This window comes from Paenibacillus qinlingensis (assembly GCF_031455095.1).
In the GTDB taxonomy this organism is placed as follows: Bacteria; Bacillota; Bacilli; order Paenibacillales; family NBRC-103111; genus Paenibacillus_E; species Paenibacillus_E qinlingensis_A.
The window spans coordinates 230,687-288,357 of record NZ_JAVDSB010000002.1 but is presented as its reverse complement, the minus strand read 5'-3'; the positions used below and the strand labels follow the sequence as shown (position 1 = coordinate 288,357).

Here is a 57,671-nt window from a genome sequence, read left to right as displayed (position 1 = left end):
GCAAGAAGGTGGCGGAGGCGGCACTGAGGTGGATGAGCTGATCTGGTATTATCCGCAGAATAAGGCCAGTACCGACTTACATCTCGTGAATGCCGAAGTCAATAGGCTGATCAAGGATAAAATCCATGCAAGTGTCAAGCTGCAGCCCGTCGATTTCGCGAACTACGAGCAGAAATTGAATACGCTCGTAGCGGCAAGCGATCCCATGGATATTGTCTGGACCTCGAACTGGCTGTTCTCGTGGGACGCCAATGCCAGAAAGGGCGTATTCCAGCCGCTGGACGAGTTGTTGCAGCGCTATGGACAGAAACTTCGCGCATCGATGTCTCCGCGATTCTGGAATGACGGTAAGCTAGATGGCAAGCAGCTTGCCGTGCCGAACTACCAAATTGCCGCTATGCGCCCGAGCTTGGTCATTCAGAAGCGGTTCGTCGATAAATACAAGCTCAATCTAAGTGCGATCCGTAAAATCGACGATATCGAACCTTTCTTAAAGCAGCTGAAAGAAGGTGAGCCGGGCATTATCCCTTTCGGTACGACAAGAGGCTTCTTTATGAACCACATCTATGGCATCGACTGGCGTGTGTCCGTTTATCAGGGCGATGCGAACCACCGAGTACTTCCTGATGTTACACCGGAAATGAGACAAAACTTTGCTTTGGCCCACTCCTGGTACGACAAAGGATATATTAATCAGGACGCCGCTACACTGAAGAACGCTGCGGACGTCTACAATAAGGGCAACACGGCTGTTTGGTTCGATTTTACGGGGAAGCCGGGTTCCGAAGCGGAGTTTAAGGCCGGCGGCGGCGGCTTCGACGTCGTGCTAGTTCCCCTGGCGAAGCCGTCATTCAACGGAGCAGTCAGCTCGATGAACGCGATCAGCCGGACGTCGAAGCATCCAGAGAAAGCGATGCAGCTGCTCGAGCTGGTGAACACCGATAAGCAGTTGTACAATACGCTTGTTTATGGGATTGAAGGAAAACACTATAAGCGAGGTGACGGAAACTACGTCAAGCTGAATGTGGATTCTGGGTACTTCACGAACACGGATTGGGTATTCGGCAACATCCGTAACGAATATTTGCCAGAGGGAGCGCCAGCGGATAAGATCGAACAGACTGTTCGCATCAACGAAGAGGCGGAGGTATCCCCTTACTACGACTTTGTGTTCCGAACCGATGACTTGAAGGCGGAACTTGCCAATGTGAAAGCTGTCAATGACGAGTATTATGCAGCGCTCGCCACTGGAACGGTCGATCCCGCGAAGTTTATGCTGATCTATGAAGAGAAGCTGAAAAGGGCCGGCAGTGAAGTAATCAGGGCTGAGAAACAAAGGCAGCTTGACGACTGGCTGAAAGCGAAAGGGACGAAATAACCGCAAGCAAGCATATCCAAATAAAGGCTGAGAACGACAGTGCGATCACACTGTGCGGTTCTCGGCCTTTTTTGGCGTATGCACGAGGTAACCCCTGCCCAAGCCCACGGAGTATACAAGGCCTGCTCGAACTTCAGTTAGTAAAATGCAGATCGTTTACTCAAAGTGGCGATAAAAGTACAGTTTTTGCACTGTTTTATAGGTGTTATTTCAGATAAATTGATCTCAGGCAGCAAGCCAAGCAAATCGCTTACAGGCAAGGAGGAAGACATCTTATGAAGCGCAAGAAGGCATTCCGGTTTTTTGGCAGGAACATCGAACTGTTTACGCTCTCGCTTCCCGCAGTCATCTATATTTTTATCATGGCGTACATACCAATGTTCGGGGTCGTCATAGCTTTCAAAAATTATAAGTATGACAAGGGCATTTTGGGAAGTGATTGGGTTGGATTCAAAAACTTCGAGTTTCTGTTTACAAGCGAAACCGCATTTCGAATCACCCGCAACACGGTCTTGTATAACCTGGGTTATATGTTACTTACGACGATTGCAGCACTCACCGTAGCCATTCTTCTCAATGAAATTGCAAAAAAGTGGCTTAAAATTTATCAGACATCGTTGATATTGCCCTTTTTTCTCTCATGGGTCGTTATGAGCTACATTACTCAGGCGTTTCTTGATCATGAAAATGGATTTATCAACAGCTTGCTAGCGTCAGCAGGCATGGAAAAGATTTCGTGGTACTTCGAATCCCAATATTGGCCCTACATTCTAAACATTGTGCATTTGTGGAAAGCGATCGGTTTTTCGGCGATGGTGTACTACGCTGGTATTCTCGGGATTGATGGAGAGTTGTATGAAGCGGCGCGAATAGACGGCGCTAAGCGGATGCAGATGGTAACGAATATTACGATCCCGCAGCTGACTCCGCTCATTATTATCCTGTTAATCCTCAGTATCGGGAATATGTTCCGAGGCGACTTCGGCTTACATTTTTTCATCCCGAACAACATCGGGGCGACGTATTCGACTACGGATATTATCGATACGTACATCTATCGGGCGCTCAGTGAACTTGCGGACGTTAGTATGGCATCAGCCGTAGGTTTGTACCAGTCGTTTGTCGGTTTTGTTCTCGTAGTCAGCGCCAATTTAATCGTTAGACGAATTAATGAGGACAATTCTCTGTTCTAAGGAGGGAACAATTGTGGTAGTCCAACAGTCCAAAGCGGTATGGAGCCAACTCATCATACATACCATATTCATTTTGCTCACGATCGCAATGCTGGTTCCATTTGCCCTCGTAATCGTAATCTCGTTTTCTGATGAACAGTCGATTCTGCATCAAGGCTTCCGCCTTATTCCGGATCAGTTCAGCGTTGCAGCGTACCATTACTTTCTAAAAACGCCGGAAACGATCCTACGTGCCTACGGTGTGACAATTATCGTCGCTGTCATTGGCACATGCATTAGTCTAATTCTAACCTCTACGATGGGCTATGTGCTGTCGAGGCGGGATTATGGTCTGCAGCGAGCAACATCATTCTATGTGTTTTTCACCATGCTGTTCAACGGTGGTCTTGTGCCGTTCTACATTATGATGACCCAGATCTTACATATAAAAGATTCCATATGGGCACTTATCGTGCCTGGTTTACTCAGTCCATTTTACGTATTGATTATGAAGGGTTTCATGGCCAAAATCCCGACCGAAATTATTGAGTCGGCGAAAGTGGAGGGAGCGCGTGAATGGCGAATTTACACGGCACTGATCCTACCGCTCTCGAAGCCCGCACTCGCTACATTGGGATTGTTTATCATGTTTAACTATTGGAATGAATGGTTCAACGCACTTTTGTTTATCAACAACGAGAAACTGGTTCCGCTTCAGTTGCTGCTCGTGAGGACCATCAACACACTTGACTTCATCACATCGCGTCCCGAGTTCGCCACAGCGATGGTTACGCTGGGTGCTGATATGGCAGATTTTCCGAAGACGGCTTCTAAATTTGCAGTAGCTGTTCTATCCGCTGGTCCGATGTTGTTGGTATTCCCGTTCTTTCAACGGTTTTTCGTTAAGGGACTAACGATTGGCGCTATTAAAGGTTAAGTTGCAAGCCTCGGATGGGGAAAGTTAGAAAGGAGGGGAAACAAAGGTGTAGGAATCGGCTTTTTCACATCCGCTTTCATAAATAAGCTTGATAATTAGATTAAGGGAGGTTTTTTCATTGAAAAAGATTATAAATACACGGTTTCAGTGGATGTCCACACTCGCAGTTAGTTCCGCGCTTGCCCTTGCCGTAACTGCATGCGGCAGTAGTACAGACAACACTAGCACGCCTTCCCCATCGAGCTCTACAGCACCTGCTGCATCTGCAACGGCAGCCCCTAAAAAGCTTGACCCAGTCGAACTGACTTGGTACTACCCACAGAACAAAGCTAATCCAGATTTACAACTGGTGAATGATGCTGTTAATAAGATTACGCAAGAGAAAATTAATGCAACAATCAAGTTGATGCCGATTGACTTCGGTACGTATGAGCAGAAGATGAACACGATTGTAGCTGCTAACGAAGTAACGGATATTATCTGGACGTCGAACTGGTCGTTTAAATTTGAACAAAATCAGAAGAAAGGTGTATTCCAGCCAATCGATGATTTGTTGAAGAATCAAGGCCAGAAGCTTTACAAATCATTAGAAGAGAAATTCTGGAATGATGCGAAGTTAGACGGCAAAATCTATGCGGTACCCAACTATCAAATCTCCGCACAACGTTTAGGAGTGGTCATACAGAAGCGTTTTGTAGATAAATACAAATTGGATGTTAACACGATTAAGAAAATGGAAGACCTCGAGCCATTCCTGAAACAGATCAAGGATAACGAGCCTGGAATCACACCTTTCGGGACCCAAAAAGGATGGTATCAAGGTGCTCTCTACAACATTGATACGAAGGGTAATGTTTACAAAAACGATCCAACGTTCAAAACCCTACCAGAAGTGACAACTGAAATGAAAGCCCAATTCAAACTGGCGAACTCCTGGTTCACGAAAGGTTACATTAATAAAGATGCTGCAACACTAAAAAGTGCAGCAGACGCTTACAACAAAGGCACAACAGCAGTCTGGTTCGATTTTACTGGCAAGCCAGGCTCTGAGGTTGAGTTCAAAGCAACAGCAGGTGGAAATGACGTCGTGCTCGTACCACTGGCTAAAGCAACCTTTACCGGTGCAGCTAGCACAATGAACGCGATCTCCCGTACTTCCAAAAATCCAGAGAGAGCTATGATGTTCTTGGAACTGGTTAATACCGATAAGCAATTGTATAACACGCTTGTATACGGTATTGAAGGCAAGCATTACACGAAAACGACAGGCAATTTCATCAAAATCAACCAAGAAGCAGGCTACTTCACGAACACGGACTGGATCTTCGGCAGCATCATCAACGAGTATTTGCCAGAAGGCTCACCAGCTGACAAGCTAGAGCAAACGGCGAAGGTTAATGCGGAAGCTGAAGTTTCCCAGCTTAATGGATTTGTCTTCAATTCGGAACCAGTCAAGACAGAAACAGCGAACGTCAAAGCAGTACAAGATGAGTATTTACAGGGTCTAGCGACGGGTACTCTCGATACGGATAAGTACTTGCCGATCTATGAAGAGAAGCTGCAGAAAGCTGGCGCCGATAAAATCGTAGCTGAGCGTCAAAAACAACTTGATGCATGGTTAGTGGCGAACGGCAAGAAGAAATAAGCTAGGCTAACAAATGTATGAATTACCTGGGCTATCTCCCTAAAACAGCAATGTTTTTCTGGAATAGCCCAGGTTTTTACACATATGAAAGTTAAGGTTTTCGGTTTCCGAGAACAGAGAGAATGAGGAGGATTTGAAGTGAAGATTGTCCTACTGCAAAGAAAAGACTTGCGTGAACGCGTATTTAGCTCTGAACAATTAGCTCAGCTTCGCGAAATTGGTGAAGTTGTACTTAATGAAGAAAATGTAAACCCAACGGAGGAGCACGCACGTGCACTCATTGCCGATGCAGATGTTGTTATCACGTCATGGGGCTGCTGTGCTTTAACGGAACGTGTGCTTGAGAGCGCACCGAATTTAAAGCTCGTTCTCCATGCGGCAGGCACGGTTAAGCCTATCGTGACCGATGCGCTGTGGCAGCGCGGGGTCCGTGTATCCAACGCGACGGAAGCGCTTGGCCAAGGGGTAGCTGAGACAGCACTCGGCTTTACGATTGTGTCGCTGAAAGACATGTGGCGACTCAGCCGGGAGACAGCGGCTGGCGGTTGGGGCGACGGTTCACGCGTGCGTGAAGTGTATGGACTTACCGTCGGAGTTGTGGGAGCAGGACGTGCGGGCTCTCATTATATTAAACTGCTTCGCCAGTTTGATGTAAGGATCGCACTGTACGATCCATTCGTCTCCGAAGAGCGAGCTAGGGAGATGGGTGCTCAGAAGCTTGAGCTTGAGGACTTGCTGCGTCAGAGCGACGTCATTTCGATTCATTTGCCATCGCTGCCTGAGACGAATCACATGTTTAACGCTGAACGACTAGCACTGATGAAAGACGACTGCGTGCTTATCAATACAGCCCGCGGTTCAGTAATTGATGAGGAAGCTCTTGCAGCAGAATTAAGCAAGGGAAGATTGTTCGCTTGTCTCGATGTCACGGATCCAGAACCACCGCAAGTGGACCATCCGTTTCGTAATCTGCCGAACGTGATTCTAACCCCGCATATTGCTGGCGCCGTTAATAACGGGATGGGCCGCATCGCGAAATCGGTAGTGAACGACCTACGAGCTTTTCTCGACGGTCGCCCTCTAAGTGGCGAAGTTCGAGCAGAACAGATGCATTTGTTGGCATAAATTACGTGCTGACAACTACATAAATGGAAAAATGGTATCTATTTCTGGAAATAATCCTTCTCTTTAGGATTTTTGCTAAGTAGATACCAGGATTCCGTCAAATTCTGCAGAATACGTTGCAGGGTTTTTAATTTATTAAACAGAAAGGAGAGTACACAAAAAAGACTACACACAGTTCGTATCGATTATGGATTATAAAAGGAGGCTAACTAATGAAAGTAAAGTCTTTATGCCGCTTAAGTCTAATCGCTACAATGAGTTTTGCCATGGTGATGGGAGGATTGCCAGCAGGTCCGGTTTCGGCAGCGGGAGTTACTTACTACGTGTCGCAAGCCGCAGGAGCCAGTGATAGTGCGCCTAATGACGGAAGTTCGACGAAACCGTACCGTACTATTCAGAAATGCGCCAGCATCGCAGGCCCAGGAGACACTTGCCTCATAGCCTCAGGTATATACCGTGAAACCATCACACCAACAAATAGCGGTACCTCTGGTTCGCCGATTACAATACAAGCAGCATCTGGCGCCAACGTCGTGGTTAGTGGTACCGATTTGATCACTGGAACGTGGGCATCCGCAGGAATCGCCGGTACACCGTCGGTGTACAAAGTGCCGTACACGAGGAGCTCGCTTTTAGATGAGACAGAGGAGCAGTTCTTTGTTGTTAATAAGGATGCAAACGGCTATCTGAACGGAGATCCGACCTTGCTTTGGGAGGCTCGCTGGCCTAACATTACAGCGTATAACTTAAACGCGTTAAAAGACAAGATGGCTTACATGGAATCAGCCACGAATATGACAACCTATTATACAGTTACAGATAGCACGTTGCCTAACATCAATTGGGTTGGAGCTTCGATCTGGGAGCGGGGAGGAGACGCCTACACCGGGCAAACTTCGACAATTACCGCTTTCAATAATGCGACAAAAACGCTTACAATGAATCCGGTCACAAACGACCAATCGTATTATTCGCCTCGGCAAGGAAGTACGTATTTCCTTTCTGGCGTATTGGGAGCGCTCGACGTGGCCAGCGAGTGGTATACGGATGCGACGCACCTTTACTTATGGGCTCCTTCTGGCGGCGTACCCGCTAATGTTGAAGCCAAAACGCGTCAAACCGCCTTCAATCTGAAAGGTAAATCCTATATCACGATCTCCGGCATTCGCACGATGGCGGCGAACATCTTGATGGGAACGGTCGGCAGCACACCGTCTACTTACAATGTGCTCGACAAAGTAAAAGCTGAGTATTTGTATTTCTCTGATTATAGCCATGGCACGTCGATCGAGAGTCAACGCGAACGGGGCATCAATATGGTAGGCGATTACAATGAGCTAAAAAACAGTACCATCGCCTATTCCACTGGCACGTTGGTTCATATCGCGGGCAAAGGCAATCGGGTCGTGAACAACAGTATCCATGACGGTAGTTTCATGGCCACGCACGATTCGCTCATCCGTTTATCTAGCGGAACCGAGAACGTGATCGACCATAATGAGATCCGCGATTCCGGGAGAGGACTGCTATCTATTTATGGAGGTAGCGGAGTGATCAGCTACAACGATATGAATCGGGGCATGAGGCTCTCCCGAGACGGCGGCCTGATCTACGCGTGGGGATCCGAGCTTGCTAACACTGAAATCCACCATAACTGGATTCACGACAGCAAAGGGGACGACACAAGTGTTGGCATCTATTTTGACAACTACACGGAGAACGCGATCATTCATCACAATGTCATCTATAACAACGATACGGGGATTCAGATGGGGGCGCCAGGTAATTTCAAGCTCGCCTACAACAACACCATCGTCAATAATGATAAGAGCATTGGGTTTCACGGTGCGGCTGGATATCCAGATGAGTTCTACGGCACACGCTTTTACAATAACATTATGACGGATAAGGCTTTTGCGATTGATTCGGATCGTAAGCTGTTTCCTACACCCGTCGCCCAGGGCTACAACACCATCTCGCCCGTTGGTCTGAACTTCGTAAACCCGGCAGGTGCCAACGGCAATGATTTCCGTCTGCAAACAGGCTCCACAGCGATTGACAGCGGGGCGGCGATTGCAGGCATTACCAGCACATATACTTGGGGCGGTACCGCACCTGACGCTGGGGCTTATGAGTTTGGTGGTGGGTCGAACAGTTCCAACTGGATTCCGTCTTACAATCACTCCAATTATCCGTCTTCACCGGCTTGGCAATTGATCGATACGCCGTACATGAACCGTATTAAGAATAGTGCCTTCGAGAAAGGGTTGAATGATTGGCTTCCTTGGGCAGCAACTGCAACAACAGTCGGCTCTGACACGCAATATGCCGTACCTGCGTCTCCAATGCCAGCTAAGCCGAATTGGATTAACCGGGGCAAGAATAATAAGCTGCGTCTTGGGGACGGAGCCAGCCCTGCGGGCGGATCGACGGCCGGCGATGGAGTAGAACAGTCGATCTCAGGACTTAAGCCGAATACGGCCTATACGTTCTCCGCTTGGGTCTACAACATCCCGACGGACCCAAATATAACGACACCTGTTTCGACAGAAACGATTTTACTAGGGGCGGAGAATTACGATGCAGCTGCATCGCCAATGCCGAAAGTGTCGGTAGCTTCGACCAGTGGGAAGTATGTCCGCCAAGAGTTGAATTTTACAACGGGATCGCTTACGGATTCGGGCGGAAACGCAATCAAACCACGCATACAAATTTTCAAGAACAAGTCATATGCCAACCATTTCTCCTTCGCTGACGACGCCGGCTTGATCGAATCTGCACCGTTCAATTCAGGGCTTAGCGACGGTACGAACCTGAAGGATGTGGCTTTCGTCGGTTCGCCAGCAACGAGCACGACAGCGGGAGCAACAGGAAGCTTGACCTTGAATGGCACGCTTCAGAACGGTAGTGCAGCTAGCTGGTCAGGAGCGACAATTACATTTGCTTCGAACGATCCTAGCGTTGTGAGTATCACCAGCTCCACCGGTGGAACGGTCAATTATACGGCGGCGGGGCCAGGTCAAACGACCGTGACCGCGATTGCACGTAAAGGGAATATCGCTAGAGCAACGAGCCAAATCGTCACTGTGTATCCGGTTGGCACACCTGCTGTGACGGACTTCACTGCCAAAGCATACGGAACGAATGCTAGCGGGTTTACGACGTTCAATAGCTCCACGAATACGTACACACTCGTCGGCAAAGGGGATAACATTTGGGGCACCTCTGACGACTTCGTCTTTCTGAATAAGTCGGTGCTTAACTCCAATACGGCAGGCAACAAGCTGACGCTGAAGGCGAATGTTGAGTTTAGCTCGTACGACCCGGCCTCCATCGGTCTTATGTTCCGGGAGCAAGACACTGCTGGTTCCGAGCATGCGGAGTTCCGTATGGATGGAGCAGGCGATATCCTCCGACTTGTGTTCCGGAATGCAGCTTCGGGATCAACTGATCTGATCAACCATTACAAAACTGGCGTGAAACTCATACCTGCTGCAACTGGTGTGGTGCCTCGCCTAATGCCGATCATGTTGACTAAGGAAGGGAACGTCGTGAAAGGGTATTATCTGGACGGCAACAATTACATTATGTTCGGCCAAACGACGGTCAACTTCCCGGACGGCGCCAACATTCTTGCGGGAATTGCGTTATACGCCAGCGCCGGGCGGCCTGATGCAAAGGCGGTCATAACGGATCTGCAGCTGACGCGTAATTACTAACCACAGGTCCTGTTACTCAGCGTACACCCTTCGGTTATCCGAGGGGTGTATCTATCTATGAAAAGGAAGTAAGCCTTCCATGTTGAATTATGTAAAGATCAGGCTAACCGTGGATTGAATGCCGGGGTGATTGGCACTGTAAGGGAACTCGTGGATGAGGGGATGCACCGATGAATAACTACTTGCGGAAGTATCGGGAACGGAAATATTTCATGCGTATCATTCTGTCAATCAATCTGCTCATTATATCTGTTATGTTGGCCTCTTTGCTGTCCGCTTTTTTGTATTCGAAGAAGATTAGCTTAGATTCCCAGCAAGAAGCCAACGAGAAAGTCCTTTCTCAGATTAACTACAACATCTCGTACATGAATGACACCGTGAAAAATTTCGCGATCTCCATGTTTTACGATACGGATATGGCCCATCTGCTATTTAGCGGCGAACAGGACACTTTTGAAGATACCAACCGCATAAATAAATTGACCAAGACGATTGCGTATAATTCCTTTATTCACTCCATTGTCATCTACAATAGCAAGCGAAACATGTTCTTTACCAGTGGTGACGACGCGATCACGAGCTCAACCAGCAATCTCATGAATGGAATCGGTGAATTTCTGAGCGGCGGTAAGCCAATTTTCAAAATGCAAATGATGCCGCTTCGCTACGTCCCTGATCTCAAGCATCCGGAGCGCTCGCAGCAAGTATTCTCCCTGTTTATTTTTGACTCTTTAGACGCATATACGAAGAAAGAGAGCGCACTGATTATCAATGTCAAGCCAGAATGGCTGTTTGAGAAGCTGGAGCTGATGAACAGGCAGTCTACGAACCGGGCCAACCGGATTTTCGTCTTGGACCAGAATAAAGAAATGTACAGTCCTGACGTTCAAGCTGACCAAGATCTGGGTGATCTGAAGAACGAGGTATATCGCCAGATTGATGCCTCCAAACGCCAGGTTTCTCAATTTACATATACGGCTAACGACAAGAAACAGATCGTGAACTACATTGTGAACCGTTCGGTCAACTGGGTGATCCTCGATGTCGAACCCTATGTAGGCGTGCTCGCAGCGGTCGATCAGCTGAAGGTTGTCTTCATCACAGTCGCCGCTATCTGTCTCGTTCTTGCGGTCGTTGCCTCCTGGGTCATCTCAAACCGACTGTACTCGCCGATTAATGGTCTGCTCAAACAGACGAAGCGACTCCCTGGCGGCGAACCGGATCGGACGAACGAGCAGGACGAGATCAGCTACATTTCGCATATCTACAATCAATTGATCGAGAAGCTAATGACCGAGCAGACGAAGCACGATAGCAATGAAGCGATTATGCGCTCTTATTATCTGCGCAAGCTTGTGACAGACAGCGGTGCTTTTTCGTCGGAGGAATGGGCCGAGTGCGTGCGAGGCGGATATGTGAACGTTGATTTGGAAAAAGCTTGCATCGTAGGTGTACTTAAACTCGATCGTTACGAAGACTTGAAAGAAAAAATGCTCGGTGTGGATGTGGATTTGCTGAATTTTGCCTTGTCCAATATTATTCGAGAGGTAATTCCGGAAGAGATGAGCGGAGACATTGTCGACATTCGGGGAGAGCACCTGGTATTGGTTTTTGAAGCTGGCGCGCGCCCGGAAGAAAGCTACATAGCTATTACCAAGCTACTGCAGCAGGCTCAGCAGATTATCGGCGATTACTACCATGTTACCTTTACGACAGCGCTTGGGGATGTCGCGTCTCATTATCGCGAGTTGACGTCACGTTATGAGAAAGCATTGGATTACCATCTCTACAAAATGAATTTTGGCCACGGCTCTGTGATCACGCCGGAGATGGTGAAGAGCAACCTCGCCAATGTTGAGGCTCACATCCCACTTGAGCTCGAGCGGAAATTTGCGGAGGCGATCAAGGCGAGCCATCCAGATAGTGTCGTCCAGGAGCTGGAGCACCTGCGCAAATTGATCGCTGGGATGAGCTCCGACGCTGTTGTGCAGTCGGTTATTCAGATCGGCATCTTGATCAAACAAACGGTCCGTGAGATTAACCAGAACAAGCTGTCACCACTGCTTATCGATCTTCGCTCCATCGATCGCCTCGTATTCGAGAAGGAAACGCTGGACGAAATTTTTGCGGAGTTCGGCGCCATCCTCAGTGCGATTTTTGAGGATCAGAAACGCGGGACGGAGTCGAAGGACCATTTTATCATCGATACGATTAAAGATGTCATTCAGGCGAATTACGCCAATCCGAATTTGAGCCTGCAAGAAATCGCCGATATGCTTCGGATGTCATCAGCGTATGTCGGCCGGATTTTCAAAAAGCAGGAAACGATCTCAGTGGCGGATTACATCAATGAAATTCGACTGTTGAAATCGGTCATGCTGCTTGAGAACAATAACCTGCCGGTGAACGAGATCTCTGAGAAGGTTGGATTTAGCTCGCCAAGCTATTTCTTCAAGTTGTTCAAAAAGCGTTTCGGTACGACACCGAAGGATTACCGCATCAAAAAATCGCTGTCATTGTAGACAATTCGGTTCACAATCTTCATCGTGCATAAAAGTTCAAATTGTTCATTGTTTTGGTGAAAGAAAGTGCGAATCTTGCACTTTCTTTTGCTTTTTCAGGGGGTTACGCTGATGCTAGGTCAAGAGACAAAGGGGATTTCACATGCAGAATGTATTTGAATTCGAGACACGCAGTCTCCATTCCTTAGTAAAAGTGTTTCCGGACGAAGAACTTCGGAATGCGTCATATTCGCAAGGCTCCGCTTTACGCGGGGAGACGTTTACTTTTCAGATTGCTTATCGGGCGCCTGCTTTGACCAAACCGATTCTGGTGAACGTCAGTTCTACCTTACATGATGGAGCAATTACTTTACGAGAGGTTGGCTTGGCACCTTCAGAACTCCCTTGCCAGCGCCGCCATGACGAGAATGTGCTGCGGGTCACACCAGGCCTTTATCCCGATCCGTTGTACCCTATCCATGGAGAACGAGGTGTTGTGGGGATCCATTATCAATGGAGATCCATATGGGTCACTGTCGAGTTGGATGAAGAGACTTCAGCGGGAGAGTATGCCATCACGGTGCAATTTGCAACGATGACGGGGGAGATGCTCGGCGAGGAGAGCTTTCAACTAGCGGTCATTCCTGCCGTGCTGCCGTCACAGACGTTAATTCACACAGAGTGGTTTCATGCCGACTGCTTGGCGAATTACTATCGGGTTGAAGTGTTTAGTGAGGCACACTGGGAGCTGATTGAGCAGTATCTGCAAACTGCCGTGCGTCACGGCATGAATATGGTGCTCACGCCGCACTTCACACCACCGCTGGATACTCAGGTTGGCGGCGAGCGCCCGACGGTCCAGCTTGTGGATGTTCGCAAGGAAGCAGACAGCACATACGAATTTGGATTCGATCGGCTGCTGCGTTGGATTGAGCTATGCGATCGGGTTGGGATTCGCTATTTTGAATTTTCGCATCTGTTCACCCAATGGGGGGCGAAGCACGCACCGAAGGTGGTGGCGATGGAGCAGGAAGAGCAACGTCGTATTTTCGGTTGGGAGACTGATGCGACTGGAGAGGCGTATAAGTCGTTCCTCGGTCAGTACCTGTCTGCTTTGACGGTGTTCCTTCGTGAGCAAGGCCTTGAGCATCGGTGTTATTTTCATATATCGGATGAGCCCTTGCTTGAACATATGCCCTGGTATCGCAGCGCAAGCGAGTTGATGCAGGCACACTTGGGGGATTTTCCGATTATCGATGCGTTGACGAATGTTGAATACTATGAACAGGGGCTTGTGAAGGGGCCGATCCCAGCGAACGACCACATCGAACCCTTCCTCGAGCGGGGGGTGCCAGATCTATGGACGTATTACTGCTGCGTGCAGTACCGGCAAGTATCCAATCGATTCTTCAACATGCCGTCCGCCCGCAATCGAATCATCGGCGTTCAGCTGTATAAGTTCCAGATTGCCGGCTTCTTGCATTGGGGCTATAACTTCTGGAATACACAATATTCGCTGCAAGCGATCGATCCATATCGCGTGACGGATGCTGGCCGCAGCTTCCCATCTGGCGATGCCTTTCTGGTCTATCCTGGGGAGGAAGGCCCGATAGAATCGATCCGCATGGAAGTGTTCTATGAGGGTTTGCAGGACCTTAGAGCGCTGCAGCTGCTGGAAAGCTTGGTCGGGCGTGACCGCGTGCTGGCGTTGATTGAAGAGGAACTGGCAGAGCCAATAAGCTTTAGTCGGTATCCGTTAGATGCCGAATGGCTGCTAGGACTTCGTGAAAGAGTCAATCGGGAGATAAGCATTGCTACGGAGTCAAGCAGAAAGGGAGAGAGTTATGATAGCTGAAAATAACCCAGTAGAAGTCATCATCGTCGGTGCAGGCAGCCGAAGTATGAATTACGCGAGCTATGCTCTGAAGCATCCGGATCAGATGCGGGTAGTTGGGGTGATTGACCCTAATCCGCTTCGGCGCGCGCATACGGCTGAACGTTATGATTTGGCGGAGGACATGGTGTTCGCCGATGTGGAAGCGCTAGTGGCACGGCCGAAGCTAGCTGACGCAGTGATTAACGGGACCTTGGATGCCGAGCACGTGTCGACGAGCCTGCCATTGCTGCAGAAAGGCTACGACCTGCTGCTGGAGAAGCCGATCGGGATCGCAGAGGACGAGGTGCTGGAGCTGCATCGCACGGCGCAAGCGTACGGCCGCAAAGTCATGATCTGCCATGTGCTGCGGTATGCCCCGTTTTACGTGGAGCTGAAAAGGGAGCTGGAGGCAGGGACAATCGGGGACATCCTTCACATTCAGACGGAGGAAAATGTGGACTTTCACCACATGGCCACGGCGTTCGTTCGTGGCAAATTCGCAAACAAGGAGCGAGGAGGCTCGTCCTTCCTCATGCAAAAATGCTGTCACGACCTCGACCTCGTTACCTGGTTCCAATCACAGGTGAAGCCGGTCAAGGTGAGCAGCTATGGCGGCCGCTCGTATTTTCGCGAGTCGCGGGCTCCGGAAGGGTCTGGCTCCCGTTGCTTAACCGACTGCGCAATTGAAGAGAACTGCGTGTACTCGGCGAAAAAGCTGTACGTAGAACAGCCGCTGTGGCCGGTTTACGTGTGGCCACGTTACCTGGACGGCGTGCGGCTCAGTGACGATGAGAAGCTAGAGAGTCTACGCACAGACAACCCTTTCGGCCGCTGCGTATGGCGGTGTGATAACGACATTGTCGATCACCAGGCGGTTATTATGGAATTTGAGAACGGAAGCACCGCTGTTCACAATCTGGTGGGGGGAGCGGCGAAAGCCTGTCGCACCGTGCATATTACGGGAACGAAGGGCGAGATTTACGGTGAGCTTGAGGAAGGCTCTTTCGTAGTGCGCCACCCGCATCTGCGCGAAGGCGGCGTTTATAGCGAGCACCGGGTCGACATTCCGGTCAGCCGGGATATGCATGGCGGCGGTGATCACCGGCTCGTCGAAGATTTTGTACGTGTCGTGCGAGGAGATACTTCCGCCCAATTTTCCACGTCTTTGGAGCATAGCATCGTCGGACACCTAGTCGGATTTCGAGCGGATGCTTCCATGGAATCTGGGAATTCGTTAGAAATTGATTGGAGCAGCTTGATGCGATAGAGTAAGTCCAACAGTTCAAAATGTAAGCACACTATACTGACGTTCACATATTTAGCGTTACGAAAACACCTTATTTGCTCGTCAGGTAGAAATTTGGGGTGATTAACGTTATGGCAGGGCGCTATTTCATCAAAATGGCTGAATTTCACTCATTTCGAATGAAATAGCATTTGTAACGCTATTTTTACGAGAAACATAAATCTGGGACAAATAGTTTCATGGCAGAACCTTATTTGGTATCGCATATGACCGATCGATAACTAGGGGATTTAAAATACCAAAAGCAAAGGAGCTAAGCGTATCATCGCTTAGCTCCTTTACTTTCTCCTGCCGTTTAATTCCCGGCCATATTACGAGGAACGGTGACAACACTGGTAGCAACCTTTTTATTACCTGCGTTATCGGTAGCCGTGTAGGTGATCGTGTACGTACGATCTTTCTCGGCCCTCACACTGAACGTTGTAGCAGATGTACCGATGGCCGCTTGAATATCGCTTGGGCTGCTAGTCGGGTCGCTACAAACGATGGAGGTCAATATGACCGAAGCCACGCCCGAATCTGCATCGGTTGCGTTTACTGTGGCATTAATGGCGATCATCTTTTTGTTTGGTGGCCAAATCACTGTTTTGTCCAGCGTGACGGACAAAGAAGGAGCAGTTACGTCTTGGCTGCCAATCAAGATAGTTTTGATTGGTTCCGCATTGCCTGCTTTATCGACAGAACGATACTGAACCGTAGTTGAACCCATTTGTGGGACGATAATAAGTCCTGCATACGGTGTCCAAGCTCCGTTGCCACCGATCCGATATTCAGTTCTAGCGACACCTGATAAATGATCCGTTGCTGAGAGGGCTATTACCGTAATCTGTGTCCCATAGACAGCCTCAGCTACTGTGACTGGAGCACTAAGATCTGTCAGGAAGCCAATGCTCGCTTGCTTCGTAACAGGCCCTAAATTAACAGTAGCATGAATGGAAGTAATGCCTTCGCCTGTTGCAGTTACCAGTCCGTTGTTATTCACTGTTGCAATTGCGTTATTGTCGCTTTTGTACGAGATCGTTGCTTGGCTCAAGTCGGCAAGCGAACCATCTGTTACATAACCTGTAACCGCTATGGAAGCTGGGCTTCCAGCGCCTACAAACATTTTATCTGCTGACAGTGAAACGGAATCAAGTACATCTTCAACTTCGATGTCCAACTGCGAGATCACGGCTTTCACCGGCGGCTTGCCGCTTCCTGAGAACATACCAATTCCCGCGAGGAAGTCGGTTCCTTCGAACTCTACCGTAGTGGAACCAATGGATAACCATTGCGATTCTTTAAAGTAATAACCAGTGACCAAGTTGCCTTCTTTGACCAATTTCATCTGGAACGGCGAGTTGATGCTCTTGCCCGCATAATCTAGCAGCAGGCCTGTTTGCGAACCCCAGTAGTTCTGCTGGGCAGGTGGATTTTGTGAATCCAGAATACTCTCGCTATTGCGGAATACATAACGGAGCACTTTACCCGTACCGTCCGTACGGAATTGGACATGTTTGGAATCCGCCGTATCCTTGGCGCGGAACATTAAGCCGACTGATGCCGGATCCGCGTAGTCGAAGGAGTCAATCGTTGCGGTAAACGTAACTTTTGCACTAGGATCGGAGAGATGCACGTTTTTGCTGAGGTAAACGAAATCATCCGCCTGGCCCCATACATTGTCTCCAACACCTACTAGCGAAGAGTTGTTATTGGAGTCTGTCGTAACAAAGCCCTTGCTATGAGTGCCGTACGTCTTCAAATCCCAGCCTGCTGGCCCCGTATTCGATCCCGCTGTAGGGAAGACCGTCGAGATTTGAGTTGTCGCTTTCGTAATACCGTCCTTGGAGACAGTTGCCGATATTGTGACTTGACCCGGTGCAAGGGCTGTCACAGAAGCGGCGCCATTGCTGACACTATTAATACGTAGTACTTGCGGGTCACTGGAAACCAACTGGATATCTGCGGTAGACAGATCTGCCGGTAAGCCATTTTGTTGTGTACCGGTCACATTCAAAATTCCTTGCTCTCCAACAGTAAAGAGATTTACTGGTGTCGTGAATTGGACGTCTTTCAAGAAGGTTTGGGCTGCACCTGCATTAAAAGGTGTGTTTTCAATCAAACCTGTATCATCTGCATAGGAGAGGCCAACAGCTGAACCAGGTTTATAAATGCGCACGCGTGCATCGGTATTGGTTGGACCTGTTCGGAATGTAATTTCCTTGCGCACATATTGCGTATCTTTTACGGTCTGATCGATTGCGGTTCCACCAAAGTTAAAGACACCGATTACGATAGACTCACCTGGCTCATTGTACACCCAAGTCACGAATTTATATTCGGTATCTGGTTTAAGACCATTGATTTTTTGTTCCACACCGGCTCCGCCAGGCCCTAATTTCAAGCGGAATTGTCTACCACGTACTTGCCAGTCTGGAGTGGCCGGTACGGATTGAACATCCGTAGTGCCGTTGGTCGTCCATTTCAACCAGCCATCGGTAGTCCCGTTAAAGCCGCTGTTCGTAATCAAGTTCATATAGGGTGTATTGATTTGGGTATAGGTTACGCTTGGAGGATTGGTGAAATTCGGACCTGCCGTCCAATTGGTTCCGCCGTACTCATAAGCCCCTGCATCCGGGGCAATACCAACGAAACCGTCCGTGACTCCCTTAATCTCTGCCCCTGTGTTAATGGCCGTTGATCCGGCATTTATCCGGTAATTATTCGCAGCTGGATTCACAAAATTCAAGCCGACGCTCGAAGTCGTGTTATAGCCGTTTACAGCATCCGCCGTTAAGGAGACACCGTTTGTAAAAATGTTGTTATACACCCTAGATCCAAATAACTCTTGGTTATACGGTGGAGATCCCCAGTAAGCTATGCTGTTGGTTCTAGAATTCACAACCGTGTTGTTATAAATGAGTCGGTAGTTGCCTGGCGTATTCATCTGGATGCCTACATCGTTGTTGTAGATGACGTTATGATGCGCCACCACATTGTTCGCGTAGTTGTCAAAGTAGAGGCCGACGCTCATATCGGTTCCTTTACTGTCATGGATCAAATTGTGGTGGATATCGGAGTTGCCCATATCAAGCCCCCAGCTGTATATCAGGGCTCCGTCACGGGAAAGCCACATCCCATTAGAAATATCGTTGTACGAAATCTCCCCGCTGCCAGATCTCCAATAAAGGTTGAATCTTCCAGAGTCTCTAATTTCGTTGTAGCTGATCAAGTTGGCGGTACCGCTAGTAAGCTTAACCAACGGATCGTAGGACGCCATATAGCTGCCGTTATGAATAACGTTGTTTACAATGCGGTTGCTGCTCCCATCAATATTGATCAGTGTTCCTGAGGAGTAGCCAATCTTACTGTTCTTAATTTCGTTATTGTTTCCGACGATGCTAATTCCACCATTAAGTTGATCAGCATTCGTTGTATTTTGTGAGTAATTTGAGAAATACACGTAATCCACCTGAATGCCATCCAAGATGTTATTGTTCGAACCATTCATCGTGATGTTGGCAGCGAAAGTACGAATTCCTTTCATTTGAATAAAGGCTTTTCCGTTTAAATTAAATGCAGTTTTGCGCTTTTTAACTTCAACGTTTGCAGGAACACCGCCATCCGGTGCCCATAGATAAACTTTCTGTGCGGCCTCATCCACAAACCACTCATTCGGAGCGTCCAAAGCGCCTAATACGCCGCTAAGGAAGTACGTACTTCCCAATCGAGGGTACAATTCCGCATAATCGCCTGCAATCGGTTCATAGGTGAGGGTATGGGTTGCACTATTATAGCCTGTCACCTTGCTGGTCATGCCTTGGTAAGCGTTCCCGCCTCTTTCCCAGACTAGAGCGCCCTTCCAAAAATCAGTAGGCTGCGTAATGCTGGAATCCACAATCGTTGTGGCTGATCCTGCATCAGCAGTTGCCGTACCTGCTTTTAAGCCAGGCAGCGTGTATTCGCTGATATTGGGCCAACGCGCTTCCCAAAGCGGAGCTACAGCTGAGCCATTATTAACGAAAAGCTGGTTCTCTTTTCCAAGGCTCCAAGGCAGATCTGCTTTATATATCTGTCCTGCGTGTTGCGTCCACCCGCTGATCGGCTCGGTACCGCTTACAACTACGGTTGCGCCTGGGGCAGGCTTAAAGGTAATGGGTAGACCGCTGCTGCCAGACGCAGCTGGAGTTACCGTCTCACGATATGTTCCCGATGCGATGACGCAAGTATCTCCAGGCTGCACGAGTTGGGCGCATTTATTGATGGTTTTGAAGGGAGCTGTCTCTGTATTCCCTGCTGCTGTGTCATTTCCATTCGGTGCTACGTAGTAGGTCGTTGCAGCCGCTAATGCGCTTGGTGTGGGAAGCACCCCACTGATAAAGCCTAGCGTCAATGTGAACGCCAAGCCATAACCAAGCTTCGTTTTTGTTCGCATTATTGATTCCTCCTCGATAAGTAGTTATGGACATTTTCCATACTTCTAACTTACCAATTGGCCCAATAATAAAAAGTCCAATATCCGTACTTTACTCCTGTATCTAGCTGCAACATTTATATTTTTGTGAACCGCCATTACGCATTAGTAAAAATGTAAAACATACCGTTTCATAAAGGAGAAAAGTGCAGATCTTGCACTATTCTTTTGTTCGTATTCCAGTTTATGTTGGATGTATGTATGAATGTGGGGAAGGAGAGTATCCATGGCGAATTATGTAACGATAAGTTGTGTAGGGCCTAGACCGTTGGTGATAGAGGCAGATGTTCCTGCCCAAGAGGCGGTGGAGCGGATGATCCAACATTGGCAAAGGCAACTGGATCAGGTGCTGCCAGATTGCCCAGATCTGATCGTATTGCCTGAACTTTGTGATAGACCGGATCAAGGGAAGTTCCCGCTGGAGCAAAGATTAGCGTATTATCGGGTTCGGAAAAATCAAATCCGCGATTTTCTAGCAGGGGTTGCCAAGCGGCATCGTTGCTATATCACGTACCCGGCACATACGGAAGCTGAGGACGGCAGCTGGCGCAATGCGATGCAGTTAATTGATCGTGAGGGTCAAGTGATGGGGACCTACCATAAAAACTATCTAGTACCTGATGAATATAATAAGACGAATATCCTTTATGGGAAGGGAACTCCTATCTTCGAATGTGATTTTGGGAGAGTGGCCTCGGCGATCTGCTTTGATTTAAATTTTGAAGCGATTCGGCTGCAGTATGCGAAAGCCAAGCCGGACTTAATCCTATTTCCTTCCATGTATCATGGTGGATTTATGCAAAACTATTGGGCTTACTCCTGCAGATCTTATTTTGCCGGATCAATCGCAGGCTTGCCTTGCACGATTGTAACTCCCTTGGGAGAGGTAGCGGCACAAAGCACGAATTACTATTCGTTTATCACAACCAAAATTAATTTGGATTACGCTGTCATTCACATTGACGAGAATAGTGCTCATTTTCATACGATCAAACAGAAGTATGGGGCGAAAGTCAAGATTCATGACCCTGGTTTTCTTGGTTGTGTATTGTTGACAAGCGAATCTGAGGATCTGACTGTGAACGATGTTATTGCGGAGTTTGGGCTGGAGTTAATGGATGATTATTTCCGTCGAGCAGAAGAGGCGAGGTACATGCCTGGGCGAATGGAGCTTTAATGAGGAGGCAAAAGCATGCAAACGCTACGAATTGGAATTGTCGATTTGGACACATCACATCCAAACAATTGGGTGCCTATTATTAAAGAACTTGGCCATCAAGTTGTTGCCGTCTTCGATGGGGGAACCGTTCATGAGGAAGGGTATGCGACCCAATTTGCCGAGAAGCATGAAATCCAAATGGTGTGTGATGCATTGGAAGACATGGTGCCACACGTAGATGCGGTCATTATCCATAGCGTGAATTGGGATTTGCATGTGGAGCGTGCACGTCCTTTTGTCAACGCGGGTAAAGCTATATTGATTGATAAACCTATGGCAGGGAACATGCGCGACATCCAGCAACTCTTGGAGTGGGAACGCAGTGGTGCTCGTATTACAGGAGGTTCTTCGTTAAGCGTCTGCGAAGAGGCCAAAGAATGGCATCGACAACATGATCCCTACGATGAGATCGTGACGGTGCTGGCGGGCTGTTCCGTTGATGAATTTAATTACGGCATACATGCATTCTACTTCCTACAAGCGATTATGGGAGCGGGAATCGAAAGCGTACGATCTACAGGTGTCCATCTACAGCATCAAATTGAGCTCGTATGGCAGGATGGGCGCAAGGGTATCTTGAGTGTCGGCGCGACACAAGGATATTTGCCATTTTATGCGACGATTGTGACTGAACATACCGTCAAGCATCTACAGGTGGATAGCAGCCGATTGTATCGTTCATTTTTGGAAGCAAGCTTGCCATACTTGTCTGGGGATATAGAACCTTTCGTTTCTATAAGTCAACTGCTCGAGGTGGAGCTCGCTGCAATGGCCGCAAAAAAATCGCTCTTGTTGGGAGGTGAGGAAGTAGCCTTGAAGCATTTATCAGAGGAAGATCAAGGGTATGATGGAGCTTCCTTCGCTGTAGAGTATCGAATGAAAGTGAAAGGACATTAGGATGATAACGATTAAGAAAACGAATTTTATGGTAGAACGTGAACCATTGCTCGCTCCATTCGGTTTCAAAGGCGGCTATGTGAATGAGCTCTGGCAATCCTTCGTTTCTTTGGAGGATATGGAGGGAGATAGGGGTGTGGGGTTAGGTGTCCAGAGCATACTTTGGTCTGATCCACAGGTCTATACACAGTGGGGCAATGAACGAGGCAATGTATTCATGAATGAGATTACCAAACATGCGTTGTTAGCCGCTCAGCATATCCCATTCGAAACCCCTATGGACATGCTGGATCCTCTGGTGGTGCAGGCCTATGAATATGCTTCCCGCGCATGGGGTGGGGATCCGCTTAGGGTTACTTTTGCGCTAAACGCACTCGTTCCTATTGATCATGCAGCTTGGATGCTGCTGAGTCGCAAATCACCTGGTATCCACTTTACAGAACTGATTCCTGAGGCGTATAGATCCATACTAGCATCTCGGCATGAAAGGCTTGCATGTACGCCAGTCGTTTCTTATGGGATGACAGAGGCGGATGTTGTAGCGCTGCTTGACGAGGGTTATTTTGTGCTGAAAATTAAATTAGGCTCAGATCCGAATCAGGATGGAGATCCCGAGAAAATGCTGGAGTGGGATATTCATAGATTGAAGGAGATTCATCGCATCGCGGGGAACCGTGACTGCCTCCATACGGCCAATGGAAAAATTGCTTATTACCTTGACATCAATGGGAGGTACGGCAGCAAGGATCTTCTTTGCAGGTTAGTGGACGCAGCAGAGCGAATAGGAGCTTTAGAACATATTTTATTGGTGGAAGAGCCGTTTCCGGAGCATGTGCACCTGGATGTTTCAGATATTCCGGTAAGGGTGACAGGGGATGAAAGTGTACATGATGAAAAGGATGCTATGGAGCGAATCCAAATGGGGTACGGGGCCTTTGCCTTAAAGCCTGTGGCCAAGACGATGAGCATGAGCTTGCGCATTGCGAAGTTGGCTAGTGAACATGGCATTCCTTGCTTCTGTGCTGACTTGACTGCTAATCCGATGATGGTGGATTGGAATAAGAATCTTGCTGCCCATCTACCACCTGTGCCGGGACTCTCCATGGGTTTGATCGAATCCAACGGGAGTCAAAATTATAGCAACTGGGAAGTTATGAAAAAAAATCATTCAATGCCGGGTGGCAGCTGGATCCAGGCCATGGATGGGCAATTCCAACTGCATGCTGACTTTTATGAGTATAATGGAGGGATATTCGGCCGTAGTGGTTACTATGAATCGTTATTTGGTACACAAAAATCGAAGTGAAACGTCTATTTCTATGAGGAGTAAAACGATATTCTTGCTATCTGGAGGGGAGTTCTTGTCTTTATCAAATGTTTCTGTCAAGTTAAGTCATCTTCCAAATCCAGTAATTGATATGCTGCATACTTTACTGCTTAACATGCAAGAAGCGATAGGAGACGAACTTATCGGTGTTTATTTGCGTGGTTCCCTCGCTTTAGGTGATTTCGACCCTGTTACTAGCGATCTGGACTTCGTGGCTGTAACCAAATTTCCCGTTTCAGATGAGAAGTTTGCTGTCTTGAACGAGCTGCATACCCAACTTGCCACAATCCCGAATGCGTATGCCCAGCAACTGGAAGGGGCGTACATCGAGCACAATTCCCTGAAACGTTTCCGTACAGGGGAACGGCATCCAACCCTAGAAAGAGAAGGCTTTTTGCGGTGGAATGAGCACCATACGAACTGGATCTTAGAACGGTGGACGTTACGCGAACGCGGAATTACTCTCATCGGCCCGGATCCAAAAACGCTCATCGAACCGATTTCAAAGGAGGATATTCTTTCAGCTGTCTCCATGCGTATGCGCGATTGGGTCAATTTCGCCAATCAGCTAGATGATCCTGATTGGCGTAGTCCCCTTGGTCATAAAGCTTATGTGGTAGAGACAATGTGTCGAATCATGTATACGTTGGATTGCGGAGTTATCTGTAGTAAACCGCATGCTGTCAGTTGGGCACTTAAAACGTTTCCCGAGCCATGGCGTTCATTAGTTGAACGATCGCGGTCGTGGCGTACCGACAATCGTACTTCACCTGATTCGTTTATCATATCTGAAGTGATGCGGTTTGTACATTGGGTCGCTTCTCATTTCACGTATGACAAATAATGTTCGGAAGGCATGTAGGCGTTCACTCTATGGGGTGAACGCTTTTTGCGTTATTCATATGTTGACAAATAATTATCATAGTTATATATTTTATTATATTAAATTAAATAATTTTAGGATATTAAATAGGAGGAGATAAACATGGGAATTTTAGATAATAAAGTTGTTTTGATTACAGGTACTGGTGGAGGGCTAGGGCGCGCGGCAGCGCTAGCTTTTGCTCGTGAAGGAGCCAAAGTTGTCGGATCTGATATCAACGTGAATGCTAACAATGAGACCGTCGAACTTGTGCGCAGCTCTGGCGGTGAAATGACGGGTATCGCACCAATTGATCTCACCGACCCTGAACAGGCGCGGAAAATGGTTGAGGAGGCCGTAGCTGTCTACGGTGGACTCGATGTCGTTTACAATAACGCCGCGATCCAATACTTCGGTCCAATGCCCGATTTCTCGATTGAAGACTGGCGAAAAACAATAGCCGGCGAACTCGACATTCCATTCTTTGTGTCCAAATTCGCTTGGCCTCATCTGGTTCAGCGCGGAGGCGGCGTAATCATCAACGTTGCATCAATGGCAGGTGTAATTGCAGGAGAAACCCCTCCAATGGTTGGGCACACCGCAGCGAAAGCTGGTGTCATCTCAATGACACGACAATTCGCGTTGGAAGGTGCTCGCCATGGGATCCGTGCGGTGGCGATAAGTCCGGGACCTTTCTTGACTCCTGCCAGCGACCGCGACCTTGGTGACAACCAAGAGGCTCGGAACGAGATAACGAAAAAAACGCTGCTCAAGCGTTTTGGACAACCCGAAGAACTCGTGGAACTAGCTGTATTCCTCGCTTCTGACCGGGCCTCTTACATTACAGGAGCCAACTATATGGTCGATGGCGGGGCTTCTGCTTGGTAATGGTAGAACATTCGGTATAACATCAATAGACGCGATTTTCGCGTCTTTTTTTCATTCTGAGGGTTGGCGCGTTTGTCATCTTGGGGCTATTAAGGTTATTATTAACGGGAATCACAAAGAGAATTCAACTATTCTATTCGGAAAACAAATACATAATGCTAATGGAGGAATGTAGCAAATGGAAATCAGAAGAGTAGGGTCCCAGCCTTCAGGTAAAGGCTCGTCTGACTATTTTACTGGTACAGTTCGTATCGATCCACTGTTTGAAGCAGCGGATCCTGCCCGCGTAGCAGGAGCAAATGTGACGTTCGAGCCAGGTGCGCGGACAGCATGGCACACCCATCCACTCGGGCAAACACTTATTGTAACAGCGGGTAAAGGAAGGGTTCAGCGCTGGGGTGGCCAGATCGAGGAAATTAACCCCAGTGATGTGGTTTGGTTTCCGTCAGGCGAGAAACACTGGCATGGAGCTTCCCCTACCACGGCAATGACGCATACAGCCATTCAAGAACGACTTGACGGAAAGGCCGTCGAATGGTTGGAACACGTGAGTGACGAGCAATACGAGCCCTAAAAATATAAGATTGTTTATGCACCCGCGGGTGGGAGGACAAGACATGAACAAAGAAGACCAGGTCATAAGTGGTTTCAGGCAACTATATAATAAGTTGGTTTGGCTTAATAAAGATAAGATGGAAGAAAGTCTTAAAGGGTTTACGTCTTCGGAAGTACATTGCATCGAATACATTGACAAAAATCCAGATTCCAACGTGACGCAGCTTGCCGAGTCCTTTTATATGACGCGCGGTGCGATAAGTAAATTAACGAAGAAACTCATTGAAAAAGGCCTTATCGAAAGCTACCAGAAGTCAGATAACAAGAAAGAAATCTATTTCAGGCTTACGGAGCAGGGGAAAGAAGTTAATCAGATTCATAACGATCTGCATAAAGAATTTCAAGAGCGGGATCAAGTTGTATTTGAGCAGGTAACGGAGGAACAGTTTGACAGTATACTTAGTTTCGTAGACAGGTATAGCCGCCATTTAGATGAGGAAATAAAGAAACTAGGTATAGATAAGAAGTCGGAATAAATGTGAATGCTGTAAATAAATTCAGGCAGTTGGGCTCTCTTTTGAGACCTGCTGCCTTTTTTATCACCCTTTATTTTGTTGACAAGGAAACAAAACTGCGATAGGATGAGTTTGTTTCCTAGGAATCAAAGTTATGTTTTTAAGGAGAGAACTGGTATGCCCCTATTTAAATCACGTAATCAACAGAACAAAGAAATCATTGCGAATAAACACGCTATACGATTCGGCCTTATCGCTGTGTTTCTTTGCGGAATAAGCTTTAGTATCATTGCACCAGTCGTCCCCTACTTCGTGCAGCCATTTACAAGTAATCCCGGAGAACAAGCTATTGTTGTTACGCTGCTGACGTCTGTATATGCCCTTTGCGTATTTGTTGCGGCTCCCGTACTTGGCGCATGGAGCGATAGATATGGCCGTCGTCCAATCCTCTTACTATGCCTTCTGGGATCTGCAGTCGGGTACTTCGTATTTGGTATTGGAGGCGCACTATGGGTACTATTTGCTGGGCGCATCATAGAAGGCATAACAGGTGGAAGCATAGGTGCGATTTTCGCCTATTTTGCAGACATCATTCCTGCTGAGCAAAGAACCAAATACTTTGGCTGGGTAAGTGCGGTTGTAGGTGTAGGTACTGTCATGGGTCCAACGATAGGCGGATTACTTGCCAAGTTTGGTTATGCGGCACCCATGTATGCTGGTGCTCTTATAACTTTATTGAATGTTGTTTATGGATTCTTTTATATGCCGGAAAGCCTTCGCAAGAAAGATAGATTGAAGGAGATAACCCTAGCTAGACTGAATCCATGTATACAGCTTGTTCATTTACTCTCCATAAAAAATGTGAAATGGCTGCTTATCTCCGCATTCTTACTATGGATACCCAATGGATCTCTGCAAGCTGTTTTCTCCCAATTTACCTTAGATACGTTCAGTTGGAAGCCAGTACTAATCGGATTACTGTTTTCAATAATTGGCGTTCAAGATATCCTTTCACAAAGTTTCATCATGCCCAAGCTTTTGATAAAATGGAAGGATAAACAGATTGCTATTCTTGGCATGGTTTCGGAGATTGCAGGATACAGTCTTATTGCGCTATCTGCTTTGTTCTCATTCTTTCCTCTTTTAATTGCTGGCATGGTTATTTTTGGTTTTGGTGATTCGATTTTTGGGCCTTCATATAATGGCATGCTCTCCAAGTCAGTCGATTCCCGTGAACAAGGAAGAATTCAAGGAGGCAGCCAATCGATTCAAGCTTTAGCAAGAATGATTGGACCCATCCTTGGAGGTCGAATTTATGTTTCATTCGGTCATGCCGCACCCGCTTTTATGGGGATGATTCTTATCGCAGCGGCAATACCTATTTTGTATAAGAGAGCATGGCATGTTGATACTTCAAACTTTAATTAAATACGATATAAAAAACCCGAACAGTGAGCTAATCAACTTGTTCGGGTTTGTTCAAGTAAACCAAGTCATTCGAGCGGCTAATCTTCTCCGTTATTGACCTCGCCATTTAATTGTTCAGCATAGGCACGCATCAGATCGTAATCATGATTAATCTCAACTTCTGCGATGTGTGCCGTCTCTTGCTCTTGAGGAACATTTGCCTCATCTGCCACACTGTTCACCCCTTCCAGATCGTAAGGGATAGGATTTCCTATATCCCCTTTGTTATCCATGCCCATAAGAAAATAGTATTCGAAGTATGGCGTAAATAATCCATATGAGGGAACGAACGTCAGAAAGCAACTATTTGTCACAGAGGATCGTCTACTTGTTGGTTCCACTATTTCCCAAGTCATCGAATACATATAAAGCAACATGATCGGAGTTGGAGCTGATAATGAAAAAATGGATAATCATGACTGCGTTTACTGCGCTGTTGCTTAGTTCCTGCTCTGCTGTTGGAGAAGAACGGTCGAAAGCCATTGAACTTGTTACGGGAAACAAATCCCACAAACAACAATTGATACTTCCAGAAGGAACAAATGTGATGGAACGGATAGCCGTTCCTAAAGGTTATGAGAGGGTCTCTGTAGAAGATGATTCTTACGGGAATTATTTGCGGAATCTGCCTCTAAAGCCCCATGGCTCCAAGGTGCATTTGTTTAATGGAGAGCTTAAGGCGAAAGAGGTTTACGAAGCGGTGCTCGATGTGGATGTGGGGAGCGGGATCTTCAGCAGTGCGCTGATGCGGTTATGAGACTGCGTGCGGAATACTTATATGGTCGTGGCAACTTTGATCAAATTCACTTCAATTTTACAAATGGCTTTAAAGCTGACTATGCAACATGGAGGAAAGGAAATCGGATTGAAGTTTCCGGGAACAAGGTCTCATGGACCAAACGGGGAGCGGCTTCGGACAGTTACGAGGTGTTTCGTAGTTATCTGAACATGGTATTTGCTTACGCAGGAACGTTGTCCTTGTCCAAGGAAATGAAGAAGGTGCCGCTCTCAGAGATTCAGGCTGGAGATGTGTTTCTGGAAGGGGGTACGCCAGGCCATGCCATCGTTGTATTAGATGTGGCTCAAAACGCCAAGACAGGTGAAAAACTCTTTATTTTAGCTCAAGGCTACACGCCCGCACAAGACATCCACATCCTAGAAAACGAGGATAACGGGGAAGGCAATCCTTGGTACTCCGCTGTGTTTGAAGGAAAGTTGAAGACGCCGGAATGGACTTTTACAAAAGAACAACTGTACAGATTTAATGATTAATACCAGAATCAAGGAGGAAGAAAAAATGGTTCCCAAACATATCGTTTCCGCGGCAGCAATTGTTCTAAATGAACGGAATGAAATTCTATTGATCAAAGGGCCAAAACGAGGATGGGAAATGCCAGGCGGGCAAGTTGAAGAAGGAGAATCATTAAAGGATGCAGCAGTTAGGGAAACGAAAGAGGAGAGCGGAATAAATATAGAAGTGACCAAGTTTTGCGGTATATTTCAAAATGTAAGTGCTAGTATTTGCAACACGTTATTTTTAGGGAGACCAGTTGGAGGCGAATTAACAACATCAAAGGAGTCATTGGAAGTTGGCTACTTTCCAATAGAAACAGCTTTGGAAATGGTAAAATGGAAGAATTTCAAACAACGAATCGAGCTTTGCTTGAATGAAGAGTTTCATCCTTTTTATGTTGAATTTTCCATACCACTTAAGGAGTGCTAGAGTTCCAGAAGCAACGGAGGAATCGAAAACGGATGCATATAACAGATATCCGATTTGAACGCTTCACTGAAAAAGATTATTCTGTTGTAAGTGAATTAATAAGCAAGGACGTTGACGCGGGCGAAGATATGCTAAGGTTACTTTCGGAACAACCGGAATTATTTATTACCGTATCCCTGGAGGATAAGGTTGTTGCTATAGCTCAAGTAAACGAGCCTGCAACACAGTCTTATGTAACTGTATTTGTTGCTCCGCAATTTCGTAGACAAGGAATCGGATCTGCAACGGTAAAGTATGCCGAAACGATATTGCGTGAGGGTGGAACTCAGAAAATAAGGAGCTCCTATCGGAGTGGTCATGAAACATCGCTTGCGTTTGCACGCAAGCTCGGTTATGATAATTATTTTTCATCGACTTTTATGCAGAGAATCGGTGATCCCTTTCTTCTGGATAAGCTTCCGGTGAGGCCATATTCTGACGAAGACTATTCGATCACTCAGTCACTGTATGCCAAAGCTTTTCATGAAATGCGCGTCCGTGTCGGGTGCTTTCCTGATTCAGTCATTGCTGAGCCGAGTGAAAAAGATCGAAAAGCATGGAATGAGGATGCAGGAGATCGTTTTGTATATGAAATCAACGGAGAAATCGTCGCTTATAGCCATCTTTCTGGTCATGTACTAAGCAGCATTTCTGTTCGTACTGACTTTCAGGGTCTTGGGATAGGTAGAAGATTCGTTATGTTTTTATGCAATGAAATCTATCAGCGCGGCCATGAAAAAGTTGATCTTTGGTGTGTTTCCGGGAATTATGCCAGAAGTCTGTATGACAGCCTTGGCTTTAAAGAAAAGTACATGAAGGAATTTCTGCAGAAAAGTGTATGACTTGATGTAGCTTAGAATCATTCTGAATGAAACAAAAAAAGGGGATCACAATGAACGAAGAGGATGTTAAGCAACGGATTAAAGATTACCAGCAGGCAGATGGAGTGAAACCACTCCTATGCGGACTACATAGTAAACACGAGAAGTTATACCCTAAGGTTCTTGAACAAGGGTTGGTTCTTCTTTGCCCTAATTGCAATTATACGCAGACGTACATTCCGGATCTCTTCTTCGATGATGGTTTTTATGAATGGTTGCGCGGCATGAAGAGATTGATTTAGGGGAAAGTCGGGTTAATCATACTTAGACAGAGACTTAAAACCTTGGTTGACAATCAAGCGAAACCATGTTAATTTAAAACATATAAAACACATTGATTTAATCGGAATTAACGCAATTAGCTGACTGGTCACCCGGAAGCATGGATCTAATGGATCCATGCTATTTTTGCTTTTTAAGAGGAGTGGATAGGAAATGGGCATATTATTGGACTCTTTAAAACTTGCAAGCTTAAGTAAAGTGGATCGTTGGGGTGAAGCCATGATTAACGATAAGGAGGAAAGAGCAATGAATCAAACCAATATCCTGTTCAATCAAGAAACGGTGAACGTGAACTTAATCGGTACGGATCATAAACACATACCTTCTTTGCTGCATGCATTAAAGAGCAATAAACTGACGTTAGGGAACTTTCAAACCCCTCTTATCCAAGTTGATTTATATAGCTCAGAGGCTATTCTCTATTCAGAAAAAGGGGATAAATACAGGGTGCCATTGTTTTGAACCGGCTGTTAGGGAGAGGCATAGAGTTGTGCAAAGCTGCATATGAAGAGAGGCTGTTCAAAAGTCAATTTAGACTGACTTTTTGAAACAGCCTCTTCTTTCGTTTATGACCAAGGATCTGAACATAGGGTGCAAGACATGGTTTTGACCCAAAAACATCATGTGGACAACCAAAAAGATCATGAAATTACGTCAGGAGAATAGCTATAATTTGCTTAGAGATGGAAGTGATTTTGTTATTAGCAAATATGCAAACGCTTGCAAAAAATGTCGTTTTATACGAGAGGATGAGTGGGGATGAAATGTAAAATAATCCTGACTGCCGTAGTCTGCAATCTTTGTTTGGGTGTTAGTGGGACAGCTCCCGCATTCGCGGAGAATGCTTCCCAATTTGCCATGAAGACATCAGAGCTTGAATCGACGGGTGAATTTACCGTTACCGTGAAAGGTGAACATGTCCAGGATTTATATGCCTATGAGGCCAAATTTAGCTTTGATCCTAGCGAACTGGAGGTTGTACATGCAGACACGAACATAGATGGCTTCTCCATCTCACCAATGATAAAAGGGAATGAGCTTACTATAGCGCATACCAAAGTGGGCAAGGTAGATGGTGAGAAGGGGAATATAGATGTTAGCACAATCACCTTCCGTGCTAAGAAAGTTGGCATGACGAATATCAAATGGACCACACTTAAAATTGTAGACCACAATTTAAAAAGTCAATCTTTTACACGGAATGATGCCGTAGATTTCACTAAAATTTTTAGCGATCTTGCAGGGCATTGGGGTAAGACGGATGTTATGCAAATGGTTATTAAAGGTATCGTAGAGGGAATGGATGACGATCATTTTGCACCGGATACGAGCGTGACTAGGGCACAATTTGCGACCCTGCTCGCAAAATCGCTGCAGCTGAAAAACGACGATGCAATCCAAGTGCCATTCAACGATGTAGCAGCTGGCAGCTGGTACGAAGGGACCGTGAAGAAAGCCTTCGCGGCTGGGATGATCAATGGGGTTTCAGCAACGGCATTTGCTCCCGAGACCATCATTACACGGGAGGAAATGACAGCGATGCTGATCAGAGCTAAGGCTTACGCCAGCGGGATAAACGTGGAGGATATGAAGATGGACGAATCGATCCATTTTGGAGATGATACCGCAGTGAGTGATTGGGCGGCTCCCTTCGTTAAACTTGCCGTCGGAGCAAAACTCATGGAGGGGCGAACGACGACAGACTTTGCGCCAAGGGCCTCTGCAAGTCGGGCCGAAGCGGTTGTTGTTCTGAAGCGGCTCTTGGCTGAGAGAGAGTGATGGAGATCCGGTCTGCCTGACTGCTGGGATACAGGGAGATTTTGTCGTTCAACCAATTAAAGGACATCGCCCTAAAAAGACAGAATGTATGTCTACGAAGTCTTATTTCGTATTATAGAAATTACGGGGTGAAAGTGTTGAAGTTATTTACGAAACCATGGTCGTTTTCAGTGACTCTCCATATCTTATTAGTCGTCATGGTTGTCTTTCCGATCGTGACCATCTCAACCATGATTCTTCAAGTCTACAAACGCGACTTATTGCAGCAGACAACGGAGCGGACCTTGCAGACTCTCCATGCTGTTACCTATTCAGCTCAGCAGGAGATCGGTAAAATCGAATACGCTGCAGCTGCCGTCGGTGTCGATCGTGATGTGCTTTCAACGGTTACATCCTTGATTCAAGCGGATGAAAGCAACCGTTTTAAGTATATCAACGATCTAACGCTTGCGCTCAGCAGATACACCTACTCGATGTCCAGCCAGTTGCTCGCGATCCACTTTTTTTATAAAGATGGCGGCGTGTATTCGTTTAAGCAGAACTTGATCAAGGATGAGCAGGAGCTGCGTTCGGCGTCATGGTATCAGAACTTGCTTCAACACAAAGATAGTGTGCAGTTTCTTAGCCTTCAGGAAACGCTTCTATACGGAGTGAGGGAGCCGTTAGCGGTGACAGCAGTGATTGCTCCCAGTGACTACCATACACTTAGTAATGTCGAAATGATCTATTTTTCACTGAATGAAGAAGCCTTTGATAAAATCTTGCGACAGCAGCCCAACGATGATTCCACTTATGTCATTGTGAGCAAAGAAGGTCAAGTTGTCACAGCTAGTTACAATTGGGAGCAATCGAGCTTAACACCGGCCAAACTTGAGCAGATCAGAAGTGCGCGTGAGGGCCATTTTATCGATCAGGTGAGTGATCGCAAGATGATGGTGACCTATGCGAGTGTTGGAGAAACAGGTTGGAAAGCAATTCAAGAGATCCCTTACAGTAAAGTAACAGCCAATTATGAACGTATTTTTAAGTTTGTCCTTTTCGCAACCATTGCGGTTATCATTGTATTTTTGTTAATTTCCTTTTATTTAGTTCATAGCTTGACGAGGCCTATTCATGTCTTAGTCCGTAAAATGTCCCTTGTGATGGAAGGGGAGCTAAACGCCAAGATTGGGACTTCTAAAATAGCAGAAATGGCAGCGCTAGGCAGAACGTTCAATCATATGCTGGATCAAATGAAGCTGCTTCTCCGGCAGCGAGAGGAACAAGAGCAAGCGAAGCGGAAAGCGGAGTTCGCTGCCTTGCAGTCGCAAATTAATCCGCACTTTCTTATTAATACATTAAATGCGATCAAGTTAATGGCGCTGATCAGCAAGGCGGACAATATTCGTAACATGACGAATGCCCTGATGCGACTCGTCTCCTCCGCATTTAATCGAGGCGGCGTGCTTATCCGTTTTTCCGATGAAATCGCTAATCTAAAGCATTACCTATACATTATGGAAATTCGTTATGGCAACAAATTTGAAGTTGAATGGCACATTGATCCGCAAGCAGAATCGAAGTATTTACTCAAACTGTTGCTGCAACCGATTTTGGAAAATAGCATCGTACACGGTATGGCTGGCAAAGAAACACGTGGGAAAATCGTCATTCAAGCACGTATTCATGAAGGCAGTCTGCATATCGTGATCTCCGATAATGGCGAGGGAATGACAGAAGAGCAGCTCGAGGAATTCCGTACAAGGCGCAGCCCGCATACGTTTACAGGCATGGGTGTTGCCAATGTCCATCACCGAATTCAGCTGCACCATGGCGAGGATTACGGTATTATTTTGACTGCGAATGACCCCAGAGGCACGAGAGTGGCGATGAAAATCCCGATTATTCATCGTGATCAGGAAGAAGAGCAACCGCTTCGGTTGGAAGCTTAAAGCAGTTCATAAAAGATCAACTTCATAGCCGAAAAGATCATTTGGATGCGTTTTCATCCCGTGTATGATAAAGACAGGTTAAAAAACTAACCGAATCAAAGATACATTCATTGGAGGGGTTTCAAGAATGGGGAAAAGTAAATTTGTAAGCACAATGCTAGTGGGCGGACTTGTTGTGCTAAGTGCACTGACAGGCTGCGCCAAGGATACAGCAACACCCGCAGCAGCTTCAGTCAAACCAGCCGAAACGAAAGCGGCAGCAGCGACACCAAAACCAGCGGAACCCGTTAAGTTAAAACTTGCGATGTGGGATGCCAAAGGGGATCTTAAATTTTGGACAGATAAAGTGAAGGAATACACGAAGGTAAAGCCGAACGTGACGGTAGATATTGAAATGGTGCCGGATAACGGCGGTCAATACTTAAAGGTGCGATTAGCTGCCAATGATTTGCCTGATTTGTTCTACCTCAAGCCAGCGCATATGCAAATTTATAAACAATCCCTTCTTCCACTTGATGACTTAGCAGGTGCCAAGAATAATAAGTTTCCAGCGAAAATTGATGGCAAAATATTAGGCGCACCGCTCGTTTCCTTCTCGGAGTTCGTCTACTTCCACCCAAGTATCTTCAAAGAGTTGAACTTGGATGTGCCGAAAACAATGCCTGAGTTCTTGTCCACGATGGAGAAAATTAAAACGAATGGGAAATATACGCCAATCGCCATTGGTGGCAAGGAAGACTGGACGTTCTATCCATTCATGGAGTTCGGCCCTCACATCCTCTCTGGGGATGAGAATTACTTAGCGAATTTGGCGAAGACGCCGGAGCCTTTCGGAGAGGGCAGTACATTTGATAAAGCTGGGAAAATTATTAAAGAAATGTCAACAAAGAAGTTGGCAGGACTTGATGCCTTATCCATATCTTTTGATCAATCCACACAGTTATTTGAATCGAAAAAAGCAGCCATGATCGCAGCGGGTCAATGGTATTACGGTGACTACGCGACGAAAGTGAAAACGGATGAAGATCTTGGCGTATTCCCTCTTCCGTTCCGCACCACAGAAAGCGAACCACTTACTTCCATGACTGTATCCGATATGAACGTTGGGATTAATAAAAACAGTAAAAATGTAGAAGAGGCGAAAGCATTCTTCGACTGGATGTTCAGTAAAGATGTGTACCAGGGCTTCATTAATATGGCACAACAATTCTCGACGATCAATGGCGTGAGCACGGACCTTCCTTTCTTTAACAAATGGACAGAAAAGTATCCGTTTAAACCATTTATCTACTCAGCAACAGATGAAGGCTTTGCCAAAGTGAGCGGTGCGGCACAATTTGATTTCAAAAAAGCTGCGCAGGAAATTTACTCAGGTAAACCGATCGACACCTTGGAGAAAGAACTGAACAACAAGTGGAAGAAAGCGGTTGAATCGAACAAATAGGTAATTAAATAGAGGGTACTTTCTGAGCGATTGGAATAGTGCCCTCTCTTGTATACAGGAGTGATTACATGAATTATCGCATGCAGCAAAAAGTCGTCATCGTTTCGTTTTTATTCGTTCCTGTGGCTCTATTATTGTTGTTTCTGATCTATCCAACGTTGCAGTTGTTTCGTTATAGCTTTACGAGTTGGGATGGGTATAGCCCAAGTTTTAAGTACATTGGTTTTAATAATTACAAGCAGATGTTGTTTGATTTTCCTGAAGCGTGGCATGCCATTCGAAACAACGTCACTTATTTTATTTTACATGCCATCGCGATCCCGCTTGAAATCATCATGGCTGTTCTCTTAACAAGAGCACTGCGAGGGAGTGCGTTCTTCCGCTTCTCGGTGTTGATGCCTTATATCATCAATGGTATCGCTGTGGCCTATATGTTCAGCTACATTTATAATCCGATCAATGGTCCATTGAATGAACTATTGAAAGCAATGGGGCTCGAATCCTGGATTCAAAGCTGGTTGAGCGATGCGAAAATTGTGAATTATTCCTTAGTCGTTGTTTCCTTATGGCGTTATAGCGGCGTGCATATCGTGTTGTTTCTAGCAGGACTGCAATCGATTCCGAAGGACTTGTATGAAGCCGCAGAAATTGATGGTGCGAACTTTTGGCAGCAGCAAAGGTATGTAACGCTCCCAGGCATTCGACGCGTAATCGAGATCATATTATTCATGAATGTGTCTGGAGCCCTTCTACAGTATGACATCCCGCTTGTTATGACGAACGGTGGTCCTGGCAGTGCGAGCAGTACATTTGGACTCTTTTCACTCCAAACGGCATTTACTTACAACAATTACGGTCTGGCCTCAGCGATGGCAGTTATTCTCTTGCTCATGATTATCGTTTTTTCATCGTTGCAAGCATGGATCGTGAAAGACAGGAGTGAGGCTTAACATGGAACGTGCACTATCGCTTGAACAAATGAGAAAGCAGCCGTTGCCAAGCCGTACGCGATCGATGGGCAAGCAACGGATAGTAGCGAATATCGTGTACTATGTGCTTTTTACGCTCATGGCTATACTGATATTCGTACCCATCTTACTCGTTGTATTTGGTTCGTTTAAAACGAATTTGGAACTTGCCGAAACCTCCCCATTTTCGCTTCCGAAGAGTTTTCTGCATATCGATAATTATGTAGGTGCGCTAAAAGAAGGAAATATGATACGCGGGCTGGGGAATTCATTCCTGCTTGTCGTGTTGAGTATGCTTGGCAATATGCTGCTCGGGACGATGACCGCATTTGTGCTTAATCGGTTTCAGTTCCGTATGAAAAAGTGGATTCTCCTTCTTTTTATGATGTCGATGATTATTCCCGCCTACACGACGGAAATTGCTCGCTTTCAGCTTCTGCATACACTGGGCGTTTACAATACGCTTGGGGCGCCGCTTCTAATTTATGTTGGCACGGATATTATGCAGATTTATATATACATGCAATTTCTCGAAAAGATTTCGGTTCAGCTTGACGAGAGTGCGATGCTGGATGGGGCTTCTTATGCTCGAATCTTCCGTTCGATCATTTTCCCGCTGCTGCTGCCTGCAACGGCCACTCTTGCGATTCTTAAAAGTGTCACGATCATGAATGATATCTTCGTCCAGCAGTTATATATGCCTGATAAGAAGTTGGCGACACTGGCTACTTCCTTAACTGCATTTGTGAGTACGCGCAGTTCGGACTTGTCTATGCTCTGTGCAGGTATTATTATCGTTTTATTGCCGAGTGCTATTTTCTATATCGTTTTTCAACGGTATATTTTTAAAGGTCTTATGGATGGTGCGGTGAAAGGATAACTACGAAAGAATCAACTTCTCAGATGGGGGATGGACAGGTTGTTTAAAATGATGATTGTCGACGATGAACCGCTTGTTCGTCTAGCGCTTCTACATATGATTGACTGGGATAGCATGGGCATACAGGTTGTCATAGAAGCTGACGATGGTATGGAAGCACTTGCTATTCTAGAGCAGCACGGCGATATCGACCTGATGCTGCTTGATATTGAGATGCCCAGACTGAGCGGCATTGAGCTGCTGCGAGCACATCCGGCAATTGTACAGAAGCGAAAACCTGTCGCCATCATGCTGAGTGCCTACAGCGAGTATAGCTATGTCCGAGAAGCCTTTGTGCTTGGCGCCATTGATTTCATTGTGAAGTCGGATATGGATGAGGAACACTTGGTGCCAGTTATTTTGAAGGCGCTTAATGAACTTCAAACGCGTGAGACGTCGACGCCTGTTGTCGAACGTGTGGAAGAAGAGATCGATCGGAGGAGTGAAATCCTTCGGCAGCTCATCTCCATCAATCCTCAACAAGATGAATCGGCGTATGCTGCTGCAGGGGCTAGTATCACAGAGTGGCTCGAAGAAACGAATCAACTCGTGGCTGTTATTACCATTTCGCAAGGCTCATCTGAGGGGGCAAGGACGGGGAGAAGCTTAAGGGATGGACAGACACAGCGGTTCATCATGCAGTCTGTGCAAACCGTTCTGGACGCCATGTCAATGAAGTCTCAGTTATATGGAAAGAGCGAGTCGGAATACGTGCTATTCTGCTCGTTCGCAGCATTTCGAAGCGAAAGTATGATTCGGGAAAAAGTACAGGCGGCTTTCTCTATGATTCAAACGCGACTCAATCAATATGTCAATGTGTCCATATCCATTGGGATTAGCGATCTGGCTAGCGGCACGAAGGTTTGGTACCGTTTGTATCAGCAAGCAGCCCATTTGGCTTCTATGTGTTATTTTGCCGGATTTAATAAAGTATTCTATCCAGAAAGTTGTATGGAGTTGGGGAAATACGGTGGGGAAAGCGGGATTGAGCATGCCCGTAAGCTTCAGGTTACGTTGAAATCAACAGGTGCAAGCATCGCGCAGCTACTCGAGCAAAGTAACGCTCAGCTATGGTCTAAGGCATTTGAGCAGATGGAGCTGCTGCTTGGGCAAACATGGGGCTGGAGACCGCAAGATGTTCACACCGCGTTTGAGGATTTGCTTTGGGAGCTAGGAGGACTGCTTTATCGAAAAGGCATTCGTTGGGATGATCTCGACGAACAACTTCAGCATCCTTTTGAATATATGAAGAGCTTGGAGACACTGGATGAAACGAAGACCTGGCTGCATCGCATGTGCAGTCAGTTATTTCAACACATTCACGGCAAGACTACAGAAGCTAACTATAGCAGTGTCGTCACACTAGCCAAGCAATTTCTAGATCTCCATTATACGGAGGACGTCAACCTCACGTTGATCAGCGAAATGGTGGGCGTTAGCGAAGGGTACTTAAGTAAGCAATTTACCAAAGAGGTAGGCTGTAATTTTATTCAGTATTTAACGAACTTACGCATTGAGGAATCGAAACGGTTAATGAAAAAGAAGGGTAATAAAATTACGTATATCGCTGAAACGGTCGGGTACTTGAATGTGGAGCATTTCAGCAGAATGTTCAAGAAAACGACGGGGTATAGCCCGAAGTTGTATCGGGAGAGTTTGATTTCCCAATAACCGTCTAGTATAACTAGTGCTTCTCGGTTCCCATTAATTTTACCTTACGGTACGTGCTGGGAGATTGATCATATGCTTTCTTAAATAGCTTGGAAAAATGGAATTCATCATAAAAATGCAGCTTAGCTGCAATTTCTTTCAACGATAAGCTAGTGGTTTCGAGAGTAACTCTCGCAGCTGCTAGCTTTAGTTTTATGAGATAGTCGTTTGGAGACAAGCCTGTGAGGGCACGGAACCGGTTGAAAAAGGTCGTACGCGACCAGCCGCTTAGCTGGAGCAGGTCTTCAATACGAATTTGTTTATCCAAATTCCGATGGATATAGATGAGGATTTGGTTGAGCTCTGTGTGGTGAGAAAGGGCAACCAAGGAATGTTCTCTAGTTAACAGGAGTAAAATTTCTTGCAATAAAATGTTTGACGCATATTCGTAGCCATGGAGCTGAGCAATTAAGCCGTCAATCATCCGTTCGCACAATTGAATGGCTTCTGCCATTTTGCCGGTAGAGATAACTTCCATTACTGGAAGCTGTAGATGACGGGTCATGTTTAGTTGGCTAAAATCTAGGAAATAAAACTTCCAATCGTTATTCAGACATTTGTACATGGTGGGGATGCCGTGTTCCACGAAGAAAAAGGTGTTTTTCTCCAACTCATACGTATGATTATGCAAGGTAATGATCCCTTTTCCATCATAAGTAAGGAATAAACCTGGAACGTTAAAGCCCTCCCGCTTCGATACTTCATAGCTATTATCGGCATGAACCTTCCAAATGGAGTGAAATAGAGGAAGAGGAACGTCTGACTTCTCTAACTTATGGGGAATGTCGATTAAGGTCATGGTTTACTCCTTTCATTCGTTCTTTGTTATTGTACGATTATACATGAAATGATAACGCTAATCCATGGTTGTAATCATTGTCGCACCCTATACTTAGACTATAAGCAAGTAAGAAAACACCTAGGAGTGTGGATGCATATGTTGTTGAAAGTCGGCAATCGCGAATTAGAGATGGATGGACAGCATTTAGAGGAACTTAGAAGTTCTAATGATATTATTCATGATATTGCAGCATTGCGTGAGCGCATGGAGGAGGATGGCTACTTGCTCATTCGTGGATTTCATGATCGGGACAAAGTGCTAACCGCTCGTACAAGCATTTTGGAAAAAATGGCGCAAATGGGCAAATTAGATCGCGATACGCAGCTAGAGGAAGGTGTGATGGCGGATGGCAGCAAAACCATTTTCTTTGGAGGAACGAATGAAGATTTGCCTGCCCTCTTGAATGTCTTGAATGGCGATCATATCATGCGCTTCTTTGATGAATATCTGGGTGACCAATCGTTAACTTACCATTACAAATGGCTGAGAGCTGTGGGGAAAGGTGATTTCACAGGGGCGCATTATGATATTGTTTACATGGGCAGAGGTACTCAAAATGTGTATACCGTATGGTCCCCGCTGGGAGATGTTTCTTATGAAATGGGAGGTCTAGCCATCTGCCTTGGTTCACACCGTTTCGAGAAATTGAAAGCGTCCTATGGTTCCAAGGATGCTGATCGTGATGGGGTTAACCACTATACGGATGATCCGCTGTTCATTACGGAGAAGTTTGGTGGTAAGTGGGCAACAACGGAATTTCAGGCAGGAGATGTGCTCATCTTTGGCATGTTCTTGATGCATTGTTCGCTTGAAAATACGACGAACCAATACCGGATTAGTGTAGACGCCAGGTATCAGTCCGCGAATGAGAAGGTAGATGAAAGATGGAGCGGCAAAAAGCCGAAGGGCCATTCTAAATAAGGGGAATGCAGCAATGGAGGAGATTCGAGTAATAAAATCATTGTGGGGAATGGAATCTTTTACCTACAAGGATGCTTTAGCTGCAATCGCCGCTGCCGGATATGACGGTGTGGAAGGTCCTGTTCCATCGGAGAAAGATCGCGAGGAATTTAAGGCGCTTTTGCAAGCGCACAACCTATCGTATATCGCACTCATTTCGACTTCTGGTGAGCATGAGGCCGCTTTTACAGCAGGTGTGAAAGCGACCGCTGCGCTTGCGCCGGAGTTAATTATTTCCCACAGTGCGCGGGATTGCATGGATATTGAAAGGCAATTGAAATTTTTCGAACATGCAGTAGAGGTTGAAAATAAATACGGGATCCCTGTCGGACATGAGACACATCGGCATCGCGCGATGTTTACGCCGTGGACGACCGCAAAATTGTTGCGCGCCCTCCCAGATTTGAAACTGACAGCTGACTTTAGTCACTGGTGCTGTGTGTGTGAATCGTTGCTTGAAGATCAGAACGAGCATCTGCAACTGGCCATGGAGCGAACGATTCACATTCATGCCCGTGTCGGCTATGCCCAAGGACCTCAAGTTCCACATCCCGGAGCACCAGAGTATGCCAATGAACTGCGAACACATGAGTCGTGGTGGAAGCAAATTGTTGCAACACGTGTAAGGAAAGGATTCGCTTATACGACAATCACCCCAGAGTTCGGTCCACCGGGCTATATGCCGACAATCCCTTTTACGAATGAACCGGTGAGTGATTTATGGAAGACATGTCTGTGGATGGCTGATCGGCTGCGTGAAACATATAAGGAATGAGATCATCTCCCTGAAAGAATGGCTGCTAGTATAAGCAGACCATTCTTTTTTTTGTAGGATTATTTCCGGGGAAATCAAATGCTTCAGTATCCTGGGCTCACCCAAAGCTGCTAAAGCCTGTTCTAGAGCATGGATGGCAGCCCGTCTTGCATGGCATGGTTTATGTCGGTAGCGGGTTTATTGAATTCATGATGATCATAGCTGTCCAACATCGGCTTAAGTCAGGCGTTAAGGTTTGGAAAATCGGCATATTGGCAGTGCTTATGGTCTATATCTCGTTAGGCCCTATCATTGGTGCTGTGACCGAATTCGGTCCTGTTGAAGCTGCAAAACAGTCTGAGCCGCCTTATGAACAGTGGCGCTTGGTCAAATTGGGCAGCAATATTGAACATGTCGATTTCCTATCTGTCTTCCAGTGGATGTCTGGTGCGATTATTCGAGTCGGTTTCTCGCAATTTTTATTGGCCGAAATGGTCCCTTTTATACATGCGAAAAAACGTAGTTGGTTTATCCTTTGTGTGACGGTCAGCTATTTGCTGCTATCAATGATTCCCCTTGAGAAATATACGGTTTATTTATGGATGTATCGATTCTATTTCCCAATCTCCTTAGTTGTGGCATTGTTCGTATCGATAGTTTGTATAGTGATCTTGTTGTTTTCTAAGAGATTCAAGGAGGGAACGGCATGACTGCAACTGAACTTGAACCCGTAGAGGGTTGGGACAAGCAGAAAATTAAGGCGCAATTTCTTCACTCTGCAGACGTAGAAATACAGCCATATCGATTTGAAGAGGGCAGCTCCTCCGAAGTTATTCTGATCTATAGCGGAGGATTAAGTGACTCCTCACAGATTGCAAAAGTCATACTTCCAGAGTTGGATAACTTGTACCGGCAACAAAGATTATGGGAATTGCAACTGAAACATATTTCCATTCCGTTGCCGTTGACAGCGATAGAACCCACAGCCTTGAAAGAGCAAATATCAGAGTGGATCTTTCAAGGAGATCTCATTCTGCTGTTCACACCGACGAATCTGCTATTCAGAATGTGTATTGCTAATCGTCCAGAGCGTACTCCTGAGGAATCAAGCACGGAAATTTCCATCAACGGACCCAAAGATGGATTTGTTGAAGATATCAATATTAATGTGGCCTTAATACGAAAACGCATTCGGAACCACTCCCTTTGTTTTGAAAGTTTTACATTGGGAAGAAGAACAAGAACCAAAGTAGGTTTGCTCTATTTTTCTGATATTATTGCTCCAAATGTGCTGAACGAAGTTCGAAAAAGAATAAATAAAATTGATGTGTATGGACTTCAAAGTGTTAATCAACTTGAGCAGAAGATTGCTGATAAACCGTTTACGCTAATGCCTTTATTTGATTATACCGGCCGGCCGGACAAGGCAGTCACCAGTTTACTGAACGGAAGATTTGTCATTATCGTAGATGGGAATCCAATGGTTCTAATAGGGCCGGGAACCTTTTTACTATTACTAAAATCACCTGAAGATATCTACTTTAGTTTCCAGTATATTTCGTTTGCGCGAATGATTCGTGCAATCAGTTTTTTCTTATCGATTTTATTACCAAGCGCATGGGTAGCACTCACTTCGTTTCATCCGGATCAGATTCCCTTTCGGTTGATGGCAACCATTGCCACGGCTCGGATTGGATTACCGTTCTCTGGACAAGTTGAAATGTTGATATTGCTGATGTTGTTGGAGATCTTTCGAGAAGCTGGCCTTCGCCTGCCAAGTAATATTGGCCAGACCTTGACCGTTGTAGGTGGATTAATTATTGGGGATGCCGCCATTCGAGCAGGTTTCGTTTCTCCGAGTGTCATCGTTGTTGGGGCCATCGTGGGAGTGACCGGTTCAACTTTAGTTAGTCAAAATTTGATCGGGGCCGTTATCGTCCTCCGCTTTGCGTTTTTTTTCATTTCTGCTGTATTTGGCATGTTTGGCTTAATCGTTAGTGTTGTGTTGTTTATTGGCTATTTGTGCAAACTAAGCTCCTTTGGGGTTCCCTATATGACGCCCCTGTCACCCCCGGTGTTTAAAGAAATAGCACGATCTATCCTACGACTTCCTTGGAGCCAATATACAAAGAGACCTAATGACTTAAACACTGTTGATACTGATAAGCAAGGGGAAGATCCGCATGAAAATAATCATTAAAACGTATATCGTGTTTACTATACTTTTAGTGGTATCAGGATGTTGGGATTCCAAAACGATTCAAAATATGACGTATGTAACAGCACTGGGGCTTGATTATGAGGAGGGACATTTTATTGCTTATATTCAGGTGCTTAACTTTTCGAATGTGGCAAAGAGCGATAAATTAGAACTTGGTAAAAATGTCCCCGTATGGATTGGTAAGGGAGAGGGGAAGACGGTCGTAGAGGCCTTATCATCTATTTATGCAACATCTCAAATAAGGGTATTCTGGGGGCACATTAAAGCAATTGTCTTAAAAGAAGGTGTATTGAATAACAAATTGGCGCTTAGGCAAATCTACGATGCGATAGATCGCTATCATGAGGTTCGATATAATATCTTACTTTATACTACGAAAGAAAGCTTCTCTGACATCTTAACGCAGAAATCAGTGCTTAATCTTTCGCCGCTGGACACAATCATGGATTCACCAGAGGAAAACTTTGCTCAGAGATCTTTCATTCAGCCACAGTATGGTTACAAACAAATTGCCCAACTTAACGAAAAGGGCAGAACGGTCATCCTTCCAACACTGTCTACCACGAAAAAAGAATGGCAGGAAGATCGAAAAGAGAAGCCTATGTTTAAAATAAATGGTGCCTACGCCATGCAAGAACATGTATTGACGGGGTGGTTTTCAGAAGACGATCTCAAAGGAGTGAGATGGTTTGATAAGAAATCGAACCGCGTATTTGTTCAAATACCCGATAATAAAAAACCGGAAGGATCGTTAGTATTATCCAAACCTCATCCTAAGATAGAAACACTAATTGATCAAGATAAAGCACGCTTTAATCTAACCATAAAGGTTCGTGCGGTAGTGGAGGAAATGACCAAAAACGTATCTGTTAAGATGATGGAAGAACAAGCTGCACAAGTAGTTCGAGAAGAGATTCTTTCGACGTATCGAAAGGGCTTGTCTACACAGACAGACCTGTTGAATTTATTTGGAGAAATTTATAGAAATAAGCCTCAAGCATGGCATCGGTTACACGACGGAGGCCACTTGGTTTTGAAAGAGGACTCCATCAATAAGATTGATGTCAAAGTGAAAATTACGCAAACCGGAAAATATAAAGGCAGAGTGCTTCCTGAGTAGTCTTTAGTGTTATTTATTTTTTATCATAAATCCACGAACGATAAGCCATACTGTAAGGTAACTTATTTACAATTAGGAGGACCTGAATGAGCAAGCAGCATTGGCAAATCCCAGCTACAGAGGGTCTCGGTTTCCGGGTCAAACGGGACCAAGTGATTCGAATTACGGATGTGGAGGGGGAACAAGTGGCCGACTTTGTGGCCTATCGTGCGAATGATTTCAGCGAGCGACTGGACCCTACGGTTACAATGGACGCATTACATGCGATGAAAGTGAAGCCTGGGGATATGATTTACTCCAATAAATATACGCCTATGCTCACGATTATTAGGGATAAGGTAGGACAGCACGACTTTATTAATTCGGCCTGTCGGCCTGAAATGTACGAGTTGCTGTATAATAAGCGGGACCACACCAGCTGCTATATGAACTTAAATGAAGCACTGGCACCATTTGAGATCCCCGCCCCAGATCAACATTATCCCTTTAATATTTTCATGAACACCATCATTCAGCCATCGGGGCAAATCCTTGTAGAAAAGCCTTTATCGAAAGCAGGGGATTATATCGAACTTCGTGCTGAAATGGACCTGGTTGTGGCGATATCTGCTTGTCCCTGCGAAGAAAGTCTCTGCAATGGGTACAAATGTACACCTATTCGTGTCGACATCATTTAATCTTCTAATGAACTAGTACCTCTCATACAATAACTTGTACAAGTTATTTGATATTCAGGGGGCGAACTTATGCATGCTTTTGTCACGTATGTCATTCTAGGAATTTCATTATCGGCTCCCATCGGTCCTATTAACGCCGCTCAACTCGACAAAGGAGCCAGATATGGTTTTACTGCCGCGTGGTTGATCGGACTAGGCGCGATGTGTGCCGATTTGCTGTATATGCTGCTGATTTATTTTGGTTTAGCCCATTTCTTGACCACCCCGTTTATGAAAACATTTCTGTGGTTGTTTGGCTGTTTTGTACTTATCTACACTGGCGTAGATACGCTAAGAAACGTGAAGACAACCAAGGAAGCTAGCCCCCGCGAGGCCCAATCCAGCGTAAGTTCCTTCCGTTCTGGATTTATTATGGCGCTTACGAATCCGCTCAATATCTTATTTTGGCTAGGTATTTATGGCTCTATTTTAGCCGAAAGTGTGCAGAATTATGGACTAACCCAAGTGCTTTGGCATACCTCCGGTATCTTTGCAGGCATTCTATTGTGGGATGTTGCTATGGCCACGCTCGCTAGTTCCTTTCATAAGTTCGGGAGTCGCACTACCCTGCAAATCATTTCTGTTATAGCTGGCCTTTCTCTCATTGGCTTCGGGTTCTATTTCGGTTATCAAGCCTATAAGCAGCTAACGGGTTAGATGAGGTCTAACCGAGATACTCACCCATATCACCTCCTTCGCATAGTATGCTTCGTACTTAAGAAGGAGGTTATTATGCATGGGTAATCTATACGCCAAAGACTGGCTTGATACACATATGGACACACTTGCCGCATGGAAACAGGATGCCTTCCGTCAATTCGGGAATATGATTGCAGATCCAGGCAATACGTACCCTTGTATACCCGGCCGTCAAGGCTTTCTGACCAACAACCTGCGCTTTGGTTTTGGGGCTGATCCAAGATCAGAGCAGGCGGCCCTTGATACCATGGAGCTCTTGCAAGCTTATGGTCGTTGCTCGCGGGAAACAGGGAAATTTGCCTCTCTGGTTATCTTTTTCGAAACACCTGCAGACATGCTGAAAAGCTTCTCAGTAGAAGACTATGAGCAGCTTTTTTGGTCTGTTCTTAGTGGGGTTAGTGCCAAAGATGAGGCGCCATGGCCTGCGCATATTTCAAAGGATCCTGCCCATCATTCTTGGGAATTTTGTTGTGATGGGGAGCCCTATTTCTCCTTTTGCGGGACACCTGCCCACATGGTTAGAAAGAGCCGAATGTTTCCGCATTTCCTCATTGCTTTTCAGCCGCGATGGGTGTTCGAAGAAATCAACGATTCTACTCCTTTTGGACGCAATATGAAGAAACGCATTCGCCAAAAATTAGAAGCATACGACAGTATCCCCGCACATCCATCTCTGAAATGGTACGGACAAGAGGATAACCAAGAATGGAAGCAATACTTTTTACGTGATGACGAAAGCGTCCCTTCTAAATGTCCTTACACGTTTATGAAAAATAAACTAAAAGCTGTTGGTGTGCTTTTTCATAAATAAAATATCGTTACGCTGGCTCAGTTCGTTCCGAATGATGCTTCATCCACCAAGTAATTAGGATAATTACCAGCACGATAAGAAGGCTAGTCCAAAACCCAGGTCTACCGGTTTGCTCCAGAAGTGGTCCCGTTACGGCTACCATAATAAGAAGGATAGCGCTCCAAGATTTCAGATGGCCGCTAAGCGTTGGCCGAAGTTGTTTCAGATAAGATGCGACGATAAGCAGCCACGTGTATAAGAGCACCAAGCCCCCGGCTGTCGTTATATGTTCAAAGATTTTACTTGGCATAACTAGCGCTAGAACGATAGATACACTGAGCCCGATCGTATTCACCCCTAGTGCATACAGCGGTAATTGCTTCTTGCCTTTCTTGTTGGCCAGCCATGGAGGGGCATCGCCGCCTTCCGCTAAAGCAACCAGCATCGTGGATACACCGTATAGCGAGGCAACAAGGATAGAAAATCCTGCAATAATTAGAACTCCATTCATGATATGCACGAGAATGGGTAATTTCATGATGCCAAGTGCGAGCAGCAGGGGGCTTTTATCAGGTGTTACGTGCTCCTTGGTAATAAAAAGAAGCGCTAAACTAATAGCCACTACGTAGAGCACTGTGATTGCAAGCAGCATAATCCTCCCAGCTTTAGTAGCCTCTTTGGGGTTTCGCAAATGGATGGCCATAAAGCCCATGACCTCTATGCCGCTAAACGCATAAAACGCATACAAAAGTCCTTTCCATGCGCCTGTCCAACCGGAACCAAACCAATGAGCCGTACTGCCCTGAATGGTGTTTATCCCATGGGTCCCTTTAATGAAAACAATGCCTGCGATTGCGATGAATAGGAACACTGCCCCCATTTTCACGATAGCGCATATATTCTCGGTTTTGTTAATGCCTTTGGAGCCAAGAATGATAACAAAGATGGCAAGGATCGAATAACAAGCAGTCAGCAACCAGAGTGGCAGATTAGGAAACCAGAATTGTGTGAAAATCCCAATGGCTGTTAAGGAACTGCCAAGAATGAGCATTTCCGAGGACCAATATAGCCATCCCACACCAAACCCTGCCCAGCGGCCATAAGCTTCCCTCACATAATTTCGAAAAGAACCTTTTTCAGGGTTAGCGGCCGTCATCTGTGCTAAAGCTTCATATACAAATAAGGTAGCTAGTGCTGCCAATAAAAATATGGCGACGACCAGGAATCCACTCTTCTGAATGGCGATGCTGGATCCGAGGAAGAAACCTGTTCCGATTGTGCATCCAATGCCGAATAGGGCTAACTGCCACCAGGACAGCTTGTTCGAGTTGTTATTGCTGTTCGTATGCCGCAAAGTCTCCATAAGTGATGAACCTCTTCCCTTGCTTAAATGTGAGAAAGCCCAAACAGGGCATTTGGGCCAATGTTGGGCTTCTCATGCTGCTAGCTAATGCACAGACATTCCTGCTCTGTTATTCGGCGGCATTTGTGGGGCCCCGGTTGCAGGGACGAATGCTGTCAGCATGCTTTGCATATCGGAAGGGGCTAATTGTGGCACTTGGTAGTAGGCAAGTCTATTTTGATAAAGGAAGATTTCATAAGCCATTTCTATGAAATTTTGTACCTGAGAAGCTAATACACGCCGAACAACGGGATTCGTCACTTCCACGGCAGTCATCGTTAGTAATGAAGCATGCGTTTTGACTAGACCCAACATATGCCCGCTGATTCCCGCATCCTTCACATCGGCGAGAGATTGGTTTGGTTTTTTCGGTTGAGTGGGCTTTATGCCATAGATCGGCTCGGATAGTTGCCTAATCATATAGGTGGACGTTTCTTGGCTTGGCTTTTGTCCGGTAGTGAAACACTCAGCGGTTAGATTGTACTGGGCAAGTGTGAACTGGTATTGTCGATCCAGAATGTCCAGCAGCTCGCTATCTTGTACAAACTGCCTAAACATCATGAATTGGTCGAGCACATTGATGGTACAGGCCAACACCTCATGTAAATCGAAAAGCTCATGACCCCCATGGTTTGTGCTCGGCATAGCTTGCATTTGATTATTAGGTTGTATTTGCTGTTGCATAACGAAGTCTCCTTTGGCGTTGAGGTTAACGTAACTTCGTTAATGTTGGTATTAGATCTTTGGTTTATGCATGGACATAAGATCTTGTATAGCTATAACTGTTTTATCCGTTTTCTTCATATCCAAGAGAAGGTATTATTAGGTAAATAGTTTTTTGTTAAAGGGGTGAAATCATGCAGAACAACCATCCATCAGCCCAATTACAGCAAGCTATTCAGACTATTGTGTCTGCTATTAATCCGTATATGATTGGACGAACTGGTCCTTTGGTAGTGTCACTGGATGGGGGAAGCGGGGCCGGCAAATCTACATTGGCTGCTGAGTTGGCTTCAGAATTGGATGCCACAATCATCCAGTGTGACGACTTTTTTGATGCGACGATTACTGACAATGCGTGGGATTCATTTACGGTGGATCAAAAATGTAATCGTTGCATTGATTGGCAGCGTATGCGGAATGAAGCATTATTACCACTACTGGCAGGTAAGATTGCTCAATATCACCCTTTTTCTTTTTCATCAGAAAATGCTTTGGCATCGCAAATGGTTACGTTACAACCTTCCAACCTAATCATCCTCGATGGGATTTATAGCGCTCTCCCTGAGATGTTCGATGTTGATCACCTTACGGTTCTCGTGGACGTATTACCCGAACTTCGCCGATGCCGACATAATACAAGAGAGGGGACTGACGATGTGGATTGGCATCGCAGATGGGACCCTGTTGAGGATTATTATTTTTCAGTCGTACGACCGCCAGCATTCTATCAGGTAATCGTGTTTAACACGTAGTCCAAATTACTCATCCCATTTGGAGTGAAGGACATGATGGCAAAAGTTAGGGCGCTTGTATCCCGGAAGAAGCATTTCACAAATGTCCGCGTTAATCGTGCCGTATGTTGTTTCTGGTTTGTCTTTAAATCCATCCAAGAAAGTGTGTAAGATGTTTTGTTTGAACTGGTTGCGAGGAAAAGCCTCGACAACTTGTTGCCGTGTTTCTGCTGAGATGAGATCAAAGTTCTTCCCAACCACATCATAACCTACGCCAAAATTCATAAGCGCCGCTTCGGTTTCCTTGTACTCTACGATTCCGATGCTTGTATGCAGGGCTACTGCATCCCATACAAGCCGAACGGCATCGTCTGGAACGCCTCGACTTTTAAGGAAATCTCGGGCGGCATTAGCTCCATCGACCTCAAAGCGTTTGTCCGTGCTTCGGAATGCGGAAGTAAGACCGATATCGTGGAAAAGCGAACTGATATAAAGCAGTTCAGAATCGTATTTCAGTTGATTAAGATTGCCCTTCATAGCTGCAAATAGATATACCCGATTCGAGTGGTTCCATAGAAGATCGTTGCTATGCTCACGTATGAGTTCAGCGGCTTCAACGGCTAGTTTACTATCTGGAATCTTGATATCAGCGATTAGATTTTTCATCGATACTTCCTCCTTAAACTTTGGTTCTAGGATGTTATATCAGAGTAGACAAATGAAGTAACATTTCTGTGACAATAAAGTTATAAGAAATCCCAATTGTACCGGTTAGATATTGAGTTTCCGGGTGCCAATCCAATTGCAGTCTTTCCTGTGATTTTACATTTTTAAAAAGAATATGCAAATAAAAGAGGCTGGTTCAAAGTCAATTTAGACTTTTGCACCAGCCTCTTCTTTCGTTAATGATTTGCTTCCTCTGATTTCCACAATCTAACTGGATTTTCTCCATTTATTTGAAGCGGATTTCTCTGATTATTCATTGTTACTTAGAGCGAAGAAGTCACGCGTATCTTGGCGGGTTTTAGGCTTTAACGTGCGATCTAACTCTTCATTCAGCCAAAGCAACGATTTATTGTGGAGATGCTTACGCATACTTTCCTCGGCATCGCGCATCGTCAAGTTAATAATACAGGGAGTGGCTCGGGTGCATGCCGCAACCTCCTCATCTCGGCACAAATAACTGTTATCTTTAATATTTTTGCATTGAAAAATGGGAGATGAGCCCTCAACGGCTTCTACGACATCCCAAAATGAGATTTCCGCAGGAGGCTTGGCTAATCGATAACCGCCTTTTACCCCAGGAACGGAGCTAACAATACCTGCCTTTGTTAATTTACCGAAAATTTTCGAGAGATAGGTCTCCGAGATGCCTTGGAACGTAGATAGTTCTTTAATCCCTATAGTCGACTTAGACGGAATGTCGATCAAATATACCAAGCAATGCAGCGCATATTCAACACCTATACTGTACTGCATGCAAACACCTGCTTTCTGGACAACCAAACTTGATACTAAATATCTTAAGTGGATAAATGGCCCTTGTCAAATCAAGGTTTGGCGGATTTTGCAATAATTACACATGATCGAAGATTGACAATCAGGAGGGAAAGGGATATTGTAGACAATGTTAATAGACGATATATGTTATCGACGATTTGGAATTCCAGGAGAGCGAATCTGTATTCGAGTAAAAGGGGAAGATACGAATGGTGCATACGCCATTTTGGATTTAGTCAAGGATTCTTCCTATGGTTCAGCGTTAGGTCCGCCAATTCATGTACATCTAAGAACCGCTTGCTTTCCAGGATTGTGTTGGAAAGACAATTGAAGAAATCGTGGAACTGTCTAGAACCAAATACCAAGTTATCTTCACTGGGCCACCACTTGACCAATAAGGAGCTGTACCATGAATAAAATACTAATCATTAATGCCCACCCGAAAGTAGATTCCGCATCTTCTTTCAGTTCGAATGTGCTTCATCATTTTTTGAAGACATATAAGGAGTTAAACCCAAGTGAGACGATAGAACAAATCAATCTATATAGTGAAGAAATACCAGCAATTGATCACGTGGTACTAAGTGCATGGGATAAGCTGGCGAAGGGTGAGCCGATCAATGCAGAAGAACAGAAGGTGACCGGGCGGATGGCTGAGGTACTGCAACAATTTATGAGCGCTACTAAGTATGTCATCGCGATGCCGCTGCATAACTTCAACATTCCATCCAAACTAAAGGACTATATGGACAACATCATGATTCCTCGCGCGACATTCAAATATACGGAAAACGGTTCAGTGGGGTTGCTGAAGGATGGTCGAAGCCTACTTGTTATCCAAGGAAGCGGCGGCGTCTACACAAACAATGACTGGTATGCGGAAGTAGAATTTTCACACAAATATCTCAAATCCATGTTTAATTTCTTCGGAATTGAAGATTATCAAATTATCAGAGCTCAAGGGACTGCTGTTTTCGATCGGGATGAGATATTAGAGAAAGCCTACAAAGAGGCTGAGGCAGCTGCTTCACATTTATCCAAAGTGAAAGTACAAACAACCTAATTTACGCTATGACAAGATGATGAATATGGATAACACAATTAAGAAAATATAAACCAGAGTGGCTAAGGAAAGTCGCGGTAGCCTATCTAGTATGACCTCGTAACATGAGCGATAAATAATCCAGTCATAAAAGGAGAATTTCAGAAATGGTAAAAGTGGAAAAGAAGTTGTATACAGCTACTGTAAACGTTAAAGGTGGAAGAGACGGCAAAGCTGTTTCCAGTGATGGTAATCTTGACTTAGACTTGAGATATCCCAAGGAATTAGGAGGCAACGGAGCTGGAACCAACCCAGAGCAGCTGTTCGCTGCTGGATTTGCCGCTTGTTTTGAAGGTGCGATGGGCACTGTCCTTAGAAAAAAGAGTATTAAAGCAGAGGGTATATCTATCGTTTCTAATGTTACCCTAGGCAAGGACGCGAGCGACGGCTATGTACTAGCCGTGAATATGGACATCACGATAAGCGGAGTAGAAACCAGTGTGGCTGAGGAAGTTGTCGCGGAAGCCCATTTGGTATGCCCATATGCTAGAGCAACCCAAGGTAATATCGAAGTCATAACGAACGTAGTTGGTTAATCAGCGAATAATGGAAAGACCGCCAAAATGGCGGTCTTTTTAGTTTCTATATCGTAGATTTTGTTTAAGTTTGATGCTTCCGATAGTCTCCCGGTGTGATGCCTATATGCTTTTTGAACGTTCGATTGAAATGATGATGTGATTATAACCAACACGTGCGGCAATTTCAGTCACATTCAAATCTGTTTCTTTGAGCAACGTCATGGCTGACAAAATGCGAATGTCTGTTAATAGCTCGATATAGGTTTTTCCTCTAACAAGCTTCAACATATGACTGAAATAAGAAGGGGCCATCAATGCTTTGGCTGCGACATCTTCCAAATGAAGGTCATCATGGTAATGCGACTCCATATAATGAATTGCTTCATAGAAGGCTTTTCTATGCAAAGCTACTCTATGGCTATCCTGTTGGCTCTGCAGGTGGACAAACCGCTTATACTGTCTGACGGTGATGACGAGAAGTTTGAGCAGTTCGGCTTTTATCGCTAAGCGGTAACCTTCTTCTTGAGACTCCCATTCGGCGAGAATAACATGAAGCAGGCTTTCAACGACCGTTTGCGTAGAGGGCGGAAGTGTCATTTTGTGAAGCAAGTCCGCGTCGGTAATCAGAGGTCTAATATAGGCAAAATCAACGAAAGTCTCCATATGCGCCAAATCTCGAAGGCTGTCATTAAGTGCATGGGGCATAAAATCGACTTGAATCATAACGAAATCCATCGATTCACGGAGTTCCAAGCGATGCTCCTGGTAGGGGGGAATCGAAAAAAGATCACCTTTGGCGAGCACATATTGCTGACCAGCAACCCAATGTAGACAACTGCCAGACAGCATATAGCATAGTTGGAGATGCTCATGCGCATGCAGGATGCGATTCATCGAATGCGGCCGGCGAATTTCTATTTTGAAGGGGAACGTATCGTCGAGCATTTCTTTGGTAGCATAGATCGGATAATCGGACATATAGACCTCCGCGAGTTTCAATTGCCCTGCATTTCTATTTTACGATACATGGAATCGTTGATTTATTCAAAGAAATCGTGGAAAAGGGAAAGCGTTTCCGATCCGGTCCTGCCATAATCATCCTTATAGCGAGAGGAGGAATGACGCATGACGAAGTTAGCTTTTAGCACGCTCCCTTGTGAAGGTTGGTCCTTGGAGGAGATGATCCAGATAGCGAAGAAGTGCGGCTTTAGTGCGATGGAGCTGCGAGAAGGGACGAATTGGGGAATTTCCACGGAGATGAATGCGAAGGAGAGACAAGTAACACTTCAGAAATGCGAAGAGGCCGAGATAAGGATTAGCAATATCGGTTCCGGCGTATGCCTCACTGGCCACGAAGAGGATCAAGCGAAGTTGGCTCACTTCCAAAAAGTACTCTCACTTGCAAGTGATCTTAAGGCTGCTGGTGTGCGCATCTTCTTAGGTTATTTTCGTAACCGAAGGGATGAGGTGGTTCCAGCCATTCATTACCCTCAAAATTGTGAAAAGCGTACAAGCAGCTTGTGATTATGCGCGCGCTTACAATGTCCAAGTCTGGATCGAAACACATAATGAATATGCTACGGGGCGATCGTTGAAGAAGCTACTGGATGATGTGAATCGGTCCAATTGTGCGGTGATTTACGATATCATTCATCCACTGGAGGAAGGGGAGTTACCACAAGATACGATTGCCTTGCTTGGCTCTCGAATCGTACATGTGCATATGAAAGACGGCATGCCTTTTGAAGATCCTATGGAGCTAAATTGGAAATACACGAAGCTGGGAGAGGGTCATATACCAATTGCAGAGATCCTCCAGCTGTTGAATCAAGCAGGCTATAAGGGATTCTACTCTTTAGAATGGGAAACCAAATGGCGCAAAGAGCTGCAAATCTTTGGCATGGAGCCAGAAATTGTGTTTCCAGCCTATTATGAATTTATGCAAACGGCCTGTCATCCGTTGGAGAAATGAGGAATATATTGTGAAAACATTAGTGACCATTGCTGATGAAAATCTTCGTAAATTATTGTGGTCGAATTCGACTGTTAAGAAGTTAGCTGGCCAGACGGATGTGGATTTCGTTCCTCTCCATGATCGATTCAGCAGCGAACGGCTGGCAGAGCGAATTCATGAATATGATGCGTGTATTACATCTTGGGGATCTCCCATATTCACCTCGGAGGTGCTGGCGCGCGCGCAGCAATTGAAATTCATCGGACATGGCGCAGGTAGTGTGATGGCGATTGTGAATGAAGATGTTTTTGAAACGCCGATTGCTGTCACATCGGCGAACAAAGTACTCGCGCTATCTACCGCTGAGTGTGCGGTATCTTTAATCCTTGCTGGCGCATGGGATCATGCCGGTTATAGCAGCCGACTGAAACAGGGGCAGTGGAGTCAGAATAACCGCGATACGATTCTTGGCGTGACGCGAAGAGTGATCGGACTAGTCGGCTTTGGAGAAATTTCGAAGCATGTGATCCGTATGCTGCAGCCTTTTCACCCGACAATCCTGCTCCATTCCAGTTATTGCACGGAAGAGGAAGCTGCCGAATGGGGCGTTGAGCTCTGTGAGCTTAACGAACTGTTCGAGCGCAGTGACATCGTCTCGCTTCATAATACATGGACCCCTCGGACGCAGGGAATGATCGGAGAAGAGCAGATGAAACGGCTGCGAGACGGGGCGCTATTCGTGAATACGGCGCGTGGTCCAATTATTCAGGAGCAAGCTCTCATGAACGAGTTGCGTACAGGACGTATCTATGCAGCACTTGATGTGTACAAACAAGAGCCGCTGCCTGCAAATAATAAACTGTTATCGTTGCCCAATGTGCTATGTTTGCCGCATATTGGGGGATATCACGGACTGCTCAAACGCGAGCTGTGCGATTTCATTGTAGATGAGTTGCACCGTTTTGTGAACGGGCAAGAGCTTCTAGGAAGAGTGACGCTAGATCACTATCGTCGATTAACGCCAAGATAAAGGTGAAATGGTTGAACGGAGAAGGGAGAATAGAAGTGAATAAGGCTGAATTGTTGCAAAAGTTTGAGAATCCTCCTGTGGAGCACCGCTCGTTACCCTTCTGGTCTTGGAACGGCACGATGGAGCAAAAATTGTAGTGTCCCAAGAGCATTGTGTTTATTACATGCAAGGAACTTGGAAGGACGGATCGCTATGTGCGTGGCCGGACTGTAAGGCTGTGCATCCCATAAAGGATGCTTCGGATTATCTTGGTTCTTATTTTAACGATGACGGTGTAAATCTGATGCATGATAATTTCTTTACTCCGATGGCGCAGGAAACCCATGCGTTGCTTGAACCTTCGTCTTGTTTGAGGAAATGCTGAGGTTTCAACCAATAAACGAAAACTAGTTAATATACGAGGCCAGAATTCCATGGGTTATGGGATTCCGGCTTTATTTTTTCAATAGTGCCTTCAATAATGGTGGAGTTACCAAGGTAGTCAATATGACCACGATAACTAGGGAGGTAAAATACGTTTGACTCAACAGTCCCTCCTCGAGACCGATAGCTGCAATTATTAAGGCAACTTCACCGCGTGAAATCATCCCTGCTCCGATAACCGCAGATGAACGCCAGTTAAATCCTGTTATTTTGGCCCCGAAGCCTGACCCCAGTAACTTGGCTAATATCGCCACCACGGTTAAACAAATAATGAGAACTAATTGAGACATAATTCCATCAAGAGATACGGAGAGTCCTATACTTACAAAAAACACGGGTACAAAGATTGCATAAGCGATAGGTTCAAGCTTCTTTTCAACTTCTTTCTTGAACTCTGTTCTAGAGATGGCAATGCCTGCTGCAAAAGTACCGATAATCCCTGCCACTCCGAAGTACTCGGCCATATAGGCAAAGAAGAGACAAATGACAATGCCAATACTGATGACGGATTCAGTCACCTGAAGGGCTGACAGTTTTCTCATTAACCAAGGCACGACCTTCCAGCCGATGAGGATGACTAGCGCAAAGAATACGACTTTCTTGAGAATAACCATTCCCATCTTAACTTCTTCCGTTGATAAGAAACTCATCATGACAGCTAATGAAATG

At 45.8% G+C, this 57,671-nt stretch carries 50 protein-coding genes and 1 pseudogene (2 of these 51 running past the window's edge); 42 read left to right on the top strand and 9 right to left on the bottom strand.

Annotated elements, in window-relative coordinates; genetic code table 11:
- The 9 genes from J2736_RS09175 to J2736_RS09135 all read left to right on the top strand — a co-directional run.
- Positions 1-1,378: the 3' portion of an ABC transporter substrate-binding protein gene (locus J2736_RS09175; RefSeq protein ID WP_310225704.1), read on the top strand. The gene continues 122 nt to the left of window position 1, outside the view; the window shows 1,378 of its 1,500 coding nt (coding positions 123-1,500); its start codon lies off the left edge, out of view; it ends in the stop codon at positions 1,376-1,378.
- A gap of 275 nt (positions 1,379-1,653) precedes the next feature.
- Entirely contained in the window at positions 1,654-2,571 is a 918-nt protein-coding gene (locus J2736_RS09170) for an ABC transporter permease (protein WP_310225702.1), read from the top strand.
- Positions 2,572-2,584: 13 nt separating this feature from the next.
- The gene (locus tag J2736_RS09165) at positions 2,585-3,487 is read left to right on the top strand and encodes a carbohydrate ABC transporter permease (RefSeq protein ID WP_310225700.1); all 903 of its coding nucleotides are present in this window, start codon (positions 2,585-2,587) and stop codon (positions 3,485-3,487) included.
- A 118-nt stretch (positions 3,488-3,605) separates the two neighbouring features.
- Positions 3,606-5,132: an ABC transporter substrate-binding protein gene (locus J2736_RS09160; RefSeq protein WP_310225698.1), complete on the top strand. Its 1,527-nt coding sequence runs from the start codon at positions 3,606-3,608 to the stop codon at positions 5,130-5,132.
- A gap of 138 nt (positions 5,133-5,270) precedes the next feature.
- Positions 5,271-6,257, top strand: coding sequence for a hydroxyacid dehydrogenase (locus J2736_RS09155; protein ID WP_310225696.1), 987 nt, complete (start codon positions 5,271-5,273; stop codon positions 6,255-6,257).
- Positions 6,258-6,469: 212 nt separating this feature from the next.
- Entirely contained in the window at positions 6,470-9,976 is a 3,507-nt protein-coding gene (locus tag J2736_RS09150) for a right-handed parallel beta-helix repeat-containing protein (protein WP_310225694.1), read from the top strand.
- 170 nt (positions 9,977-10,146) lie between these two features.
- Entirely contained in the window at positions 10,147-12,498 is a 2,352-nt protein-coding gene (locus tag J2736_RS09145) for an AraC family transcriptional regulator (protein WP_310225692.1), read from the top strand.
- A gap of 142 nt (positions 12,499-12,640) precedes the next feature.
- Entirely contained in the window at positions 12,641-14,332 is a 1,692-nt protein-coding gene (locus J2736_RS09140) for a DUF4091 domain-containing protein (RefSeq protein WP_310225691.1), read from the top strand.
- On the top strand, positions 14,322-15,620 hold the full coding sequence (locus J2736_RS09135; protein WP_310225689.1) for a Gfo/Idh/MocA family protein: 1,299 nt from the start codon (positions 14,322-14,324) through the stop codon (positions 15,618-15,620). Before J2736_RS09140 ends, J2736_RS09135 begins: the two co-directional genes overlap by 11 nt.
- A gap of 334 nt (positions 15,621-15,954) precedes the next feature.
- Here J2736_RS09135 and J2736_RS09130 read toward each other — a convergent pair whose 3' ends face one another.
- Positions 15,955-20,073 carry an OmpL47-type beta-barrel domain-containing protein gene (locus J2736_RS09130; protein ID WP_310225687.1) on the bottom strand — a complete coding sequence of 1,373 codons (4,119 nt, stop codon included), beginning with the start codon at positions 20,071-20,073 and terminating at the stop codon, positions 15,955-15,957.
- 265 nt (positions 20,074-20,338) lie between these two features.
- Here J2736_RS09130 and J2736_RS09125 point away from each other — a divergent pair, with 265 nt between their 5' ends.
- From J2736_RS09125 to J2736_RS09090, 8 genes are all read left to right on the top strand, one after another.
- A complete protein-coding gene (locus J2736_RS09125) occupies positions 20,339-21,289 on the top strand; it encodes a carbon-nitrogen hydrolase family protein (RefSeq protein WP_310225685.1) in 951 nt (316 codons plus the stop codon).
- 15 nt (positions 21,290-21,304) lie between these two features.
- The gene (locus J2736_RS09120) at positions 21,305-22,228 is read left to right on the top strand and encodes a Gfo/Idh/MocA family protein (RefSeq protein ID WP_310225683.1); all 924 of its coding nucleotides are present in this window, start codon (positions 21,305-21,307) and stop codon (positions 22,226-22,228) included.
- A gap of 1 nt (position 22,229) precedes the next feature.
- A complete protein-coding gene (locus J2736_RS09115; protein WP_310225681.1) occupies positions 22,230-23,534 on the top strand; it encodes an enolase C-terminal domain-like protein in 1,305 nt (434 codons plus the stop codon).
- A 55-nt stretch (positions 23,535-23,589) separates the two neighbouring features.
- Entirely contained in the window at positions 23,590-24,399 is an 810-nt protein-coding gene (locus tag J2736_RS09110; RefSeq protein WP_310225679.1) for an aminoglycoside adenylyltransferase domain-containing protein, read from the top strand.
- A gap of 141 nt (positions 24,400-24,540) precedes the next feature.
- Complete coding sequence (locus tag J2736_RS09105; RefSeq protein WP_310225677.1) at positions 24,541-25,305, top strand: SDR family NAD(P)-dependent oxidoreductase; 765 nt, start codon at positions 24,541-24,543, stop codon at positions 25,303-25,305.
- A 178-nt stretch (positions 25,306-25,483) separates the two neighbouring features.
- Positions 25,484-25,879, top strand: a complete 396-nt coding sequence (locus tag J2736_RS09100; protein ID WP_310225675.1) for a (R)-mandelonitrile lyase — start codon at positions 25,484-25,486, stop codon at positions 25,877-25,879.
- Positions 25,880-25,922: 43 nt separating this feature from the next.
- On the top strand, positions 25,923-26,396 hold the full coding sequence (locus J2736_RS09095; RefSeq protein ID WP_310225673.1) for a MarR family winged helix-turn-helix transcriptional regulator: 474 nt from the start codon (positions 25,923-25,925) through the stop codon (positions 26,394-26,396).
- 156 nt (positions 26,397-26,552) lie between these two features.
- Complete coding sequence (locus tag J2736_RS09090; protein ID WP_310225671.1) at positions 26,553-27,803, top strand: MFS transporter; 1,251 nt, start codon at positions 26,553-26,555, stop codon at positions 27,801-27,803.
- A gap of 77 nt (positions 27,804-27,880) precedes the next feature.
- On the opposite strand, the gene J2736_RS09085 is transcribed toward J2736_RS09090, so the two are convergent.
- Entirely contained in the window at positions 27,881-28,081 is a 201-nt protein-coding gene (locus J2736_RS09085; protein WP_310225669.1) for a hypothetical protein, read from the bottom strand.
- Positions 28,082-28,239: 158 nt separating this feature from the next.
- Between J2736_RS09085 and J2736_RS34280 the strand changes: the two are divergent.
- From J2736_RS34280 to J2736_RS09025, 11 genes and pseudogenes are all read left to right on the top strand, one after another.
- Positions 28,240-29,114, top strand: a pseudogene (locus J2736_RS34280) (DUF4846 domain-containing protein).
- Between the two features lie 25 nt (positions 29,115-29,139).
- Complete coding sequence (locus J2736_RS09070; protein ID WP_310225664.1) at positions 29,140-29,565, top strand: NUDIX hydrolase; 426 nt, start codon at positions 29,140-29,142, stop codon at positions 29,563-29,565.
- Positions 29,566-29,597: 32 nt separating this feature from the next.
- Positions 29,598-30,446, top strand: a complete 849-nt coding sequence (locus J2736_RS09065) for a GNAT family N-acetyltransferase (RefSeq protein WP_310225662.1) — start codon at positions 29,598-29,600, stop codon at positions 30,444-30,446.
- Between the two features lie 26 nt (positions 30,447-30,472).
- Positions 30,473-30,727, top strand: a complete 255-nt coding sequence (locus J2736_RS09060; protein WP_310225660.1) for a hypothetical protein — start codon at positions 30,473-30,475, stop codon at positions 30,725-30,727.
- A 193-nt stretch (positions 30,728-30,920) separates the two neighbouring features.
- Positions 30,921-31,229: a hypothetical protein gene (locus J2736_RS09055; protein ID WP_310225659.1), complete on the top strand. Its 309-nt coding sequence runs from the start codon at positions 30,921-30,923 to the stop codon at positions 31,227-31,229.
- Positions 31,230-31,526: 297 nt separating this feature from the next.
- A complete protein-coding gene (locus tag J2736_RS09050) occupies positions 31,527-32,546 on the top strand; it encodes an S-layer homology domain-containing protein (protein WP_310225657.1) in 1,020 nt (339 codons plus the stop codon).
- 137 nt (positions 32,547-32,683) lie between these two features.
- Positions 32,684-34,477, top strand: a complete 1,794-nt coding sequence (locus J2736_RS09045) for a sensor histidine kinase (RefSeq protein ID WP_310225655.1) — start codon at positions 32,684-32,686, stop codon at positions 34,475-34,477.
- Between the two features lie 127 nt (positions 34,478-34,604).
- Complete coding sequence (locus J2736_RS09040; RefSeq protein ID WP_310225654.1) at positions 34,605-35,921, top strand: ABC transporter substrate-binding protein; 1,317 nt, start codon at positions 34,605-34,607, stop codon at positions 35,919-35,921.
- A 68-nt stretch (positions 35,922-35,989) separates the two neighbouring features.
- Entirely contained in the window at positions 35,990-36,871 is an 882-nt protein-coding gene (locus J2736_RS09035; protein ID WP_173119592.1) for a carbohydrate ABC transporter permease, read from the top strand.
- A 1-nt stretch (position 36,872) separates the two neighbouring features.
- On the top strand, positions 36,873-37,769 hold the full coding sequence (locus J2736_RS09030) for a carbohydrate ABC transporter permease (protein WP_310225651.1): 897 nt from the start codon (positions 36,873-36,875) through the stop codon (positions 37,767-37,769).
- A gap of 30 nt (positions 37,770-37,799) precedes the next feature.
- Positions 37,800-39,479, top strand: coding sequence for a helix-turn-helix domain-containing protein (locus J2736_RS09025; RefSeq protein WP_310225649.1), 1,680 nt, complete (start codon positions 37,800-37,802; stop codon positions 39,477-39,479).
- A 13-nt stretch (positions 39,480-39,492) separates the two neighbouring features.
- Here the strand turns inward: J2736_RS09025 and J2736_RS09020 are convergent, their stop codons facing one another.
- Positions 39,493-40,317: an AraC family transcriptional regulator gene (locus J2736_RS09020; protein ID WP_310225647.1), complete on the bottom strand. Its 825-nt coding sequence runs from the start codon at positions 40,315-40,317 to the stop codon at positions 39,493-39,495.
- A 138-nt stretch (positions 40,318-40,455) separates the two neighbouring features.
- Between J2736_RS09020 and J2736_RS09015 the strand changes: the two genes are divergently transcribed.
- The 8 genes from J2736_RS09015 to J2736_RS08980 all read left to right on the top strand — a co-directional run bounded on the left by J2736_RS09015 (position 40,456) and on the right by J2736_RS08980 (position 47,640).
- Positions 40,456-41,280 (top strand): phytanoyl-CoA dioxygenase family protein, encoded by an 825-nt coding sequence (locus J2736_RS09015; RefSeq protein ID WP_310225645.1) that lies wholly within the window; start codon positions 40,456-40,458, stop codon positions 41,278-41,280.
- Between the two features lie 13 nt (positions 41,281-41,293).
- On the top strand, positions 41,294-42,094 hold the full coding sequence (locus J2736_RS09010) for a sugar phosphate isomerase/epimerase family protein (RefSeq protein ID WP_310225642.1): 801 nt from the start codon (positions 41,294-41,296) through the stop codon (positions 42,092-42,094).
- A 41-nt stretch (positions 42,095-42,135) separates the two neighbouring features.
- Positions 42,136-42,783 (top strand): GerAB/ArcD/ProY family transporter, encoded by a 648-nt coding sequence (locus tag J2736_RS09005; RefSeq protein WP_310226365.1) that lies wholly within the window; start codon positions 42,136-42,138, stop codon positions 42,781-42,783.
- The gene (locus J2736_RS09000; protein ID WP_310225641.1) at positions 42,780-44,273 is read left to right on the top strand and encodes a spore germination protein; all 1,494 of its coding nucleotides are present in this window, start codon (positions 42,780-42,782) and stop codon (positions 44,271-44,273) included. The genes J2736_RS09005 and J2736_RS09000 overlap by 4 nt, the downstream gene beginning before the upstream one ends.
- Entirely contained in the window at positions 44,257-45,414 is a 1,158-nt protein-coding gene (locus J2736_RS08995; protein ID WP_310225639.1) for a Ger(x)C family spore germination protein, read from the top strand. Before J2736_RS09000 ends, J2736_RS08995 begins: the two co-directional genes overlap by 17 nt.
- 86 nt (positions 45,415-45,500) lie before the next feature.
- Entirely contained in the window at positions 45,501-46,091 is a 591-nt protein-coding gene (locus J2736_RS08990; RefSeq protein WP_310225637.1) for an urea carboxylase-associated family protein, read from the top strand.
- 69 nt (positions 46,092-46,160) lie between these two features.
- Entirely contained in the window at positions 46,161-46,787 is a 627-nt protein-coding gene (locus tag J2736_RS08985) for a LysE family translocator (protein ID WP_310225635.1), read from the top strand.
- Positions 46,788-46,866: 79 nt separating this feature from the next.
- Positions 46,867-47,640, top strand: a complete 774-nt coding sequence (locus J2736_RS08980; protein WP_310225633.1) for a YqcI/YcgG family protein — start codon at positions 46,867-46,869, stop codon at positions 47,638-47,640.
- A gap of 7 nt (positions 47,641-47,647) precedes the next feature.
- On the opposite strand, the gene J2736_RS08975 is transcribed toward J2736_RS08980, so the two are convergent.
- The gene (locus J2736_RS08975; RefSeq protein WP_310225632.1) at positions 47,648-48,982 is read right to left on the bottom strand and encodes an amino acid permease; all 1,335 of its coding nucleotides are present in this window, start codon (positions 48,980-48,982) and stop codon (positions 47,648-47,650) included.
- An 84-nt stretch (positions 48,983-49,066) separates the two neighbouring features.
- Positions 49,067-49,705: a spore coat protein gene (locus J2736_RS08970; protein ID WP_310225630.1), complete on the bottom strand. Its 639-nt coding sequence runs from the start codon at positions 49,703-49,705 to the stop codon at positions 49,067-49,069.
- 173 nt (positions 49,706-49,878) lie between these two features.
- Here J2736_RS08970 and J2736_RS08965 point away from each other — a divergent pair, with 173 nt between their 5' ends.
- Positions 49,879-50,496 (top strand): uridine kinase family protein, encoded by a 618-nt coding sequence (locus tag J2736_RS08965; protein ID WP_310225628.1) that lies wholly within the window; start codon positions 49,879-49,881, stop codon positions 50,494-50,496.
- Positions 50,497-50,502: 6 nt separating this feature from the next.
- Here J2736_RS08965 and J2736_RS08960 read toward each other — a convergent pair whose 3' ends face one another.
- Together J2736_RS08960 and J2736_RS08955 are read right to left on the bottom strand one after the other, a co-directional pair.
- Positions 50,503-51,141 carry an HD domain-containing protein gene (locus tag J2736_RS08960; protein WP_310225626.1) on the bottom strand — a complete coding sequence of 213 codons (639 nt, stop codon included), beginning with the start codon at positions 51,139-51,141 and terminating at the stop codon, positions 50,503-50,505.
- Between the two features lie 309 nt (positions 51,142-51,450).
- Positions 51,451-51,954, bottom strand: a complete 504-nt coding sequence (locus J2736_RS08955) for an RrF2 family transcriptional regulator (RefSeq protein ID WP_310225624.1) — start codon at positions 51,952-51,954, stop codon at positions 51,451-51,453.
- Positions 51,955-52,384: 430 nt separating this feature from the next.
- On the opposite strand from J2736_RS08955, the gene J2736_RS08950 reads away from it, so the two are divergent.
- Both J2736_RS08950 and J2736_RS08945 read left to right on the top strand, forming a co-directional pair.
- On the top strand, positions 52,385-53,038 hold the full coding sequence (locus tag J2736_RS08950; RefSeq protein WP_310225622.1) for an FMN-dependent NADH-azoreductase: 654 nt from the start codon (positions 52,385-52,387) through the stop codon (positions 53,036-53,038).
- Between the two features lie 146 nt (positions 53,039-53,184).
- The gene (locus J2736_RS08945; RefSeq protein ID WP_310225620.1) at positions 53,185-53,613 is read left to right on the top strand and encodes an organic hydroperoxide resistance protein; all 429 of its coding nucleotides are present in this window, start codon (positions 53,185-53,187) and stop codon (positions 53,611-53,613) included.
- A 102-nt stretch (positions 53,614-53,715) separates the two neighbouring features.
- Here J2736_RS08945 and J2736_RS08940 read toward each other — a convergent pair whose 3' ends face one another.
- Positions 53,716-54,573, bottom strand: a complete 858-nt coding sequence (locus J2736_RS08940; RefSeq protein WP_310225618.1) for an AraC family transcriptional regulator — start codon at positions 54,571-54,573, stop codon at positions 53,716-53,718.
- Between the two features lie 147 nt (positions 54,574-54,720).
- Between J2736_RS08940 and J2736_RS08935 the strand changes: the two genes are divergently transcribed.
- The 3 genes from J2736_RS08935 to J2736_RS08925 are packed head-to-tail and all read left to right on the top strand — an operon-like array spanning position 54,721 to position 56,579.
- Positions 54,721-55,119, top strand: a complete 399-nt coding sequence (locus tag J2736_RS08935) for a sugar phosphate isomerase/epimerase family protein (RefSeq protein ID WP_310225616.1) — start codon at positions 54,721-54,723, stop codon at positions 55,117-55,119.
- Positions 55,094-55,567 carry a sugar phosphate isomerase/epimerase family protein gene (locus J2736_RS08930; RefSeq protein ID WP_310225614.1) on the top strand — a complete coding sequence of 158 codons (474 nt, stop codon included), beginning with the start codon at positions 55,094-55,096 and terminating at the stop codon, positions 55,565-55,567. Before J2736_RS08935 ends, J2736_RS08930 begins: the two co-directional genes overlap by 26 nt.
- Positions 55,568-55,577: 10 nt before the next feature.
- Positions 55,578-56,579 carry a hydroxyacid dehydrogenase gene (locus J2736_RS08925; protein ID WP_310225612.1) on the top strand — a complete coding sequence of 334 codons (1,002 nt, stop codon included), beginning with the start codon at positions 55,578-55,580 and terminating at the stop codon, positions 56,577-56,579.
- 434 nt (positions 56,580-57,013) lie between these two features.
- Here the strand turns inward: J2736_RS08925 and J2736_RS08920 are convergent, their stop codons facing one another.
- Positions 57,014-57,671: the 3' portion of a cation:proton antiporter gene (locus J2736_RS08920; RefSeq protein WP_310225610.1), read on the bottom strand. The gene runs 473 nt beyond the window's last position; only the last 658 of its 1,131 coding nucleotides appear in the window; its start codon lies beyond the right edge, outside the window; it ends in the stop codon at positions 57,014-57,016.

Excerpts from the sequence above, each read along its gene's own strand:
- J2736_RS09170 (WP_310225702.1), top strand. The coding sequence starts at position 1,654 with ATGAAGCGCAAGAAGGCATTCCGGTTTTTTGGCAGGAACATCGAACTG.
- J2736_RS09150 (WP_310225694.1), top strand. The coding sequence starts at position 6,470 with ATGAAAGTAAAGTCTTTATGCCGCTTAAGTCTAATCGCTACAATGAGT.
- J2736_RS09145 (WP_310225692.1), top strand. The coding sequence starts at position 10,147 with ATGAATAACTACTTGCGGAAGTATCGGGAACGGAAATATTTCATGCGT.
- J2736_RS09140 (WP_310225691.1), top strand. The coding sequence starts at position 12,641 with ATGCAGAATGTATTTGAATTCGAGACACGCAGTCTCCATTCCTTAGTA.
- J2736_RS09135 (WP_310225689.1), top strand. The coding sequence starts at position 14,322 with ATGATAGCTGAAAATAACCCAGTAGAAGTCATCATCGTCGGTGCAGGC.
- J2736_RS09130 (WP_310225687.1), bottom strand. The coding sequence starts at position 20,073 with ATGCGAACAAAAACGAAGCTTGGTTATGGCTTGGCGTTCACATTGACG.
- J2736_RS09125 (WP_310225685.1), top strand. The coding sequence starts at position 20,339 with ATGGCGAATTATGTAACGATAAGTTGTGTAGGGCCTAGACCGTTGGTG.
- J2736_RS09120 (WP_310225683.1), top strand. The coding sequence starts at position 21,305 with ATGCAAACGCTACGAATTGGAATTGTCGATTTGGACACATCACATCCA.
- J2736_RS09115 (WP_310225681.1), top strand. The coding sequence starts at position 22,230 with ATGATAACGATTAAGAAAACGAATTTTATGGTAGAACGTGAACCATTG.
- J2736_RS09105 (WP_310225677.1), top strand. The coding sequence starts at position 24,541 with ATGGGAATTTTAGATAATAAAGTTGTTTTGATTACAGGTACTGGTGGA.
- J2736_RS09100 (WP_310225675.1), top strand. The coding sequence starts at position 25,484 with ATGGAAATCAGAAGAGTAGGGTCCCAGCCTTCAGGTAAAGGCTCGTCT.
- J2736_RS09095 (WP_310225673.1), top strand. The coding sequence starts at position 25,923 with ATGAACAAAGAAGACCAGGTCATAAGTGGTTTCAGGCAACTATATAAT.
- J2736_RS09090 (WP_310225671.1), top strand. The coding sequence starts at position 26,553 with ATGCCCCTATTTAAATCACGTAATCAACAGAACAAAGAAATCATTGCG.
- J2736_RS09085 (WP_310225669.1), bottom strand. The coding sequence starts at position 28,081 with ATGGGCATGGATAACAAAGGGGATATAGGAAATCCTATCCCTTACGAT.
- J2736_RS09070 (WP_310225664.1), top strand. The coding sequence starts at position 29,140 with ATGGTTCCCAAACATATCGTTTCCGCGGCAGCAATTGTTCTAAATGAA.
- J2736_RS09065 (WP_310225662.1), top strand. The coding sequence starts at position 29,598 with ATGCATATAACAGATATCCGATTTGAACGCTTCACTGAAAAAGATTAT.
- J2736_RS09060 (WP_310225660.1), top strand. The coding sequence starts at position 30,473 with ATGAAACAAAAAAAGGGGATCACAATGAACGAAGAGGATGTTAAGCAA.
- J2736_RS09055 (WP_310225659.1), top strand. The coding sequence starts at position 30,921 with ATGGGCATATTATTGGACTCTTTAAAACTTGCAAGCTTAAGTAAAGTG.
- J2736_RS09050 (WP_310225657.1), top strand. The coding sequence starts at position 31,527 with ATGAAATGTAAAATAATCCTGACTGCCGTAGTCTGCAATCTTTGTTTG.
- J2736_RS09040 (WP_310225654.1), top strand. The coding sequence starts at position 34,605 with ATGGGGAAAAGTAAATTTGTAAGCACAATGCTAGTGGGCGGACTTGTT.
- J2736_RS09035 (WP_173119592.1), top strand. The coding sequence starts at position 35,990 with ATGAATTATCGCATGCAGCAAAAAGTCGTCATCGTTTCGTTTTTATTC.
- J2736_RS09030 (WP_310225651.1), top strand. The coding sequence starts at position 36,873 with ATGGAACGTGCACTATCGCTTGAACAAATGAGAAAGCAGCCGTTGCCA.
- J2736_RS09025 (WP_310225649.1), top strand. The coding sequence starts at position 37,800 with ATGGACAGGTTGTTTAAAATGATGATTGTCGACGATGAACCGCTTGTT.
- J2736_RS09020 (WP_310225647.1), bottom strand. The coding sequence starts at position 40,317 with ATGACCTTAATCGACATTCCCCATAAGTTAGAGAAGTCAGACGTTCCT.
- J2736_RS09015 (WP_310225645.1), top strand. The coding sequence starts at position 40,456 with ATGTTGTTGAAAGTCGGCAATCGCGAATTAGAGATGGATGGACAGCAT.
- J2736_RS09010 (WP_310225642.1), top strand. The coding sequence starts at position 41,294 with ATGGAGGAGATTCGAGTAATAAAATCATTGTGGGGAATGGAATCTTTT.
- J2736_RS09000 (WP_310225641.1), top strand. The coding sequence starts at position 42,780 with ATGACTGCAACTGAACTTGAACCCGTAGAGGGTTGGGACAAGCAGAAA.
- J2736_RS08995 (WP_310225639.1), top strand. The coding sequence starts at position 44,257 with ATGAAAATAATCATTAAAACGTATATCGTGTTTACTATACTTTTAGTG.
- J2736_RS08990 (WP_310225637.1), top strand. The coding sequence starts at position 45,501 with ATGAGCAAGCAGCATTGGCAAATCCCAGCTACAGAGGGTCTCGGTTTC.
- J2736_RS08985 (WP_310225635.1), top strand. The coding sequence starts at position 46,161 with ATGCATGCTTTTGTCACGTATGTCATTCTAGGAATTTCATTATCGGCT.
- J2736_RS08980 (WP_310225633.1), top strand. The coding sequence starts at position 46,867 with ATGGGTAATCTATACGCCAAAGACTGGCTTGATACACATATGGACACA.
- J2736_RS08975 (WP_310225632.1), bottom strand. The coding sequence starts at position 48,982 with ATGGAGACTTTGCGGCATACGAACAGCAATAACAACTCGAACAAGCTG.
- J2736_RS08970 (WP_310225630.1), bottom strand. The coding sequence starts at position 49,705 with ATGCAACAGCAAATACAACCTAATAATCAAATGCAAGCTATGCCGAGC.
- J2736_RS08965 (WP_310225628.1), top strand. The coding sequence starts at position 49,879 with ATGCAGAACAACCATCCATCAGCCCAATTACAGCAAGCTATTCAGACT.
- J2736_RS08960 (WP_310225626.1), bottom strand. The coding sequence starts at position 51,141 with ATGAAAAATCTAATCGCTGATATCAAGATTCCAGATAGTAAACTAGCC.
- J2736_RS08955 (WP_310225624.1), bottom strand. The coding sequence starts at position 51,954 with ATGCAGTACAGTATAGGTGTTGAATATGCGCTGCATTGCTTGGTATAT.
- J2736_RS08950 (WP_310225622.1), top strand. The coding sequence starts at position 52,385 with ATGAATAAAATACTAATCATTAATGCCCACCCGAAAGTAGATTCCGCA.
- J2736_RS08945 (WP_310225620.1), top strand. The coding sequence starts at position 53,185 with ATGGTAAAAGTGGAAAAGAAGTTGTATACAGCTACTGTAAACGTTAAA.
- J2736_RS08940 (WP_310225618.1), bottom strand. The coding sequence starts at position 54,573 with ATGTCCGATTATCCGATCTATGCTACCAAAGAAATGCTCGACGATACG.
- J2736_RS08935 (WP_310225616.1), top strand. The coding sequence starts at position 54,721 with ATGACGAAGTTAGCTTTTAGCACGCTCCCTTGTGAAGGTTGGTCCTTG.